Source organism: Flavobacterium sp., from assembly GCF_044349645.1.
In the GTDB taxonomy this organism is placed as follows: domain Bacteria; phylum Bacteroidota; class Bacteroidia; order Flavobacteriales; family Flavobacteriaceae; genus Flavobacterium.
Window position 1 is genome coordinate 1 of sequence record NZ_JBIKQP010000011.1, and the last position, 55,704, is coordinate 55,704.

Here is a 55,704-nt window from a genome sequence, read left to right on the forward strand (position 1 = left end):
AAATGAAAAAAACAAGTTCAATGATTGTCAATAAATTATATTTTGAATAGGATAATAATTAAATTAAAAATTATTATTTTATATAGATAAAATGTAGTTTATAAATAGAACTGAAAAAACAAATATTTTAGATTTTAATGTGCTGATAATCAAAATAATTAATCTTTTTCAAGTTGATAGTTAAAAAAATTAAAGCGCAATATTTTAGATAAATATTTAAAATAATTCTGTCATAACTGTTAATTAAAAGTAATTTTATATGTTTGTTAATGTATTAATCAATTAAACCTAATCATTTTTAAATTAAAACATTATGAAAAAATCAATTATAATTATTGCATTATCAAGCTTGCTATTTATCGCTTGTAAAAACGAAAGTGCCGAAAGAGAAAAAGTAGCTCAGGCAAATATCGATTCTTATTCTAAAACATGGGACTTAGTTATTAATGAAGGAAAAGTAGACGTTCTGGATTCTGCCTACGCCCCAGAAATTGTATTGCACACGGTGCCTGAAATTAAAGGAATTGCTGCTGCAAAAGCATATTATGCTAATTTTGTAACTGGATTTTCAAACAGAAAATTTACTGTGAAAGAGACTTTTGCAAGTGGAGACAAACTAACAAAATACTGGGAATTTAAAGGTACTCACTCCGGTGACTTTATGGGAATTCCTGCAACTGGAAAAACAATTTCTGTTGAAGGTTGCACCATTGCAAGAATGGTTAATGGAAAAATTGTTGAAGAAAGAGATTTCATGGACAACATGGAATTCATGAAACAATTAGGGTTAATGAAGTAATGAAAATAATATTTTCTTCAAAAGGGTTTTAGTTCGCGCTAAAACCCTTTTTTATTATCTTAAAATATGTATTTTTGTAAATAATATTACAATTCATAACTAAATAGTTACAATGATAACAATTGCATATCAATTCGGAATGAAAGAAGCGCTTGAACAATTAGGTGTAAAAGCCATTAATGAAGGGACTTCTACAGGAGTTAATAATTTTTCAAACGGGCCAACATTAGAAAGTTTTTCTCCAGTAGATGGACAATTAATTGGTTCTGTAAAATGTACTTCCGAGGCTGATTACGAAAAAGTAATGCAAGCGGCTACAGCAGCATTTCAATCATTTAGAGTAATGCCAGCACCGCAAAGAGGTGAAATTGTTAGACAATTTGGTGAAAAACTAAGACAAAATAAAGAAGCGCTAGGAAAATTGGTTTCCTACGAAATGGGAAAATCTCTTCAAGAAGGATACGGTGAAGTACAAGAAATGATAGACATCTGCGATTTTGCTGTTGGACTTTCAAGACAATTACATGGGTTAACAATGCACTCTGAAAGACCTGGTCACAGAATGTACGAACAATACCACCCAATGGGAGTCGTAGGAATTATTTCTGCATTTAATTTCCCCGTTGCCGTGTGGGCTTGGAACACTGCTTTAGCTTGGATTTGCGGCGATGTATGTGTATGGAAACCTTCAGAAAAAACTCCCCTTTGTGGAATTGCATGTCAAAATATTATTGCCGAAGTAATTAAAGAAAACAACCTTCCGGAAGGAATATCTTGCTTAATTAACGGCGATTATAAAATCGGTGAATTAATGACTAATGATCGAAGAATCCCTTTAATTTCAGCTACTGGATCGACTAGAATGGGTAAAATTGTTGCTCAAACTGTTGCTGGAAGATTAGGAAAATCTTTATTAGAATTAGGTGGAAACAATGCCATCATAGTTACCCCAGATGCCGATATAAAAATGACCGTAATTGGGGCTGTTTTTGGGGCTGTAGGAACTGCAGGTCAACGTTGTACCTCAACTCGAAGATTGATTATTCACGAAAGTATTTACGATAAAGTGAAAGACGCAATGGTGTCTGCTTACAACCAATTAAGAATTGGAAATCCATTGGATCAGAACAATCACGTGGGGCCGCTAATTGATACTATGGCGGTTGAAATGTACAATAATGCTTTAGCAAAAGTAGTTGCCGAAGGTGGAAAAATCCTAGTGGAAGGTGGCGTACTTTCTGGAGAAGGTTATGAAAGTGGTTGTTATGTAAAACCAGCAATTGCAGAGGCTGACAACTCATTTGAGATTGTACAACACGAAACTTTTGCACCCGTTTTATACCTATTAAAATATACTGGGGACGTTCACAATGCTATTGCAATTCAAAATGGAGTAGCACAAGGATTGTCTTCAGCAATTATGACCAATAACCTTCGTGAAGCGGAACTTTTCCTTTCTGTTGCTGGTTCCGATTGTGGAATAGCCAACGTAAATATCGGTACTTCAGGTGCTGAAATTGGTGGCGCTTTTGGTGGTGAAAAAGAAACTGGAGGTGGCCGAGAATCAGGATCTGATGCTTGGAAAGTATACATGAGAAGACAAACAAATACTATCAATTATACTACAAGTTTGCCTTTAGCACAAGGAATAAAATTTGATTTGTAATAAAAATAACAAATGAAAAAAGGAGCTATTTTCTTACTTTTTGTATTACTGTTTTCTTGTCAAGCAACTGATAATGACGATATTTTTTGCACAACTGAAGTAAAAGCAGGACTAAATGTTAGTGTGCATCTAGCGGAATCAAGTTCAAATATTCCAATTTCTGATGGGGTAAATGTAGTAGCACGTGATGGAAATTATTCAGAAACTTTGCAGTTTTTTGATCCTCAAAACCCAATATTTTATGGTGCCTATGAAAGGCCTGGAACCTACACTATTACTGTTACAAAAGCCGGCAGACAAACTTATGTTTCCCAACCAATAGTAGTAACAGAAGATATTTGTCATGTAATTCCACAAACCGTCATGGTTTTATTACTTTAATTTCTGCCTTTTTCAGCTGGATATAATAAAGGTAATGGATCGCTTTGCCAATATTCTTTGGTATCAACATCTAAAATACTTAAAGGTCCTAAAAATGCTGCTCCGGTATCAATATTCCAAACATTGGCGCAATTTACCGGTGTTGTTTTGTTAATTTTTGTAACTGGGGTATGGCCAATGTAAATTTCATTGTATAGTTTTAGCCTTTTTGGATACGATAAATCCTCTTTCCCTATTGATTTATCCAAAGAAACCGCCATTTCCCAAAGTGTTCTTTCCCAATAAAACATTTTAGGAAAATATTCATGGGCTACACCGTTCAAATTAGTAAATCCAGCATGAACAAATAATCGGTTGCTGGAATCCAAGTAATAATTGTGTAATTTCTTTAAAAAATCAATGTGTTTTTGTTTGGTAACATCGTTTACATTGGCGTAAGCCGAAACGGTAGCTTCTCCCCCATGCTCCATCCACATTGGATTATCACGCTTTGATTCCAACCAATTTAATAATAATTCATCGTGATTTCCTCGTATAAAAATACATTCTTGCTTTTGGCTTAAGCCAATTAAAAAATCGATTACCTGTGGCGATTCACTCCAGCCATCAACATAATCACCTAGAAAAATTAAAGTGTCGTTTTTAGTAACATTGGCCTTTTCTAATACCTGATTTAGGGCTCTTAAACCGCCGTGGATGTCTCCGATTACAAGGTTTCTCATTTTGTTTATTTATAATATAATCAGCTACGAAATTAATAGAAAATAGACTAATAAAATAAAATTAGTAGATATTAAATAATTATGATTTTTATAAGTAAAGCAAAAGATAAGTAAAGGTTACATTTGAATAAATTTTTGTGAAAACTATTTATTTTAAGAGCATAAATTAGAATATAGCCTTAGATTTGTTAGAAAATAATTCACATTTATTTAGTTTTTCATGAAACTATTTTTATTTGATTAACCTTTTAGAAGCACATTAGTAATGAAAACGAATACCTTTATTTATATAATTATAGGATTTATGATTTGTATTTCATGTAGAAATTTATCCCAATTGAAAAAAGGGACAATCACAATCGATAAACAAGGACATCGCGGCTGTCGAGGTTTAATGCCCGAAAATACTATTCCCTCCTTTTTAAAAGCGGTTGATTTAGGAGTAAATACTTTAGAAATGGATCTTGTTATTACTAAAGACAATCAAGTTTTGGTAAGTCACGAACCTTTTTTTAACCATGAAATAACCACTATGCCAAATGGTGATTTTTTATTAGAAACAAATGAAAAAGAGTTGAATATTTATAAAATGCCTTATTCAGAAGTTGTGAAATATGATGTTGGGTCAAAAGTGCATCCTAGATTTCCACAACAATTAAAAATAAAAGCAAATAAACCATTGCTTTCCGATGTGATTGATTCAGTTGAAATTTACACAAAAACCAATAAAAAGCCTGCCGTTTTTTATAATATAGAAACTAAAACAACACCTCAAACAGATGGTATTTTTCATCCTGAACCTAGAGAATTTGTTGATTTAATGATGAATGTTATTTTCGAAAAAAAAATCGAAAATAGAGTTATTATTCAGTCATTCGATAGAAGAACTTTACAATATTTGCATCTGAAACACCCTGAAATAAAAACAGCTTTGCTTGTAGAAGATTTTGATACAAAAGAATTCTCGAAACAAATTGAAGATTTGGGATTTGTTCCAACAATTTACAGTCCCGCTCAAAATTTAGTTACTTCTAAATTGGTTAAAGAATGCAAGTATAAAAAGGTAAAATTGATTCCATGGACAGTAAATGACCTCTCAAGTATTAATAAATTAATAAAAATGGGTGTAGACGGAATTATTTCCGATTATCCTAACTTATTTTTCGAAAAATAATTCCCTTATTGCACGTCATATTTCATCTTTCGCAATATGCGTAATGACTCTTTGAAAGACAAATAAATGGCGCTAAATGGTTTTAAAAGTAGCTTTGCATCTATTAATTTCTGCTTTGCATCCTCAAATCCATTAAGGTAACAAATCATAAAAGTAGAAGGTAAATTTTCTAAATCTTTGAACTCATTTGTAGATAAATTGATATTACTTTCTAATTTTTTTAACAAAGAAATGTTGGAATTGTATACGTGAAAAAGTACTTTTTTATCAAATTCAGGTGGCTCAAATAGCATTTCCCGCTCAATTTTATAATATCCATTATCAAAAAAATGTAAGGTTTGTTTTTCCAATGGATAATAACTTATATTCTCGTTCAATCCTAAAGGAACATATTCGGTAATAGTAAACGTTTTGTTGTCAAAGCTTATGGTTACTACATCTTGAGCCGAATAAAATAATTTAATTTGCTCGTTAATTAACGCAATATCAACTCTTGAAAGAAAGGTTTTATCTCCAATTTTTTTGTATTTCCCAGCCCAACAAATAACAAATAATTCCTTGAATACTTTGTACTTTGGGGAAATATCTCTATGGCTTAAATTCATAAATGCAATCACGCCATCTAAAGTATATTCTATACTATTTCTGGAATTATTTTCTATTTCATGAACCGTTTCTGAATTTTGGTAATTCCGTTCTACTTCGGTTTCAATAGGAATGGTATTACTTCCGCGTCGAATGTAAATGCTATTTATTAAAATAGTATGTATGCTTTTTTTGAAAAACGAAGTTCTCTTTTTAGGCTTAATGGTTACCAATCCTACCATTTTATCTTTTGGTAAATTGGGAAAAGGAACATTTTCGTATTGAATTTTTGGTGGGTTTTCCAAATAAGCATTTACCAAATTCTGAATGCGACTGTCGTCAAAAAAGTCATCACCTACAATTTCATTATCGTGGTCTTCCACACCAACAACAATATAAGAATTGTTTGTTGGATTTGAATTAGACAAAGCACAAATGTGCTTTAAAAATTTAGCTTTTCCTTCCCGTGTATGTAAATTCAACTGACGCTTTTTATCATAAAAGCTGGACTCATCGTGATGTGCCAATAAATTTTTGATAAGAAGTCGCTTGTTGATCATTGTAATGTCTTTTAGGCGATTGATTACAAATCACGCTTTACAATAGTCGACATCGCTTGAGCAGTTGGCATCACAACCAAATCGGCAATGTTCACATGGTACGGCCTTGACACTACAAAATGAATAATATCGGCTAAATCTTCGGCTTGTAAAGGTGAAAATCCCTTGTAAACATTCGTTGCTTTCTGCGTATCACCTTTGAAACGAACCGTGCTAAATTCGGTGTCAACCATCCCAGGGTGAATTGCGCCTACACGAATGCCATATTGATTTAAATCGATTCTCATCGCTTGATTTAACGAATCTACAGCGTGTTTTGTAGCACAATAAACATTTCCGTTTGGGTAAACTTCTTTTGCAGCGGTTGACCCAATATTGATAATATGCCCCGATTCACGAGCAACCATATTTGGAATTATCGCTCTGGAAACATATAAAAGACCTTTTAAATTGATGTCGATCATCGCATCCCAATCATCTAAATCGCCCGTTTGAATTGGATCTAAACCATGAGCGTTTCCAGCATTATTGATTAATATATCAATATTTGAAAAGGCTTCTGGTAGCGATGCAATGCTATCAAAAACTGCTTTTTTATCTCGGACATCAAACAATAAAGAATGCACTTCTGTTAATTCTGAAAGTTCTTTTTGAAGTTCAGAAATTCGATCTTCACGACGGCCGCAAAGAACAATTCTATAATTATTTTTAGCCAAAACTCTTGCGGTTGCTCTTCCTATTCCGCTTGTTGCGCCAGTAATTAATGCTGTTTTCAATTTAATTTTTTATTTATAATTAAGGGACTTTATTTCCCATACTTTCTGTCCAAATAGCAAACCAATCTTCTTTTTCTAATTGCAACTCAGTTGCTTTCATCAATTGTTGAATTCTAGCCACATTTACAGTTCCTGCGACCGGAATTATTTTTGCTGGATGTTGCAAAATCCAGACTAATAAAAGTGTGTCTGCACCAAAATGGTATTTTGATACTAATGAAGCTAGCAATTTTTTTAATCTTCTTGTTTGCTCATTATCCTCCCGAAACACATTGCCTAATGGGTTCCAAGACATCGGTTGAATGTTGTTTATTTGCATATAATCCAAACTTCCGTCTACCATAGGTTCAAAATTAGTTGCCGAAAACTGAATTTGGTTGTAACTGATTTTCGTTTTTTGACGAATTAATTCCGTTTGTGAAGTCGTGAAATTGGAAACTCCAAAATCTAATATTTTCCCATCCGATTTTAATTTAAAAACCCCTTCAGCAATTTCATCGGCCTGCATTAACGGGCTCGGACGATGCAATAATAGTACATCCAGATAATCCGTTTGCAAATTTTTTAAAGAATTTTCAACCGACCAAATGATGTAATCTTTTGAGTAATCGTAATGTTTTATAGTGTTATTTCTGTTTTCAGAAACATATTGAATGCCGCATTTTGAAATAAATTGCAGCGATTCTCTATTAATTTTGCTTAAAGCAAATGCCTTTCCGAAAGCCGCTTCAGTAGTATACGAACCATAAATATCGGCATGATCAAATGTGGTAATTTTGTTTTCAAGACAAATATTTATGGTACTTTCCATTTCAGAAGTACTAAGATTTTTATCCCAAACGCCCCAATTCATCGTTCCTGCAATAATTGGAGATAACTTATTTTTTTTCAAGGTTTTAATGTTTAAATGTTAAATTGAATTGCATGGTTTTTAGGTAATTTTGATAAAGTTCTTAAAATTATAAAAAGAAAATCACAATACAGCCTTAAAAGCATTTGTTTTATAGAAGTTTTAACCATTTTTTAACATCGTACTTCTAAAAAAAAATTCAATTTGCACTCTCAAATTTAAATGTTAAAATTTACAGTAATAAAATTAGTAAAATGGAAGAAAATACTTCGACTTTAGACATCAGAGCGATTAATGAAAAAATTGAAAAAGAAAGTGCTTTTATAGACCTTCTTACTATGGAAATGAACAAAGTAATTGTGGGTCAGAAGCACATGATTGAGCGATTGTTAATTGGACTTCTTGGGCAAGGGCACATTTTATTAGAAGGTGTTCCTGGATTGGCAAAAACTTTGGCAATTAATACTTTGTCACAAGCGGTTCAAGGATCTTTTAGCAGAATTCAATTTACTCCCGATTTATTACCTGCAGATGTTGTAGGAACAATGATTTATAACATTAAACAAAATGAATTTTCTATAAAAAAAGGGCCAATATTCGCCAATTTCGTTTTAGCAGATGAGATCAATCGTGCTCCAGCAAAAGTGCAATCGGCATTACTAGAAGCGATGCAAGAAAAGCAAGTAACTATTGGTGACACCACATTTAAATTGGAAAAACCTTTTTTAGTATTGGCTACCCAAAACCCAATCGAGCAAGAAGGAACGTACCAACTTCCAGAAGCGCAAGTAGACCGTTTTATGTTAAAAACAGTTATCGATTATCCTAAAATGGAAGACGAAAGATTGGTAATTCGTCAAAACCTAAAAGGAGCTTACGAAAAAGTAAATCCCGTTGTAACTGTAGATCAAATTTTGCGAGCGCAAGAATCAGTACGTGAAGTTTACATGGATGAAAAAATCGAAAAATATATCTTAGATATCATTTTTGCAACTCGTTTCCCAGAGCAATATAAATTAGCTGATTTAAAACCTTTAATCAGTTTTGGATCTTCCCCTCGTGGAAGTATCAATTTAGCAAATGCTGCTAAATGCTACGCTTTTATTAAACGTAGAGGTTATGTAATTCCTGAAGATGTTCGTGCTGTAGTTCATGATGTATTGCGCCACAGAATTGGTGTTACCTACGAAGCGGAAGCCGAAAACATTACCTCAGTTGATATTATCAACAAAATCGTAAATGAGATTGAAGTACCGTAAAAATTTGTTTAATGTTTAAAGTTTCATGTTAACGAAATGAACTAGAAACTTTAAACTTTTAAACTTTGAACAAATTAAAAATGGATACCAAAGAACTATTAAAAAAAGTACGTAAAATAGAAATTAAAACCCGAAGATTGAGCGATCACATCTTTTCGGGTGAATACCACACGTCTTTTAAGGGGCGCGGGATGACATTTTCTGAAGTTCGTCAATACCAATATGGAGATGATATTCGTGCTATAGATTGGAATGTAACCGCAAGATATAACGAAGCCCACGTTAAAGTTTTTGAAGAAGAACGCGAGTTAACCATGATGTTAATGGTGGATATTTCTGGTTCGGAGAGTTTTGGTTCTAAAAACCAATTCAAGAAAGATATTGTAACAGAAATTGCCGCTACAATGGCTTTTTCGGCAACTCAAAATAATGATAAAATAGGATTAATCTTATTTTCTGATCAAATAGAATTGTATATCCCACCCAAAAAAGGAAAATCACACGTATTGAGAATAATTCGTGAACTGATTGAATTTGAGCCAAAAAGCAACAAAACAGACGTTTCACAAGCGCTGAAATTTTTATCAGGAACTCAAAAAAAGAAAGCGATTGTGTTTTTAATCTCTGATTTTATGTCGGATGAATACGAGCATACTTTGAAAATTGCTTCTAAAAAACATGACATTACAGGAATTCGAGTTTTTGATATTCGCGAAGAAAAGCTACCAAATCTTGGGATGGTTCCAATGTTGGATGCCGAAACCGGCGAAACCCAATTGGTTAATACAGGTTCTAAAGCCATCCGAATGGAATACGAAAAAGAATACCAAAACAAAGTCGATTATTTTATCGAAGCATTTAGAAAATCTGGTTCAGGAGTTGTAAACACAAGGGTTGATGAAAGTTATGTAACCAAATTATTAAGTTATTTTAAGTCGCGATAATCATAATGAGAATTAAATATTATATACTTTTCCTTTTAATTTCAATGTCTCTATTTGCTCAAAAGCAAGTGGAAACAAAAATTGACGTTAAGAAAAATAAGATTGGTGCGCAATTCAACTTGACTTACAAAACCAATGTTGATACGGCAGCAAAAGTGGTATTTCCATCCCTGAAAAACTTTGGAAAAATGGAAGTAATTCGTTCTTATGTAATTGATACCATCAAACATGGCGCGAGATACGATCTAATAAAAAAATATGGGGTTACCCAATTTGACTCAGGAAAATATGTTATTCCGAGTTTAAAAGTACTTATCAATAATAAAGTTTTTGTTACCGATTCCATTTTAGTAGAAGTTTCTGATGTTAAAGTAGATACTCTAAAACAAAAATTATTTGATATCAAACCAATTGCTGAATCGGAATACCAATTAAGTAATTTTTGGAGATATTTATTAATTATTCTATTGATTTTAGGACTAGGGGCTTTAACTTATTGGCTAATACAAAAATACAAAAAGAAGCAAGTTGTAGCAATTGAAGAACTAAAAAGTCCAATCGAACGAGCGACCATTTTACTAAAAAACCTAGAAAAAAAGGAGCTTTGGCAAAAAGGTGCTGTAAAAGAATATTACAGTGAATTGACCGATATTGCTAGAAATTATATTGAAGAAGCTATCGAAATTCCAGCAATGGAAAGCACGACTTCAGAGTTGATTGTAGCTTTGAGAGCTGTTTCAATCAAAAAGAAAATGACTGTTTCAGCGGAAACTCTTGAAAATCTTGAGCGCGTTTTAAAACAAGCTGATTTAGTGAAATTTGCTAAATCAAGACCTTTAGATTTTGAAATTGCCGAAGACAAAAACAAAATTGAAAAGGCTATACTGACATTGGATAAATCCATACCTCTCGAAGTTGAACAGGAAGAAGACACATCGGAATGGGACGAAATGCGCCGTTTAGAAAAACTGAAAAAAGAGAAGAGAAAACGTTTAATAAACATAGTAGGATTCCTAGTTGGAACTCTACTAGTCTTATTCATTTTATTGGTTTCAACCAAAGGATTTGATTACGTTAAAGACCAAATTATTGGGAGTGAAACCAAAGATTTAGTTGAAGGTCAGTGGGTTTCGAGCGAATATGGCAATCCAAAAGTGTATATTGAAACTCCAAAAGTCCTTACGAGAAGAGACACATCCAACCTATTTCCAGCGGAAGTCAAGAAAATGTTAAAGGAAGCAAGTGTTTTTACCTACGGAAGTTTGCAAAGTAATTTCTACATCGCATTGGCAACTGCGACTCCAAAACAAGAATTAGATTACGACCTCCAAAAAGGTTTAGAAGAAGTAATAGATAAGTTTGGCGGACAAAATGTTTTACTAAAACAAGAGGAATTCCAAACCAAAATGGGAGTTATTGGATTGAAAGGTTTTGGAACCATGGCGTTTCTCGATCCGGTCAATAAAAGCAGCGTTAAGTTGTACTTTGAAATACTATTATTTAAAGAGAATGGCGGTTACCAACAAGTGATTTTATTCCATGAAGAAGGTGATAAATACGCGGAACAAATTTCAGAAAAAGTGATGAATTCAGTTGAATTTAAAAAAGGCGAAAACAATGAATAAGATGACTTTTCTAAATCCCGAATTTTTCTGGCTTTTTATCTTAATTCCAGTTGTAATTGCTTGGCAAATATGGAAAAGAAAAGAACAAACAGCCACCTTAAAAATTAGCTCTCTAAAAGGTTTTAAAAATACAAAATCTGTTTTGACAAAATTAAAACCGATGTTATTTGTTTTTCGATTATTGGCGTTAAGCTCACTAATTATTGCAATGGCACGCCCAAGAACTGTTGATGTAAGTAGCAAAACAAAAACGACTAAAGGAATTGATATTGTAATGTCGGTGGACGTTTCAGGAAGTATGTTGGCCAAAGATTTTAAACCAAACCGAATGGAAGCTTTGAAGGATGTTGCTGAAAACTTTGTGAAAGGACGACCAAACGACCGAATTGGATTGGTAGTTTACGCTTCTGAAGCCTATACAAAATGTCCCGTAACAAGTGATAAAGCAGTTGTTATGGATGCAATCAGAAGTATAAAATATGACAATGTACTTCAAGACGGAACTGGAATTGGAATGGGATTAACCACGGCAATTAACCGTTTGAAAGACAGCAAAGCAAAAAGTAAAATTGTGATTTTAATGACCGATGGTGTTAATAACGCAGGTTTTATTGAGCCTCAAACTGCGTCTGATATTGCACAACAATACGGAATTAAAGTATATACAATTGGAATTGGATCTAATGGAATGGCCGATTTCCCTTATGCAATTGCACCAAATGGGCAGTTTTTATTTAGAATGATGAAAGTTGAAATTGACGAAGCGTTACTTCGCTCAATCGCAAAAAATACAGGTGGAAAATATTTCCGCGCATACAGTAATCAAAAGTTAGAATCAATTTATAATGAGATTAACAAGTTAGAAACAACTGAAATTCAGGAGTTAAAATTCTATGATTACGATGAAAAATACAGGCCTTTTGCAATATTTGCTGGGTTATTATTACTATTAGAATTAGGATTACGAAACACTCTTTTTAGAAGTTTTATATAATTTGATATCATAAAGAAATTGGTATTTAAGAAAAATATATGTACGAATTAGACGAAAAAAAATATTTGCCTTTATTATTTATCATTCCGATTTTGGTGGTGGTATTTCTATTCAATTTATATTGGAAAAGAAAAAAACAACTAGAATTTGGAGATTTAGAAATGGTGAAAAAACTGAGCCCAGAAAGTTCTGGATTTAAAACCGGGCTAAAATTTGTTGTTTTAATACTTGCTTTTGCCTGTTTAGTTATTGGTTTGGTTAATCCAAAAATTGGCACAAAATCGGAGACTGTAAAACGCGAAGGAATTGATATTGTATTTGCTGTTGACGTTTCAAAAAGTATGCTTTGCGAAGATGTTGCTCCAAGTAGATTGGAAAAAAGTAAGCAAATTGTATCACAAATCATCAATCAATTGGTGGGAGATAGAATTGGAATTGTAGCCTACGCTGGTAGCGCTTTTCCGGTTTTACCAATTACAACTGATTATGGAGTTGCGAAAATGTTTTTGCAAAGTATGAACCCTTCCATGGTTTCTTCGCAAGGGACGTCATTGGATGAAGCCATAAAATTATCTTCAACTTATTTTGATGATGATAAGAAAACGAGCAAATTATTAATTCTAATTTCTGATGGTGAAGACCATTCTGAAGGTGCTATTGATGCTGCTGATGAGGCCAGTAAATTAGGGTTAAAGATCATCTCTATTGGTGTTGGAACTCCAAAAGGTGGTCCAATTCCATTAAAAGAAAATGGCAGAGTTTTGAGTTTTAAAAGAGATCAAAATAATGAAGTGGTTGTTACAAAATTGAATGAAGAAAGCTTAAAAGTGATTTCAAAAAACACCAAAGGCGGTTATATTAATGGAAATAACACCAAAGAAGTTTTAGAATATATTAAAAAGGCATTGGATAATATTGAAAAAAACGAGTTTGAAGCACAGCAATTCACCGATTATAATTCACAATTCCAATGGTTTTTAGGAATGGCATTTTTTCTTTTGTTTTTAGATGTTTTCTTTTTGGAGAAAAAAACGGAATGGTTGAAAAAGTTGAATTTATTTAATGAAAAAGCATAATGAAGAAATTAATATTATATAGTTTTATCTTGTTTTCTTTTGCAATTTTCGCTCAAGAAAAGGATTTTCATTTGCCTAAAGCAAATGATGAATTTGCAGATAAAAAATATGCTGAAGCTGAAGCTGAATATCGAATTTCACTTTCTAAAAATCCTAAAAAATCTATTTCAGCATATAATTTAGGAAATGCTATTTACAAACAAAACAATAACACAGAAGCCTTATTCTCTTATGAAAATGCTATAAAAAATTCTACAGTTAGACCAGAAAAGCACAAGGCATTTCATAATTCTGGGAATATTTACATGAAAGAAAAAAATTATTCTGCAGCTGTTGAAGCCTATAAAAACGCCCTGCGAAATAATCCAAATGATGAAGAAACTAGGTATAATTTTGCCTTAGCAAAAAAAATGCTGAAGAACAATCCTCCGAAAAAAGACGATAAAAAGGACAAGAAGGATAAGAAAAAAGACGATAAAAAAGATAAAAAGGACGACAAGAAGAAAGACGATAAGAAAAACGGAGATCAAAAAGATAAAAACGATCAAAAAAACAATCCCCAAGGACAGCCAAAACCAAAACCTGGAGGAATACAAAAAGAACGCGTTCAAAATTTATTAGACGCTGTAAATAATGAAGAAAAGAAAATTCAGGATAAAGTAAATGCCAAAAAAGTGAAGGGCAAACCAATTCAAACTGAGAAAGATTGGTAATTTATCTTAATAAATAAAACGATTAAACAAGTAATGAAAAGATATTTAATTCTATTATTCTTTAGTTTTCAAGCGATGATAGCTCAAGTACAATTTGAGGCTAAAGTCAGCAAACAAACTCTTGGATTAAACGAAAGACTTCGTATAGATTTCACTATGAATGACGACGGTGATAACTTTACCCCTCCCAATTTTGAAGGGTTTAAAATTGTTGCTGGTCCAAGCCAACAAGTAAGTCAATCCTGGATAAATGGTAAAAGTTCATTCAATAAAACGTATTCCTATTTCTTATTGCCTATGCAAAAAGGAACGCTAGTAATTCGTCAAGCTTCCATAGAAATTAGAGGTCAGATTTATAAAACATCGCCAATAAAAATTAATGTTACTGCGGCTGTAGAACAACCTAGAGATCCAAATGACACGCAAGTAACTGCCGACCAATCGTTGCATTTAGTAGCCGAAATTTCAAAAACAAATCCGTATTTAAATGAGCCAATTACCGTAGTTTATAAAATCTATTTTAGCTATAATATTGGTATTACCAATTGGAGAGAATTGGACAAACCAAAATACAACGATTTTTGGAGTCAGAATATTGATATCAAACAATTAGTAGCTGAAGAAGGCAGATACAATGGTGAAAAATACCGTTTTGTTACCCTTCGTAAAACAGTTTTATATCCTCAAAAATCAGGTAAATTAGTAATTGAGCCTTTGTCATTGGATGTAGATGTTCAATTGCCTTCGAATCGTCGAAATATATTTGGCCAAGTTCTTTTGGTTGAAGATCACAAAAGAGTTTCTGCTGGAGCAAAAACCATTAACGTAAAAGCACTTCCAGAAGCAGGAAAACCCGCAGATTTTTCAGGCGCAGTTGGTCGATTTAACTTTAAAGTTACCCCTTCAAAAACAAATATTAAATCGGGAGAAAGTCTGGATTTAGATGTAAGTGTTTCAGGTACAGGAAACTTGAAATTGTTTACTTTGCCTAAACCAATTGTTCCAACAGCATTGGAAATGTATGATCCGGTTCACAATGAACAAGTTTCGACTCCACTTTCAGGAATGACTGGTAGAATTTCTGATAAATACGCAATTATACCTCAATACAAAGGAAAATATCCAATAAAACCGATGACTTTCACTTATTTTGATTTGGGTTCTCAAAGCTATAAAACAATCACTTCTCCTGAAATCATGATCAATGTTTTGGAAGGTCCAAACGCAGGTGATAATTCGGTTGCGACAACATCTGACACAAAAAAGGCGGCAGTTTTAAGTTCAGCACAGTTTAAATTTATCAAACTCAAAACAGATTTGATTTCCATGAAAGAAAGTGATTTTTATGGATCGACATTGTTTTACTTATTAACGCTATTACCATTTTTATGTATTCCTATTATTGTTATTTTCAAAAAGAAAAAGGAAGCAATTGATGGCGATATTGCTGGAAACAAAATAAAATTATCAAACAAACTCGCAAAGAAATATTTATCAGAAGCTCAAAAAGAAATTGGAAATAAAGAACCGTTTTACATTGCATTAGAAAAGGCAATGCACAATTTCTTAAAGGCCAAAATCAACATTGAAACTTCTGAAATGAGTAAGGAAAAAATCAGTGAAATTTTATTGGAAAGAAAAGCCAAACCTGAGTCAATTTCGGCATTTATTAATCTTAGTGAAAACTGTGAATTTGCAAGGTATGCGCCATCAACAAGCACTGCAATTCAACAAGATTACGATAAGGCAGTGGCGATTATTTCAGAATTAGAAAAGCAGATAGTTTAAAATTTAACCACAAAAGGCACAAAGATTTTTAAAAAAAGTTAGACAGGAATTACACGAATTGGCACTAATTTTAAATAAAAAGAAGTTAGAATAGCAGTTTAAAAAACACAAAATGAAGAACTTACTTTATATCATATTACTTACATCACACGTTTTCTTTGCTCAAAAAGGCTTTGAAAATGGAAATGCACTATATCAAAAAGGAAAATACCAAGAAGCAATTAAAGCTTACGAAACTGAATTAGCAGCAAACAAACAATCGGCTGAATTGTTTTTTAATATTGGGAATTGTTATTACAAATTGAATAAAGTAGCCCCTTCGATATACAATTACGAAAAGGCATTATTACTAAATCCTGACGACACTGAAATTCAAAACAACCTAAAATTTGCTCAAAAACTTCAAATTGACGATATTAAAACAGTGGAAAAAGTTGGTTTCAATAAAGTAATTCAAGATTTCACCAATACATTTAATTACAATACTTGGGGCGGAATTACAGTAGGATTATCAATTCTGTTTTTACTGTGTTTTGTGGGTTATTATTTCTCACAAATCACGGTTTCTAAAAGATTGTTTTTTGTGGGAATGTTTTCAGTACTATTGCTATTATTGGTGAGTGTTGCGGCGGCTATTTTTGAAAAAAATCAATTCAATAACGACCAACCAGCTATTGTATTTTCAGAAGTGGCATCGGTGAAAAGCGAACCTAAAGTTGGCGCTGCAGATGCTTTTATGTTGCATGAAGGAACCAAGGTTTATATCGTGGAAACGCTTGATAATTGGAACAAAATCCAACTTACAGACGGAAACGAAGGCTGGATTGAAAACAACGCAATAAAGAGATTGAAATAAGTTTTATTTTATAGATTTCACTTTAATCTCCTTATACCATTCTTCAATTGAAGGATAAATTATTTCAGCTGTTTTCTGTATCGGATTGAAAAAATAGGAATTATCAATGGTCTCTTTTTTTGCAAAAGTATAATCAAAATTGATTTTTTGAAATAAGCTCAAAAGTACACTAAGCATTAATATCATTTTTAAAAGTCCAAAAACACTTCCCATTACTTTATTTACAATTCCCAAGCTAGCTAAATTAGCCATTTTGGTAAGGAATTTTGCCAAAAATGATATTCCAATTACCACCAAAATAAAAGTAATAATAAAAGCAACAATTTGAACGGTTTTAGGATTCCAAGAAACATGACTTGCAACCATTGATTTCATTAGATACGAGAATTTTATCGCAACATAAATTCCTAATAAAAGAGATATAAAAGAAGCCAACTCAATAAAAAACCCATTCCAAAAACCACGAAGAAATCCGTAAATTAATAATCCGCCGAGAAAAATATCTAAATAACTCATGTAAAAAGAATAAAGAACAAAGATAAAAGAATTATGTTGGTATATTTGTGGAATTTTAAGGTTAAAGATATTGGTTTAATAATTCATAATTTAAATTTTTAATTAATTTTAAATGTCAAGAGATATACAACTCAAAGAGCGCTGGGAAAATTTGGTGTCCCTACTTTCAGATCAATTTTCACAAGGTGAAGATTTAGATTTGGATGCCATAATTTATTTAATCGGGGTTCAAGAGCTGGGGAAAATTCATCAAACCTATAAAAAAGACGAGAAATTAAACCTGATGCACATCGCCATTTGCCGATTATTAGAGCCATACGGGTATTATGAATTTGATTATGTAGATGCTGACGGTTGGCCACATTATACCATTAAAGAAGAATTGCCACCGTTAAAAGCAGGGGAACAATCTGTATTAATGAAAGAAGCAATTGTGAATTATTTTCTCGAAAAAGAATTTATTGATTGATTTACAATTGTTAGAACACCGCAATCTCTGAATTCAAAGCGAAAACTTTAAACTTTAATCCTTATACTTGAAACAAATTTCTTAAATTTGCACTTCAACTATTGTACGGAAATGACAGATAAGATCAAAGAATATATTGCCGAAGCACAAGCTTTTCAAACCCAAGACGCAGCCGAACTAGAAGCTTTTCGAATCAAATTCTTAGGTAAAAAAGGACTTCTAAATGACTTTTTTGCCGAATTTAAATTGGTGCCAAACGATCAGAAAAAAGAGTTTGGTCAAGTAATCAATTTACTTAAAACTACCGCCGAAGAAAAGATAAAATCAATTCAAGAAGGGCTGGAAAGTAAAGTTGAAATTAAAGGTGTATATGGCGATTTAACTCGTCCTGCAGAACCTTTAGTTATTGGCTCCCGTCACCCTATTTCAATAGTGAAAAATCAAATTATCGACATCTTTTCTACCATCGGTTTCAACGTTTCTGAGGGGCCAGAAATTGAAGACGATTGGCATAATTTTACCGCATTGAACTTACCAGAATACCATCCGGCTCGTGACATGCAAGACACGTTTTTTATTCAAACCAATCCCGATATTTTACTACGAACACACACCTCATCCGTGCAAGTTCGTTACATGGAAAACAATAAACCGCCAATTAGAACGATTTCTCCAGGTCGAGTTTTTAGAAATGAAGCCGTTTCATCTCGTTCTCACTGTATTTTTCACCAAGTGGAAGGATTGTATATTGACAAAGACGTTTCGTTTGCCGATTTAAAACAAACGCTTTTGTATTTTACCAAAGAAATGTTCGGGAAATCTAAAATTCGTTTGCGACCGTCCTATTTCCCATTTACTGAACCAAGTGCCGAAATAGATATTTATTGGGGCTTGAAAACAGAAACCGATTATCGTATTACAAAAGGAACAGGTTGGTTAGAAATTGGAGGTTGCGGAATGGTAGATCCAAACGTACTGAAAAATTGCGGAATCGATACCAATGAATACAACGGTTTTGCCTTTGGAATGGGAGTAGAAAGAATCGCAATGTTGCTTTATCAAATTGGCGATATCAGAATGTTCTACGAAAATGATATACGTTTCCTAGAGCAATTTAAGGCGTCAATTTAATTTTTTTGTAGCTATTTCCAGCTATACGCTTCAATCCACGCTAAAAAGCGTGGGATTTCCACTGCTATCTGGGCTATGACATTTGATTTTATAACACAATTACAATAAATAATAAATCACGGAATGAAATAAGAGATTACTTCATTCCTCGCAATGACATGAAAAAAGACATTACAATTCCCGAAGTAGAAAATGTATTTGTTGCCGCCGTTCAAGAATGGAGTGACGATTTTATGGAAAAAGTGTGGTTTATTTATTTAGTAAACGACAGCGACTTTAACATTGAAAGTGTGATGGTAGTTTCAAAAGCCTTTGGAACTGTTAATGGAGAAATGAAAAAAACATCATTATTGCGCCACGCATTTGTGGAAATTCCTGCTGTTTCAGTAGTTAAAGTTGAAATGCTTGAAAAAAGTGTAACCACACTCAACAACGAATTTATGGTTACATTTTTCATCGGAAATACCCTTTACGATAAAAAATTTACCTTCAACGCAAATTCCATTTCAGAAAGCAATGTGGAAGAAGTGCCTATTTTATTTGTTGATGGCGTAATTGTGAGGTAAATTCAATTCTAGCTATTGTTCTTAATTTCAGCAAATTGGCTGATGATATTATTAATCTAATTTTTCTGTTAGCTTTTTAAAGACTTTTTTTGCATCTTTTCCTTCGTATAATATTTCGTACACGGAGTCAATAATTGGAGTTTTAGCCCTATACGATTGGTTCAATTTCCAAGCACTTTTTGTAGCATAATAACCTTCAGAAACCATGCTCATTTCCATCATTGCTGATTTTACGGTATAGCCCTTCCCGATCATATTCCCGAACATTCTATTTCTAGAAAACACCGAATATCCTGTTACCAATAAATCTCCTAAATAAGCAGAATCATTAATGTTTCGTTTCATTTTGTGAACTTTGCGAATGAATTTTTTCATTTCGCGTATCCCATTACTCATTAACACCGATTGAAAGTTATCTCCATAACCAAGTCCATGGGCCATTCCAGCAGCAATTGCATAAATATTTTTTAGCATCGCAGCATATTCAGTTCCAATAATATCATCACTGATTTTGGTTTTGATATAATTACTGCTTAAATATTTAGCTACAACTTTTGCTTTTTTAGAATCGCCACAAGCGATTGTTAAATAGGATAATCGCTCTAAAGCAACCTCTTCAGCGTGACAGGGTCCAGTTATAACTCCGATGTTTTCAAATGGAATATCGAAAGTTTTATTGAAATGTTCGCCTACAATCAAGCTTGATTCAGGAACAATTCCTTTAATAGCTGAAAATATTATTTTGTCTTCTAAGCTTTCGGTTAAATTCTTTAACTCATCATTTAAAAAGGCGGAAGGAATTGCAAAAATGATATAATCTGCATAAGCAACGGCTTCATTTATATCGCTTGTTAAACGTAATTTTTCAATGTGAAATTCTACTGAACTTAAATAGTTTGGGTTGTGAAAATGCGTTTTTATATGTTCAATTGCCTCTTCATTTCTCATGTACCAAGCTATTTCTGGCAAGTTCACACATAGCATTTTTGCTATTGCGGTTGCCCAGCTTCCTCCTCCTATTACTGCAAATTTTGGTTGATCCGTCATTTTTTATTTTTTTTAGCCCCGACAGTAGCGGCATCCTGTTTTGGCGGGGTTCGGCAAAACAGATATAGCGAATGGCGGGAATAGCTTCAAAAATTATGTTCCAAAAGTACTGAAATTTGATTAAATAATGTCAAAATATGATTTGCTGGAAATTCTAAATTTATTTCTTAAAAATTAATTTAACGTATAATTATGATATTCAATACAATAGCAAGAAGTATTTTGCGTTATAAATACATAAATCAAGTGTGCAGTTGATTCATAATATTTAAATTAGTTAAAATTATTGGTTGTTTTTTTAAATAAAAAGGCGTTCTAAATGAAAATTAAGAACGCCTTTTTTATTGGTATAAATATATATTAATAACTCATTTCCACAATTTTACGGACTTTTTCAATGGTGATATTTTGTTTTTCACCCAAACCAATCCATCCTCTTTCTTGAAAACGATTTGCAATGAAGTCGGCAGTTGAATTGTAGTCGTCTGTGCATTCTGACAATTTGGTTTTCATTCCCATTGTGTGAAAAAATTCAATTGTTTTATCGATTGCCTTTGCTGCAATTTCATCTTCTGAACCGGTTAAACCAAATATTCTTTTTCCGTATTGAGCTAATTTTTGTTTCTTGGTTTCAAACATCACTTTGTACAAATTTGGGGCAATAATTGCTAAAGTTCTCGCATGATCAATATCGTATAAAGCGGTCAATTCGTGGCCAATCATGTGAGTCGCCCAATCAGATGGAACTCCTTTTTGAATCAATCCGTTTAGAGCCATCGTGCAACACCACATGTAATTGGAGGCTAAGGCATAATCCGAAGGGTTTTGAACCACTTTAGGGCCAATTTCAATTAGGGTTTGTAAAATTCCTTCTGCAATTCGGTCTTGTAAATATCCGTCATGAGGATAGGTTAAATACTGTTCCATAACGTGCGTAAACGCATCGATAATTCCGTTTTGGATTTGTCTTTCAGGCAATGAGGTAATTACTGTTGGATCGCAAATTGAGAATTTTGGAAACAAGGCGCTGCCTCCAAAAGCCAACTTTTCTTGGGTTGCATTTATAGTTACAACAGATCCCGAATTCATTTCGCTTCCTGTAGCTGGTAAGGTTAAAACTGTTCCAAATGGAATTACTTTTGAGCCTTCTTTTATCAAGATTCTCTTTTTTAGGATTTCTATAGGATTGCCTTCGTAATGAGTGGCGCCTGCAATGAATTTTACGCCATCAATTACTGATCCACCTCCAACGGCTAGAATGAAATCGATGTTTTTTTCTTTTACAACTTCGATAGCTTTCATTAAAGTTTCAAAATGGGGATTCGGTTCGATTCCACCAAATTCAATAATTTCAAAACCGTTTAAAGCTGATTTAACTTGGTCGTAAACGCCATTATTAAAAATACTGCCTCCACCATAAGCCAATAATATTTTGGCGCTTTTAGGAACTAATGATTCTAATTTTTCGATTTGCCCTTTTCCAAAAACTAAATTGGTAGGGTTGTATAATTCAAAGTTTTGCATGGTCAAATTTTTTATACAAATTTAAACTAAGATGAGTGATACACTTGAAAATTTATGTTAAAGATTTATTTAATCGAATTAAAATTCAGGAATTAAAATTCCGTAAAAAAAAGTATCTTTAACACTCAAAAATTAACTATGCCTTTTTCAAATATTAAAATACTGCATATCGACAGCAATCATCCTATTTTGTGGGGACAATTGCAGGAATTAGGGTTTACTAATCACGAAGATTTCACCTCTTCAAAGGAAGAAATTGAAGAAAAAATTCAGGATTATCATGGAATTGTAATTCGTAGCAGATTTAAAATTGACCAAACTTTTATTGATAAGGCTCCCAATTTAAAATTCATAGCTAGAGTTGGTGCCGGTTTGGAAAGTATCGATTGTGACTATGCAGTTTCAAAAAATATTGCATTAATAGCTGCTCCTGAAGGAAATAAAAACGCTGTTGGTGAACATGCGCTGGGAATGTTATTGTCACTTTTAAACAACCTCAACCAGGCCGATTTAGAAATAAAAAACGGACGTTGGAATCGGGAACAAAATCGAGGTCATGAATTGGATGGAAAAACAATTGGTATAATTGGTTATGGAAATATGGGAAAATCTTTTGCGAAAAAACTTCGTGGTTTTGATGTAGATGTGCTTTTTTATGACATTCTTGAAAATGTGGGTGATGCCAATGCAAAAGCAGTTTCTTTAACTGAATTACAAGAAAAATCGGATGTAATAAGTTTGCACACACCTTGGAATTCCTCCACCGATAAAATGATCAATTCTTCGTTTATCAACTCTTGTGCAAAACCATTTTGGTTTATCAATACGGCAAGGGGAAATTCAGTGGTAACGAATGATTTAGTTGAAGGCTTACAGTCGGGGAAAGTTCTAGGAGCTGCATTAGATGTTTTAGAATATGAAAAATTATCATTCGAAAACTTATTTTTAGACTCAGAAAAACCTGCAACTTTTAACTATTTGCTTCAAGCAAAAAATGTTCTTTTAACACCACACATTGCGGGATGGACCTTTGAAAGTCATGAAAAATTAGCGCAAGTTATCGTTGACAAAATCAAATCGGTATTTAATCGAGAAAAAATAAAATAGAACTTTGGGAGCCAATTGACAAAGTATTCTTATAAATTAATATATTAGCAATCTAATTACTAAATTAAAATTAAAACTATGGAATCACACAAAGTAGACTTATTTATGATCAGCAATGCTAAGTATTTTGAAAGCTATCATTTATCAGCTGTTAGAGAAAAATTAAATTCATTAGAAGATGAAAAATGGCCCTTAGTTTTAGAAATGCAATTTAAAAATCCTGATACAATGATGATTGTTTCTTTAACTGCAGGACAGTTAGGAATAGACAGATTCATGCTTGGAGACACAGGAATGGGTGTTTTAAAACTGATAACTTGTGGTGGTTTTGGAATTTGGGCGATTGTAGATTGGTTTTCAATTATGAGTGCGGCACGTGAGAAAAATATGCAAATTTTCCAAAACGCTTTATATTAAAAATGACTAAAAACAAGTTATACCTAATTGTATTAATAGCTTGTTTTTCAGGATATCTTTATTTAATATTCACTAACAATTATTCTGAAAACGGACAAGTATCCGTTTGCATGATTAAAAATGCGACTGGTTTTGCTTGTCCTTCTTGCGGAACAACTCGGGCGGTTCAAGCACTTTACAAAGGTGATTTGATAGGTTCATTACAATTTAACCCTTTCGGAATAATTGTCAGTTTCGCGATGTTGGTTTTGCCTTTATGGGTTGTATTTGATTTAGTAACCAAAAGACAAACGTTTTATAAGGCTTACAATAAAATGGAGTCCATTTTAAAACAAAAAAAAGTAGCTATTCCTTTAATTATTCTAGTTGTTCTCAACTGGATTTGGAACATTTATAAAGAATTATGACACAAGAAACGACTTTTAGTTACAATCCCACAGAGCACGAAAGAGAAAAGGCTTCCAATAGTTATTTAATGTCTTTAGTTGCTGTAATTGCTGGGTTGCCATTGCCAATTATTAATTTGTTGGCCACTTTATTTTTCTATATTGGAAACCGAAAAAGCACCTATTTTGTAAGATGGCATTGCATTCAGGCCTTGCTTTCGCAAATAGTACTGCTTTTCGCAAATAGCTATAGCTTTTGGTGGACCGTTTCTATCCTATTTACCGATGAAAAAGCCACAAACAACTATTTTGCCTATTTATTTACGGTGATTGTTTTTAATGTTTTAGAAATTATTTCAACTATTTATTGTGCCGTTCAAACAAGAAAAGGAAAACACGTTCAAGTTTTCTTTTTTGGAAATGTTACTAATTTAATTTGTAGATCATAATGATAAAGAAAATCATACTTCCAGGACTTATTATTGTAATCGCTTTTTTTGGGTTATTTTATGGTTTATCTCAAATTGATTGGGTTACTGAATTTAATGTAAAACAAGTTCGAAGTTCATCAGAAAATAAAATTGGAGAGCTAATTTGGGATGAAATTTCATCAACAGAGCAAGTAAATACCAATGATTCTATTATTAAAACATTGGATAAATTACTAGAACCTATTTGTAAAAACAACAATATAGAAAGAGATTCCTTGAAGATTCACATCGTTGAAAAAGACGAAATCAATGCGTTTGCACTTCCAAATAATCACTTAGTAGTTTACACTGGATTAATCACTGAATGTAAAAATCAAGAAGCTTTGCAAGGCGTTTTAGGTCATGAAATTGCGCATATTACCAATAATCATGTCATGAAAAAATTGTCAAAAGAAATTGGTTTGTCTGTAATGCTTTCGGCAAGTACAGGAGGAAAAGGTAGCGCTGTGGTGAAAGAAATTTTGAAATCGCTTTCTTCCTCTGCTTATGACCGAACTTTGGAGAAAGAGGCCGATATGACAAGTGTTGATTATTTGCTTAACGCCAATATTAACCCAGAACCATTAGCTGATTTCATGTTTGAATTGGCGCAACAAAATGACACTTCCGATAGTTTGTATTGGATTTCATCACACCCAGAATCAGAAGAGCGTGCTAAATATATTCTAGATTATTTAAAAGGAAAAAAGTATAAAAAGCAAACTACCATTACTAAAACAGAGTGGGAAAATTATAAGAAGTTAATCAAAGAAAAATCGAATTAATTTTAATAAAAAAAGCGACAATTAAGTCGCTTTTTTTTGTAATTATAAATAACCTTTTTCGGATAATTTTCGTTCTAATTCCGCTTGAAACTCTTCCATAACAGGCTTAACTGTGCTGTCGGGAATATCAGAAATTCTGATGTACATCAACCCATCAACCGCATCGTTGAATAATGGATCGACATTAAAGGCAACCACGCGAGCGTTTTGCTTGATGTATTTTTTTATCAAAACAGGAAGTCTTAGAGTACCCGGTTCTAATTCATCAATAATTTTATCAAACTTATTTAAATCAGATTCCGCTTCATTAAAAACAAAGTCTTTATCAGCATCTTTAAGGACAACTTTAAATGCTTTCTTAGGATGAATGTACTGAGCAATATAGGGATCATAGAAATTAGATTTCATGAATTCAATCATCAAGGATTTTGAAAATTCTGAAAATTGATTACTAATACTAACACCTCCAAGTAAAAATTTATGCTCTGGGAATCGCAATGTGGTATGAATAATTCCTTTCCAAAGTAGGAAAAGCGGCATCGGTTTTTGTTGGTATTCTTTAATAATAAAGGCGCGTCCCATTTCAATAGATTTAGACATCATATCGTGTAATTCAGGTTCAAAACGGAAAAGCTCATTTAAATAAAAACCATCCATTCCATATTTTGGATAAATTTCTGATCCCAATCCCATTCTATACGCTCCAGCTACTTTTTTTGCATCGTCATCCCACAAAAACATGTGATGGTAATATTTATCAAATTTGTCAATATCTGTTGATTCATTGGTTCCTTCACCTATTTCTCGAAATGTGATTTCGCGTAAACGGCCTAATTCATGTAAAACATTTGGGATTTTATCCGCTTGCGCAAAGAACACCTCGTAGTTTTTGCTTTGAAGCAAACGGCAATCTGAAGCTCTCAAAGCGTTAACTTCTTGAATCATTTTTTCAACTGAAGCGCCAGTAACTATAGCTTTAGGACCTTTTTTAGGAAGTTTGATTTTTGGTGTAGGCAAAAAAGGCTTATCCTTTACAAAAGCTTTGGAAAGCATGTAGGTCTTTTTGCGTAAAAAATTAGAATATTCCTCGATGGTTTCATATTCATTTTGCTCGTTTACAGAAATAGGTTTCCCAATTCGAACTTTAATAACTCTTTCTTTTTGAGAAAACACTTCCGAAGGTAATTTAGCGGTTCGTAGCGTGTCACCAATTTTTGATAAAAAGTAAAACAATTGGCTATTTTTAGCATGGAAATAAATTGGAACAACTGGAACTTGAGCCTTTCTAATAACCTTTATCGCTCCTACTTCCCAAGGTTTGTCAACTACTAATTTTCCATCTTTGTAGGTTGAAACCTCCCCGGCAGGGAACATTCCTAATGGTTTTCCATCTTTTAAATGAATTAATGTTTCCTTAATACCAATAACACTCGACTTAGCGTCTTTGTGATTTTCAAATGGATTAACCGGCATTATGTATTTTTTCAAAGGGGCAATTCTATGCAAAAGAAAATTGGCTATAATTTTGAAATTTGGTTCTCTTTCGAGCATTAATTTCAAAAGTAAAACTCCGTCAATTCCTCCTAAAGGATGATTTGAAATGGTAATGTAGGCTCCGTCTTTTGGTAAACGCTTAAAATCTTCTTCTGGGATTTCAAATTTAATTTCTAAATCATCTAAAATGGAATTTAAAAAAGCAACATCTTCTAAATGCTTGTTTTTATCATAGAACTTATTTAGCGTAGATATTTTTAAAACTTTCATCAGTAACCACCCTGAAAAAGTTCCAAAAAAACCATACTTATCAGCTTTTATTGCTTTTGCGACTTCTTTAGCGGAAACTAAACCCATTGATTTTTATATTTAAAACGTAAAAACAAAGATAGAAAAAAAGTTATGTAACCAATGAAATTTTGAGTCCAATTTCTTCACATTTTCTGCAATAATCGTTAAGTTTTTTATTACTTTTGGTGATATAAATATTGAATTATAATAATGAGAATCATTTCCTATAATGTAAATGGAATTCGAGCTGCCATTTCTAAAGGCTTTATTGAATGGTTGCAACATTCTAATCCAGATGTTATTTGCCTTCAGGAGATCAAAGCAACTGAAGATCAAGTTCCCTATTTGGATATTGAAATGGTAGGATATCCCTATCAATATTATTTTCCAGCAACAAAAAAAGGATATAGCGGTGTAGCAATTTTATCAAAAGTTAAACCCAATAATATCGTTTTTGGAACTGGAATTGAACATATGGATTTTGAAGGTAGAAATTTACGTGTCGATTTTGATGATTTATCGGTGATGAGTTTGTATTTGCCTTCTGGTACAAATATTGAGCGATTGAGTCATAAATTCATGTTCATGGATGATTTTCAAAATTATATTAATGAACTAAAAAAGGAAATTCCAAACTTGGTGATTTGTGGTGATTATAACATTTGCCATAAGGCGATCGACATTCATGATCCAATTAGAAACGCCAATGTATCGGGATTTTTACCGCAAGAAAGAGAGTGGCTTGATCAGTTTATGAAAAATGGATTTATTGATAGTTTCCGTTTTTTCAATGACCAGCCCGATAATTATAGTTGGTGGAGTTACAGAGCAGGCGCTCGTGGAAATAACAAAGGCTGGAGAATTGACTATTGCCTAGTGAGCGAAACATTAAAAGATAAGTTAAAAAGGGCCTTTATTTTGCCAGATGCAAAACATTCTGACCATTGTCCCGTTGTAGTAGAAATAGAATAATTTAACCCTCGTAATACTAAATTAAAATGATAAAAAAAATTTCAATAGGATTAATGCTGATTGCATTATCAAGCTCTTGCGTTTCTAAAAAAGTTTTTAATGAGTTAGAAACTAAATTTGCCGATTTAAAGAAGGAAAACAGAAAAACTCAAGACTTATATGATAGCATTTCGAAAGCTAAAAGTCAGCTTGACAGCGATTATTCTTCACTAAAAAAGGACTATGAAAAAACAAAAGCCGAAAGAGATAAACTAGCAATTGACTTTGCTGCTGCAGATAAAAATCTGAAAACGTTACAGGCTTCTTACACGGCATTAGAAAAAAACAGCGATGACTCTTTGAAAGAAAACATGGCTAAAAATAGAGAGTTGTTAGCGCAATTAGAAGCTAAAGAAAAAGCGCTTGCAGCTGAGAAAGAAAGACTAAATAAACTAAGTGCTGACTTGAAAAAAGGTACCGATCGTGTGAATGAATTAGAGAGTATTATGGCGGCTAAAGAAGCAGCGATGAAGAAATTAAAAGACGCACTTTCAAAATCTTTAAAAGCATTTGAAGGAAAAGGATTAACTGTAAATCAAAGAGATGGGAAAGTTTATGTTTCTATGGAAAACAAATTACTTTTCGAATCTGGAAGTTGGGCTGTAGGTCCAGAAGGGAAAAAAGCAGTGGTCTTAGTAGCTTCTGTTTTAGCTCAAAATCCAGATATTTCAGTGTTAATTGAAGGACATACCGACAACGATAAATTTGCTGGAGCTGTTGGACAAATTGAAAACAACTGGGATCTTTCAACCAAAAGAGCTACTGCAATTGTAAATATCTTATCTGAAAATAAAGGCGTTAAAAAAGACAATCTAACTGCTGCTGGAAGAGGGGAATTTGCTCCATTAATGAGTAATGATACTCCAGAAGGAAAAGCTAAAAATAGAAGAATTGAAATTATTTTGACCCCAAAATTAGATGAAATATCTAAAATGTTGAACGAGTTGTAAATAAGTTCAAAGTGAAAAAGGTTTAAAGGTTCAGAGTTTCACTTTGAACCTTTTTTATAAAAACCAACCCTAAAATAGTCAATCGACAAAATGAAATACAGTAATTTACCAAATACAACTACTGAAATCAGTAAAATTGCCCTTGGAACCATGACTTTCGGGCAACAAAACACGGAAACTGAAGGCCATGCGCAAATGGATTATGCACTTGAAAATGGCGTTAATTTATTTGATACTGCAGAGATGTATTCGATACCCGCAAAAAAAGAAACCTACGGAAGTACCGAGAAAATTATTGGAACTTGGTTTAAAAAAACTGGTAATCGTGAAAAGGTAATTCTAGCAACAAAAATCGCAGGGCCCAATAGAAACCTGAATTACATGCGTGAAGAAATTGACTTTTCTCCAGCAAGTCTGACTTTTGCATTGGAACAAAGTTTGAAAAGACTACAAACAGATTACATCGATTTATACCAATTGCACTGGCCAGAAAGAAAATCGAATATGTTTGGAGTACTTGGATTTAAAGTTCAAGAGGATCCTTGGGAAGATAATTTCCAATCGGTTTTGGAGTGTTTACAAGGCTTTATCAAACAAGGAAAAATTAGAAATATTGGTGTTTCAAATGAAACTCCATGGGGATTAATGCGTTTTCTTGAAGAAAGTAAAAAACACAATTTGCCTAGAATGGCAACTATTCAAAATCCATATTCATTGGTCAATAGAAGTTTTGAGGTGGGAATTTCAGAAGTTTGCCATCGAGAAAATGTTGGCCTTCTCGCCTATTCCCCATTGGCTTTTGGAGTACTGTCTGGGAAGTTTCTAAACGGCGCAAACCCTCAAAATGCGAGAATAAATTTATTCCCGCAATTTGCTCGTTACAATAGCGAAAATACAAGAGAAGCAACTCGAAGATACAACGAAATTGCGAAAGATTTTGGGCTCACATTAACAGAGTTATCGTTGGCATTTGTAACACAACAACCATTTTTGTCAAGCACCATTATTGGAGCAACAACAATGGAACAATTAAAAGAAAACATCAATACAATTAAGGTCACTTTGAATGAAAATGTGTTAGCAGAAATAGAAAAAATTCACAATATTTTTCCAAACCCAGCGCCATAATCTATTTGAAAATGAAAACAATAACTCCCATTTTTTCGCTAATTATCATTTTGAATTTATTTTCTTGTAAAGCATCAAAAGAAACCATTTATACCTCACCACCTCAAAAAATAAAATCAATAACATTTGAAAATTGGACTGCTGGTAGAATGGAAAGTGGTAGCGGATCAGTTTTTATGATTGAGCTAGAAAAACCACTTCAAACTAACATCCAGCTAGAAAAAATTTATTACAAAGACCTAGAAACTGAATTAGTAAAAGTAAACGAAACTACATTTAGAGCTAATTTTCATTATAATGCCATTTATCAAAAACACGAAAACTCAGCCATTGGAGTAAAAAAATTTCTTTTAAAAGAGAATGAAGCCGTTATCGAATATCAAAAAAACAATAAAAAATATTGGCATAAATGCACCCAAATAAAAGAAATTACTCCAATACTATTTCCCTAGAAAATGTGCTAAAAATTACTTATTTTTGTTAATTACAAATCACAATCAGCAATTTTGAGTTTATATAAAAACCTTTTCAAACAAACTGCAATTTACGGACTGGCGACAGTATTGCCGCGTATGTTCAGTTTTTTATTAGTGCCATTATATACCGATTTGCTGCCTAAAGCAGCCTATGGAAAAGTAACCATCGTATTTGCATGGATGATTTTCTTTAATGTGATTTTGGCCTACGGAATGGAAACCGCCTTTTTCCGATTCTATAACAACGAACCCAATAAAAAAGCCGTAATTGAAACAACCACAGTTTCTATATTTTGGTCCACTTTATTATTCCTTTGTTCAGCGTTATTGTTGAAAAATCACCTCGCCGATTGGTCTGGAATCGACGTGCAATATATTATTTATACCATTTGGATTCTCGTTTTGGACGCTTTGGTAATTGTGCCCTTTTCTAAACTTCGAGCCTACCAAAGACCTGTTGTTTATGCCATTGTTAAAATAGGAAATGTAATAGTAAACTTATCATTGAACGTATTTTTCCTTATCTATTTACCAAAAATTGCTCAAGAAAATCCTGACAGTTTCCTAGGTTCTCTGTACACCGATAACTTTGAAGTAGGTTACATTTTTGTATCCAATATCATCGCTAGCTTCCTCACATTTATAGCATTATCGCCAAACTATTTTCACGTCAGTTGGGAATTTGATTTTGCGCTTTGGAAACGAATGATGCGCTACGGATTACCAATTATGGTAGCAGGAATAGCCTTCGCAATCAACGAACAATTTGACAAAATCCTACTTGGAAAACTACTTCCAGCCAATATTGCCGAAGCTGAAGTTGGTGTTTATTCCGCTTGCTACAAACTCGGTTTGTTCATGGTTTTATTTCGAACCGCCTATACATTAGGAATTGAGCCCTTCTTTTTCAGTCATGCTAAAAATGAAAATGCACCTCAAACCTATGCTATAATTACCAAATATTTCGTCATTTTCGGCTCATTCATTTTACTTTCAGTAATTGTTTTTGCCGACGTGTTAAAATATATTATGCTTCGCGATCCCTCCTATTGGGAAGCCATGAAAGTCGTTCCGCTAATTATTTTAGCCAACTTTTTCCTTGGAATTTATACCAATTTATCGGTGTGGTACAAGCTAATTGATAAAACTTATATCGGTGCCTATATTTCAATTTTTGGGGCAGCGGTTACGTTAATTTTGAATTTCGCATTAATCCCAATTATGGGTTATTATGGATCGGCAATAGCTACCATTGCTGCCTATGGAAGCATGATGGTAATTTCCTATTTTCTTGGAAATCGTTATTATCCTATTCCCTACGACTTCAAAAAAATTAGTGGTTACATGGGGTTGTCGATCCTTTTTTCCATTATTTCCTTCTATTATTTCCGTGAAAATTATTTCGTGGGAGTGCCTTTATTGCTAGTATTTATGTATTTTATATATCACAACGAAAAAGAAACTTTAAACAAAATTTTAAAACGAAAAAATAATTAGAAGCTATTTCCCGCTATCCGCTATATCCACACAAAAAAGTGTGGGATGCCGCTAATATCGGGGCTAAAATCGCTTGGATTATCAAATATAATTTTAGATTAAAATGAAAATAAATATCATTAATAAATCACAACACGAATTACCAAACTACGAAACTATCGCTTCCGCAGGAATGGATTTACGCGCCAATTTAACTGAATCTATAACGCTAAACCCTTTGGAAAGAACCATCGTAAAAACTGGACTTTTCATTGAATTACCAATTGGATATGAAGCGCAAGTTCGCCCAAGAAGCGGATTGGCAGCCAAAAAAGGAATTACCGTTCTCAATTCCCCAGGAACTGTAGATGCTGATTATCGTGGAGAAATTGGAGTGATTTTAGTAAATTTATCCAGCGAACCTTTCGTTATCGAAAATGGAGAAAGAGTCGCGCAATTAATCATCGCAAAACACGAACGTGCTGAATGGATTGAAGTTCAAGAATTGTCAGAAACGGCAAGAGGCGAAGGCGGTTTTGGAAGTACTGGAGTAAAATAATAAATAATAATTGGAACGAGATTTCTTAGTTCCTCTCAAAGACTAAATATGAAAATAATAGTGCCAATGGCGGGCCGTGGCTCCCGATTAAGACCACACACATTAACAGTTCCAAAACCTTTAATCCCAATTGCTGGTAAACCAATCGTTCATCGATTAGTGGAAGATATCGCGGGTGTAATCAATCAAGAAATTGAAGAAATCGCTTTCATTATCCATAAAGATTTTGGAAAACAAGTTGAAGTAGAGCTTATTGCAATCGCCGAAAAATTGGGTGCAAAAGGTACTATTTGCTATCAAAATGAAGCTTTAGGAACCGCTCACGCAATAATGTGTGCAAAGGAATCAATGCAAGGGCCAATTGTGGTTGCTTATGCCGATACCCTTTTTAGAGCCGATTTTTCACTTGATACCTCGGCCGATAGTGTTATTTGGGTAAAGCAAGTCGAAGATCCGAGTGCTTTTGGAGTTGTACAATTAAATGAAAATAACCAAATTGTTGACTTCGTAGAAAAACCCAAAGAGTTTGTTTCTGACTTGGCAATAATTGGAATATACTATTTTAAATCGGGGGAAACTTTACGTGCCGAATTACAATATTTATTAGATAATAATGTGGTGAAAGGAGGAGAATATCAATTGACAGATGCCCTTGAAAACATGAAGGTAAAAGGGTTAAAATTTGTTCCTGGGAAAGTAGACGAATGGATGGATTGTGGAAACAAAAATGTAACTGTAGAAACCAATTCAAGATTACTAAATTTCCTTCATGCTGACGGTGAAAATCTAGTTGATCCATCTGTTATTTGTGAAAACAGTACCATCATTCAGCCTTGTTTTATTGGTGAAAACGTAAAACTGATAAATGCGACTGTAGGGCCAAATGTTTCTTTAGGAAAAGGATGTACAGTTCAAAATGCAACTATAAAAAATAGCTTAGTTCAAAATCAATCTACCATTAAAAACGCCAATTTAGACAATGCAATGATTGGCAGTTTTGCTAGTTTTGATGGTAATTTTACTAGTATCAGTATTGGAGATTTCTCCGTTTTAGAATAAATGAAAAAACTATTTCAAATATTACTTTTCTCACTTTTGCTATGCAATAAGGCATCACTTTGGGCACAAAATCCCGCCGAAGATGTGGCATTGGAAAAAGATGATTTTCAAGATTCGTTTTATGAATCGTTAAAGCAAAAAGGAATTGAAAATTATGATAAAGCAATTATTGAATTAGAAAAATGTTTGAAAATTCAACCCAATAATGCTACTATTTATTTTGAGTTAGGCAAGAATTATTTTGAACAAAAAGAGTACAAAAAAGCCTTCGAATCATTTGAAAAAGCAACAATAATAGATCCTACTAATCGCTGGTTTTGGGCTGGAATGTATGATGTATATTTTGAAACTAAAGAATTTGAAAAAGCAATTCCTATCGTATTAAAACTAATTGAATTCAAAAAAGAGTACAAGGAAGACTTGGTTTCGCTTTACATGAATACCAATCAATATGATAATGCATTGGAATTAATAAATGAGCTGAACGATCAAGTTGGAAAATTAGAAATGCGAACACTTTATAAAGCTCAAATTCTAGAAGATCCAAAATACCATAGTTCTGAACGAATAAATTTATTAGAACAAATTAAGAAAAACCCAAAAGAAGAATCAAATTATGTGGCTTTAATCTTTTTATATAATAAACAAAACCAAGAAATATTAGCCCAAGAAATAGCAAAGAAATTAGAACTAGAAATTCCAAATTCAGATTGGGCTAAAGTGAGCTTGTTTAAATCATATCTAAAAAATAACGATGGAGAGAATGCTGTAAAAGCTATGAATTTTGTGCTTGGAAGTTTAAAAATCGATCAAAAGATAAAACACAGAATACTGAATGAATTTCTACTTTTTATCAAAGACAAACCACAATTTGATTCGGATTTAGAAAAGGCAATTTCCTATTTTGATTCAGATAAATCAGTTCAAGTTGCGAAAGAAATAGGTAAATTTTATCATAATAAAAAGAACTGGGAAAAGGCAATTCGATTTTATGAAATTCAATTGAAAAAAATGCAAGACGATTTAGAAACGGCATTACTTTTGTTTGAATGTTATACTGAAAAAGGGGATTTTGACGTTATTGAAAAGAAAGCAGATTCGTATATCCAAATTTATCCAACTCAACCACAATTTTATTATTATTTAGGGTTGGCTTTTAACCAAAAAGGGCTATTCAAAAAAGCAAAAGACATCCTTGAATCAGGTTTAGATTTTGTAATTGATAATCAAAAACTAGAAATCAATTTCAACATACAATTAGGAGAGGCGTTTAATGGTTTGGGAGATATTAAGAAAAAAGAATACTATTTTTCAAAAGCAGAAAATGCTTTAAAAAACAAAAATTAATGAAAAAATATATTGGTTTACTATTATTGGGTTTCCTTGTTTCCTGCTCAGCAAAAAAAGCTGTAATTGCAGAAACACCAGTTAATAACAAACTGTCAGTTGATAAAATAATTGAAAATCATTATAAAAATAAATTGAATTTTAACACCTTGTATATTAAATCTAGTGTGAGTTATAGAGATCCAGACCAATCTCAAAATGTAACAGCTGAAATCAAAATTAAGAAAGACGAAATTATTTTAGTAAGCATTCGAATATTAGGAATAACTATGGCGAAAGCTTTAATTACTCCTGAAAAAGTGCAATATTATGAAAAATTAAATAGTAGCTATTTTGATGGAAATTATTCGGCATTAAGCAAATTGTTAGGTACAGAATTGGACTTTCAAAAAGTTCAAAACTTGCTTTTAGGACAAGCATTTGATAATTTGAAAACAGGTAAATACAATTTCACTTTAGAAGAAAACAGCTACAAACTAGAATCAGTTTCAAATACAAATATTAGCAAAAAGTTCTATTTATCAAGTGATAATTACTTAATTAAAAAGGAAGAAATTTCCCAACCTGCCTTAGAACGAATGTTGCAAGTAATTTATCCAGCTCGTAAATCGGCTGAAGAATATAATTTGCCAGCAGGGATAGCAATTGAAGCCAATCAGAAATCAGAAAAAACAACAATAAATATCAATTATAATACTATTTCATTCAACGAAGAACTTTCTTTTCCATATTCTGTTCCAAATTCTTACGAAAGAATATTTATTAATTAAATTTGCAAAAAATAAGCTACAATATGTCAAAATTTATTTATAGTTTTTTAATTCTCTTCATCACTTGTTCTGTGTGGGCGCAACCGGAAGACCAACAAAAAAAATTGGAAGAACGAAAAGCTCAGATCCAAAAGGAAATTCGTGAAACTGAAGAACTTTTGCAAGCAACAAAGAAAAAAGAAAAATCAGTTACTAAACTAATCGTTATTCAATCTAACAAAATTAAACTTAAAGAGAAATTAATTAATACAACTGAAAAACAAACAAAGTTGTTGAGTAACGACATGTATTTGAATCAGTTACAGATAAACAGATTAAAAAGGGAATTGGAAATCTTAAAAAAGGATTATGCTGCAATGATTGTAAAATCCTATAAAAGTAGGTCGGAACAAAGTCGAGCAATGTTTTTATTATCGTCAGAAAATTTCCTTCAAGCCTACAAACGAGCGCAGTATATGAAACAATATGCCAGCTATCGAAAAACTCAAGGTGTTGAAATTAAAGATAAGACTGCGGAACTTACTAATTATAATGAAAAGATTGTAGTTCAAAAAACAGCCAAACAAAAATTAATTGAAGAAAACGAAAAAGAGCGTTTAGAACTTCAAAAAGAAAGACAAGAACAAGAAGCTTTAGCTAATTCTATCAAAAAAGATAAGAAAAAGTACATGGCTGAAATCAAGAAAAAACAACAAGAAACGAGAGCTATCGATCAAAAAATTGACCGTTTAATTCGTGAAGCAATTGCAGAAGCCAATAAAAAAGCAGCAGAGGCAAATAGAAAAGCGATTGAAGCAAGTAGAAAAGCAACACCAAATAACACTAAAATTCCAACAAAAGAGGCCGTTGTTGCTGAAACAAAAGCAATAGAGTCGTCTTCAAAAATAGTATTAACAGCAGAAGGAAAAATTATCGCTGATAACTTCAAAGCTAATAAAGGTCGTTTACCTTGGCCAGTTGAAAAAGGATCGGTATATTCTGCTTATGGAGAACATGCCCACCCAGAATTCAAATCGCTAACCATAAAAAATAGTGGAGTAGATATTGAAACTGAAAAAGGGGCTAACGCTAGAGCCGTATTTGGTGGAGTGGTAACCAGTATTATGGTATTTTCACCAGTAAATACTGCAGTTATGATTCAACATGGAGATTTCTTCACAGTATACCAAAATCTAAGTTCTGTTTCTGTTAGTAAAGGTGATAAAGTTTCTATAAAACAGACCATTGGTCGCATAAGAACTAGTGGAGATTCTGGAAAAACTATTTTAAAGTTCACTATTTCTCAAAATACGACCTATTTTAATCCAGGAAGTTGGTTGTATAATATGTAAAAAAAGGGAGTCAAAATTGACTCCCTTTTTTTAATCAAAGATTGCTTTTAATTCGGTTGCTTCATTTGGTTTCATTTTTCCAGCTAAAACCAAACTCAATTGTTTTCTTCTTAAAGCGGCATCAAATCTCGCTTTTTCTAATTCAGTTTCAGGTATTATCGGTGGTACTTCAACAGGTCGCCCGGAGTCATCAACCGCTACAAAGGTGTAAATTGCTTCATTAGCTTTGCTTCTAGTTCCCGTTTCCCTATCTTCAATCCAAACATCAATAAAGATTTCCATGGAACTTTTGAAACTTCTGGACACTTTCGCTTCAACGGTAACTACGCTTCCCAAAGGTATCGCTCTATTGAAAGCCACATGATTTACAGAAGCCGTAACTGCTACTCTGCGCGAATGTCTTCTCGCAGATATACTTGCGGCTCTATCCATTCTTGCCAATAATTCCCCACCAAAAAGATTGTTTAGAGGGTTGGTTTCGCTCGGTAATACTAAATCGGTTAATACCGTTAAAGATTCTGAAGGATGTTTTGGGTGCATATTTTTTTTTTACAAAGGTACTACTTAGGAGACAAAAAAAATCCCGAAATTATCGGGATTTAATATTTAAAATTGTTCAATCAAGATCCAAGCATTAGGATTTTCTGATTTTTGTATATCTGATTTAATTCTTTCAGCCTCCTCAAGTGTTGGGAAACTTCCGTAAAGTACAGGAAATAATCCATTTGAATTAGGAGCTAATCTTTTTGCTTTATACCCTTTTCTAGTCAGTCTTTTGTAAACTTTTTCGGCATTTTTATCAAGTCTAAATGCGCCCGCAACAATATGATAAGGCATGTTTTCCTCTTTTACAGATAACGTTACTGAAGGAAGTGGATTGCTAATTACGAATGTTGCTTCTTGAATTGTATTTTGCACTTGTTTTTGAACTTCTGTTTGAACAATTAATGTATCTGAGGCTACTTTATCTTGGTATAATTTAAGTCCCATTATACCTGAACAAGTAAGTGAAAATACAATTAATGCTGCATATTTAAAGTAAGTACGACCTATATTTCTATCTGGAACTAATTGGATTACATCCTCTTCTTTTACATTTTCAAAAACATGTTCAATAACTTCTCTCTTAATTGAAGGCGCTATTAAATTGGTTAAACCAAATGAACTTGCTAAATAATTAACTTGCTCGAAAGGAGTAAAAACGATGTTATTTTCTGAATTTAAATTGAATTCCCCAATGCTTTTAAAAGTTAATTTATTTACAGATTGTAATTCATTCTTCCATTTTGTAATTTCATTTTCGATAGAAACAACCGCTGATTCATATGAGATTTTCTCGTTTTGAGCTACATGATTCGCTAGCAATCCGTCGTTGTTTTTCAAAAACGAATTGAAAGAAATTAATTTCTTCGGTGGGTAAAAACCATTGCTAGACTCATGCCATTGTGCTGATTGAATATCAGTTAAAAAAGCACCAAAACCAGGAATCGTTACACATTGATATCGATATAATAGCTGAGAGATGTAATGTTCTAAATTCATAATAACAAAGTTATACAATCAAAATAGTTATCAAAATTTTATTTACAAAATTTATTAACAATTTACATAAAAATTCCTATATTACTGAAATAAATCTATGCCATGAATGAAACCGAATTATATTACCTATTAGCATTACAAAAAGTAGAAGGTGTGGGCGATATTGTTGCCAAAAAACTACTCACTCATTGCGAAAACGCAGCTGCAATTTTCAATTCTAAAGCTTCCCAACTTACATCAATTGTCGGAATTGGATCGGTATTAATTTCGAAATTGAAAGATAAATCTATATTTGCTAAAGCTGAAGTTGAATTAAAATATATAATAAATAATAAAATAAATGTTTCGTTTTTCCAAGACAAATCCTATCCTGAAAGACTAAAACATTGTATTGATGGCCCGTTACTTTTATTTTCAACAGGAACTATTGACTTTAATAACCGAAAGATTATAAGTATTGTGGGTACAAGAAAAGTCACTTCATATGGGATTGAATTTTGTAAATCTTTAATCTCAGAATTGGCCCCCTTAAATCCAATAATTGTTAGCGGTTTTGCTTATGGCGTTGACATTGTTGCTCACCAAGCAGCAATTGAAAACGACTTGCAAACAATAGGAATAGTTGCGCATGGGTTGGATCAAATTTATCCTAGTTCTCACAAAAAATACGTTTCAAAAATAGAACAAAATGGGGGATTTATGACCGAATATTGGAGCGGGACCAATCCTGAAAAAGAGAATTTTGTAAAAAGAAATCGGATTGTTGCTGGGATTTCTGAGGCAACAATTGTAATTGAATCTGCAATAAAAGGAGGTTCCTTAATTACCGCCAATTTAGCTAACGATTACAATCGGGATGTTTTTGCAGTTCCAGGAAGAACTTCGGATAAATTAAGTTTAGGATGTAATAATTTGATTAAAACTCAAAAAGCAAATTTGCTTACGAGCGCTGCCGATTTAGTTTATATTTTAAATTGGGATATCGAAAAAACAACTCGCTCTGTTCAAAAAAAATTATTTGTAACCTTAGAAAATGAAGAGCAAAAAATTTACGATTACCTTTTAAAATCAGGTAAAGAAATACTAGATATTATAGCTTTGGAATGTGATTTGCCCATTTACAAAATATCGGGAATTCTATTGAATATGGAATTAAAAGGCGTAGTTAGGCCATTACCGGGGAAACTTTTTGAAGCGATTTAGAAACTAAATCCTAGCTTTTGACGGACTCTTTTTAAAACTCCATTTGCAATTACTGCAGCCTTTTCAGCTCCGCGAAATAATTCTTTATCCACCTCTTCATGATTGCTCATGTAGTAGTTGTACTTTTCACGCTCCGTTTTGAATTTTTCAATAATTAATTCAAATAATTCTTGTTTGGCGTGGCCGTAACCATAATCGGCATTTGCATTAGCATAATTTTCTCTCATTTTCTGAATTTGAGAATCGGTTGCTAATAATTTATAAATAGCAAATATATTACAAGTTTCAGTGTTTTTTGGCGCTTCAATCGGAGTGCTATCGCTCTCAATTGACATAATTTGCTTGCGCAAAGATTTATCATCTAAGAAAATATTAATGATATTATTTGCCGATTTACTCATTTTTCCTCCATTTGTTCCTGGAACATATTTGGTTTCTTCTTGAACATTGGATTCTGGTAATACGAATGTTTCACCCATTTGGTGGTTAAAACGAGCCGCAACATCACGAGTAATTTCAATGTGCTGTAATTGGTCTTTTCCAACAGGTACAAATTGGGCATCATACAACAAAATATCAGCTGCCATCAACATTGGATAAGAAAATAATCCTGCATTTACATCTTCTAAACGGTCTGATTTATCTTTAAATGAATGGGCTAATGTCAATCTTTGATATGGGAAAAAACAGCTCAAATACCAAGCTAATTCTGCAGTTTGAGGAACATCGGATTGACGATAAAAAATCACTTTATTTACGTCTAAACCACATGCTAACCAAGCAGCAGCGGTACTATAAGTATTTGCTCTTAAAGTTTCGCCATCCTTAATTTGAGTTATAGAATGCAAATCGGCAATGAAAAGAAACGATTCGTTTTCTGGTTTATTAGACAGCTCAATTGCTGGAATAATAGCGCCCAACAAATTTCCTAAATGAGGAGTCCCTGTACTTTGAATACCTGTTAAAATCTTTGACATTATTTTATTGTTTACCGCAAAGTTAAACCTTTGTATCAAAAATAACAGAGAAATATGTATTTTTGACATTATGAAATTAATAAAAAATACATTCTGGTTCCTTTGGCGAATCTGGTTTCACATTATGTTAGCGTTGCCTTTAGTAATAATGGGGCCAATAATGTTCCTATTTCTGCTTAAAGAAAAGTGGTATCCGTATTTCTTTGTTTTGGCAAGAATATGGGCAAAAGTAGGACTTTTTGGGACTGGTTTTTATTATAAAATTGAACGCGAACAAAAATTTGAGGCAAATAAAAGCTATATGTTAATTGCCAATCATACCTCAATGACCGACATAATGTTGATGCTAGCGGTTTCAAACCAGCCTTTTGTATTTGTAGGAAAAATTGAATTGGCAAAAATTCCACTTTTTGGGTTTTTCTATAAACGCAGCTGTATTTTAGTGGATAGAAGTAATTCAAGAAGCCGAATGGAAGTTTTTGAACAAGCACAAAAAAGATTAAGACAAGGATTAAGTATCTGTATTTTCCCTGAAGGTGGAGTCCCATCTGATGAATCTATCGTTTTGGCCGATTTTAAAGATGGTGCATTTCGCTTGGCAATTGAACATCAAATTCCGATAGTTCCAATAACTTTCCCAGATAATAAAAAGAGAATGTCTTATACTTTTTTTAGTGGAAGCATGGGAATTATGAGAGCAAAAGTGCATCCATTTATAAATACTACTGGAATGACAATTGAAAATAAAAATGATATTCGAGAAATAAAAACTCAGTCTTGGAATAGAATTCAAAAGCAACTTTTAGAATATAACGGATAAAAAAATGCTCATTTTCATGAGCATTTTTTTTATTTAAGCATTAACTTCTTTAATGTGTTCTTTAATTTTATGTTCTAATTCGTCAGCCATTTCTGGGTTGTCTTTAATTAGAGCTTTTACGGCATCACGCCCTTGACCTAATTTAGTTTCACCATAACTGAACCAAGATCCCGATTTTTTTATTATTTCAAATTCTACAGCTAAATCAAGTATCTCTCCCGATTTTGAAACTCCTTCACCGTACATAATATCAAATTCGGCAACTTTAAATGGTGGCGCAACTTTATTTTTCACCACTTTAACTTTAGTTCTGTTTCCAATCACATTTTCACCGTCTTTAATTTGAGTAGAACGACGAATATCAAGTCTTACAGAGGCATAAAACTTCAATGCATTTCCTCCAGTTGTAGTTTCTGGACTTCCAAACATAACTCCAATTTTCTCTCTCAACTGATTGATAAAGAATACGGTACAATTTGTTTTACTGATTGTTCCGGTTAATTTTCTTAGTGCTTGTGACATTAAACGAGCATGTAATCCCATTTTAGAATCACCCATTTCACCTTCAATTTCACTTTTTGGTGTTAAAGCTGCTACAGAGTCAATTACAACAATATCAATTGCTCCTGAACGTATTAAATTCTCAGCAATTTCCAATGCTTGTTCTCCATTATCTGGTTGAGAAATAATTAAATTCTCAATATCAACGCCTAATTTTTCAGCGTAAGTTCTATCAAAAGCGTGTTCAGCATCTATAAAAGCGGCAATACCTCCTACTTTTTGAGCTTCGGCAATAGCATGTAATGTTAAAGTAGTTTTTCCTGAAGATTCTGGACCATATATTTCAATAACTCTACCTCTTGGATATCCATTTACTCCTAAAGCTAAATCCAATCCTAATGATCCTGATGAGATTGTTTCTACTTCTTCAACGGCTTTGTCCCCCATTTTCATTACGGTTCCCTTACCATAAGTCTTGTCTAATTTGTCTAATGTTAGTTGGAGGGCTTTTAATTTGGCTTCTTTTTCTGAACTCATCTTTTCTTTCATTTAGTTTCACTTATTTTTAGTAAAAATAGTGCTTTTTTTTGAAGTTACAAGTGGGAATTAATAAAGAATTTAGAATCATAAAAAAAACATCTATAAAATAATAATTTCGTACTTTTGACCGCAATAATAAAGCAATGGAAAAAATAATATCCTATCCAATTTCTATAATTAGCTTACTTCTGTTTTTGCTAACAATAGTCATTTTTCATCCTATTCAGTGGATTTGCTTTAACCTTTTTGGCTACCAAGCCCATAAAAAAAGTGTTGATTACCTCAATTTTATATTACTTAGAATCGCACATTTATTAGGAATTACCTTCAAAATTGAAAATCGTGAATTAATTCCAAATGGGGTTCCAATTATTTTCGTTGCCAATCACCAGAGCATGTACGATATTATCGGAATCATTTGGTTTTTGAGAAGATTTCATCCAAAATTTGTAAGCAAAAAAGAATTAGGAAAGGGAGTTCCAAGTATTTCCTACAATTTAAATCATGGTGGATCAGTTTTAATTGATAGAAATGATCCCAAACAAGCGATTATCGAAATCAAAAAATTATCTGAATATATTGAAAAAACGAATCGATCAGCTGTAATTTTCCCTGAAGGAACAAGAACAAGAACCGGAAAACCTAAAGAATTTGCCAAAAGCGGATTAAAAATTCTGTGTAAATACGCGCCTTCAGCATATGTTGTGCCAATTACTATCAATAATTCGTGGAAATTCTTTAAATTTGGCTTTTTGCCCTTCGGCCTCGGGATTAGAATTAAGTTTACTATTCACGAAGCAATTTCTGTTAAAGATTCAGATGTTGATGAATTAACTAATATAACAGAAGACGTTATAACTAAAAGTATCATTACTTAATAAATTTGATTTGTAGCTCAAAAAAATTAGGCTATAAATCTAAAATAAAAAATTATGTCAATAAAAAACATGCGTCTCGAAGTGATGCAATTTCTTGAAAAAAATGTAGACACTTTTGTAGACAATTACCTTATTCCTGTTGAAACTATTTGGCAACCTACCGATTTTTTACCTAATTCGCAAAGTGAAAACTTCTATGAAGAAGTTAGAGAATTAAGAGAAATAGCAAAAGATTTACCATACGATTTTTGGGTTACATTAGTTGGCGATACCATTACAGAAGAAGCTTTACCAACCTATGAATCTTGGTTAATGGACGTAGAAGGAGTTGATCAGGTAGAAGCAAATGGATGGTCTAAATGGGTCCGACAATGGACTGGCGAAGAAAACCGTCATGGAGATTTATTAAATAAATACCTTTATTTGTCGGGTCGGGTAAACATGCGTGAGGTAGAAATTACAACCCAACATTTAATTAATGATGGTTTTGATATTGGAACAGGAAGAGATCCTTATAAAAATTTTGTTTATACTAGTTTCCAAGAATTAGCGACTTATGTTTCTCATAATCGTGTGGCGCAATTAGCAAAATCTTATGGTGATAATAAATTATCTAAAATTTGCAAAATGATTGCCGGTGATGAAATGCGTCACCACCATGCTTATAGTGAATTTGTAAACCGTATTTTCCAGGTAGATCCAAGCGAAATGATGCTAGCTTTTCAATACATGATGAAACAAAAAATTGTTATGCCAGCACAATTTTTGAGAGAATCCGGAGAGAAAATAAGCTCTGCTTTTGAACATTTTTCAGATTCTGCACAAAGAATTGGAGTTTATACCGCAAACGATTATGTGGAAATCATGCAAAAATTAATCGATAAATGGGAAATTGATAAAATTTCAAATTTAACTGATGAAGCAGAAAAAGCTAGAGATTATTTGATGAAACTTCCTTCAAGAATGGCTAAAATTTCTGAAAGATTAATCATCCCTCAAGAGTCTCAAGTGTTTAAATGGGTTGAGCCAGCAAGAATTTAATAAAACAACTTAGTATACTAAATGTTGGATTTTGAAGTAACTCTTTAAGATTCAACATTTTTTTTAAATATAATTTTATGACAAATCAAAATCTAATAAACGAAACGATTGCATTTGTAAAAAAAGAACTTGAAAATGCAGAAGGTGGACACGATTGGTTTCATATAGAACGCGTTTATAAAAATGCTGCGCTTATCGCAAATGGAGAAAATTGTGATATTTTAATTGTACAATTGGGCGCTTTACTTCACGATATCGCTGACAGTAAATTTCATGACGGTGATGAAACAATTGGCCCAAAAAAAGCTAAATTATTTTTAGAAAGTAAGCATGTTCCTGAAAACACAATCGAACATGTAATTAATATTATTGAAAATATTTCCTTTAAAGGCGGTCATGAAACTAAGAAATTTAGTTCTTTAGAATTGGATATTGTTCAGGATGCCGATCGTCTAGACGCTATTGGAGCAATTGGTGTTGCTAGAACTTTCAATTATGGTGGATTTAAAAACAGAGCGATTTACAACCCAGAGATTAAACCAAATCTCAACATGAGTATAGAAGAATATAAAAATTCGGACGCACCAACAATTAATCATTTCTATGAAAAACTGCTGCTTTTAAAAGATAGAATGAACACTAAAACCGGCAAAGAAATTGCAGCCCAGCGTCACGAATTTATGGAGCAGTTTTTAACCCAGTTTTACGCGGAATGGAACGGTGAAAAATAATTTATTCTCCCTTAAAATCTGGCTTTCTTTTTTCTAAAAAGGCTGTTGTTCCTTCTTTAAAATCTGCGGTTGCGAAACATTTTCCAAATGCTTCAATCTCCGTTTTAAACCCATTTACACCTTCTTTAAAATTAGCGTTAATAGCTTTAATAGCATAGCCAATTGCAACTGGAGAATTTTTACTGATTTTTTGTCCCATCTCCTTACAAAAATCTAAAAGGGTTTCTTGTGGAAGAACATAATTAACTAACCCATAAGTCTTTGCCTCTTCTGCATTTAACATTCCAGCAGTGAGAATCATTTCCATAGCTTTCCCTTTTCCAACTAATTGTGGCAATCTTTGGGTGCCGCCATAACCTGGAATTACACCAAGGGTAACTTCTGGCAATCCCATTTTGGCATTTTCAGAAGCCACTCTAAAATGACAAGACATCGCTAATTCTAATCCTCCGCCTAGGGCAAATCCATTAACGGCAGCAATTACTGGGGTGGATAAATTTTCAATTAAATCGAATAATCCTGTTTGTCCTTGCAAAGCCAAATCAGCTCCTTCGCTTTCTGAAAAATGAGCAAACTCTGAAATATCAGCCCCTGCAACAAAAGCTTTTTCGCCACTTCCTGTTAGAATTATTACTCGGATTTCTTTGTTTTTTTCCAAAGTCGTGAAAGCGTGTTGCAATTCGATAATCGTTGCTTTATTCAAAGCGTTCAATTTTGTAGGACGATTGATTGTAACTGTTGCACTGTTTGTTTCTTGAGAAACTAAGATATTTTCGTAGTTCATTTTGCTGATTTTATGAATTAATTATCGGTAAAGAAACGGTGAAAGTCGCTCCTTTTCCATATTCTGTTTCAAATGTAATTGATCCTTTATAATTTTCAATAATATTCTTAATAATTCCTAATCCCAATCCCATTCCGCTATTTTTGGTGGTGAATTTAGGTTCAAATATTCGATCTATATTTTCAGTTTCAATGCCAATTCCATTGTCTTTTACTAAAATAAGAACGTTGTTTTCTTCTTTCTTTACCGATACTAAAATGGTTTTTTCTGTTTGATATTCTGGTATTGATTGGATCGCATTTTTAACTAAATTCGTAATTACACGAATCAATTGCGCGCGATCCATTTTAGAAATTATCTCTTTTTCTTCACTTTCAAAAACGATATAATCTTCATTGAAAATATCCAATGTCAATTCAACTACATTCACCACATTTAAAGTTTCGTTTTGTTGCGCTGGCATAGATGCAAAATTAGAAAACGCCGATGCAACCGAACTCATGGTGTCAATTTGCTGGATCAAAGTTTTAGAATAATCGTTTAGTTTTTGCTTTAAATCTGGATCGTTGGGATCAAATTTTCTTTGAAAACTTTGTACCGTTAATCGCATTGGCGTAAGCGGATTTTTAATTTCGTGAGCAACCTGTTTCGCCATTTCGCGCCAAGCTTCTTCTCTTTCACTTTGGGCTAATTTTAAGGCACTTTCCTCTAATTCGTTTACCATTCCGTTATAAGCACGAATCAACAAATTGATTTCTTTGCTATTTGCTTCCAATACAATTTTCTCGTTTTTCTGATCTAAACTGGTGTCTCGTAACTTGTCAGAAATTGTTTTTAATGATTTCGTGATATAGGTTGAAAGGAAATAAGCAACTCCAAATGCAATTACCAACATAAATGCATAAACCTGGCCTAGTTTTATTAAGAAATTTTGAAGTTCTGCTTCATAAAAACTATCGTCTTCCACATATGGAATGTTTAAAATTCCTAATGGTTTGAACTTTTCATCTTTTATAATACTATAGGAAGACCGGTTTTTAACTCCGTCGATATTCTTAATGTCAACGTATCTTTTTTCTATGGAAGATTGAACCAATTTCAATATGTATTTTGGAATCGGAGGCGCAACGGGATCAACAGAAAAAGAAGCTTTTGATGATTTTAATAATTTTCCGTCCAACCCAAAAATATTAATTTCTAAACCGTGAATTTGAGACAATTCATGAATTTTATCTTTAAAAATCAAGTCTAAATTATTGGCCGAAAGTGGATAGGTTGTATTGGCAAGGACATAATTTATATGTTCATTAATTGCCGTTTCTTTTCGCTCCAATCGCTCCTGATGATATACTTTGGATTCGTTTTTAAACTGAATAATCGAAATAGAAGCCATTAAAATAGAAGCTATCAAAACCAATACTATCATCGATAGGAAAATCCTAGTTCGAAGTGAAAGCATTGACATTTTGAATTTGGCTGCCATAATTTACGACTTGTTTTTCTCTCGAATTCGTTTGTACATTTTAAATCCTAACATAATTATAATTGAAAAAAGGAAGATTCCTACAACACCATAAATCCAGTTAAAGGCATTTTTTAAAACTACTAAAAATACTACTGCAAAAAGAATTATTGTCGCCCCTTCATTCCACAAACGCATAAAATTAGAGGTGTATTTAACTTCATTATTTTGCAATTGCAAATAAATTTGATGACATTTAAAATGATAAAAAAACAATAAAACTACAAATACTAATTTCACCTGCATCCATGACATTCCCATTAAATCAGGGTTTAAATGCAATAATGAAAGTGCAAATAAAGTTGCTGAAATCGCACTTGGCCAGGTAATAATGTACCACAAACGATAGGTCATTATTTTATATTGGTTTTGTAAAATTTCCTTTTCAGGGGACGGCTTATCGTTGGCTTCAATTTGGTAAACAAAAAGACGCACAATATAAAAAAGCCCTGCAAACCATGTGATTACAAAGATGAGGTGTAGCGATTTTAGGTAGTTGTAGTATTCCATTTGTTGTTTTTTTGAAGTTTAAAGTTTTAGTTCGTTATATAACTTTAAACCTTAAACTTTTAACATTTTTACTTTGCCCAATTTTCAATCCAATTCGCAACTGTTTGGCACCATTCGTCACCATCATTCATACATGGAATAGCCATGAAATTCTCTCCTCCGTTTTCTTTGAATTCATGGCTGGCTTCCATTGCAATTTCTTCTAAGGTTTCTAAACAATCAGAGACAAATGCTGGTGTAACTACTGCCAAATTCTTAATTCCTTTTTTAGGCATTTTATTGACTTCCACATCGGTGTATGGCGTTAACCATTTATCCCCTGCCAATCTTGATTGGAACGTTTGGCTGTATTTCCCTTCTGGAATTCCTAAATATTTTACCACTTGTTTTGTGGTTTCGTAACATTGGTGGCGGTAACAAAATTCATGTGCTGGCGAAGGGGTGTTACAACAAGATCCGTCAATTTTACAATGTGATTTTGTGATGTCCGTTTTACGAATATGACGCTCCGGGATTCCGTGATACGAAAACAATAAATGATCGTATTCAAACCCCTCTAAATGTTTTTTGATAGAATGTGACAAACTTGAAATGTAATCTGGTTTGTTATAAAATGCAGGTACAATGGTGAATTTCATTTCAGGAAAGTACTTTTTTCGGTGCTCTTCGGCCAATTCTAAAATGGTAGTTGTAGAGGCCATCGCGTGTTGCGGATATAACGGAAACAACATCACTTCGTCAACACCTTTATCTTTCAATTCTTGTAATCCTTTTAAGATGGACATTTTACCATAACGCATTGCCAATCCCACTGGAATTGATGATAATTGCTGAACTTTTTTCTGCATTCTTTCAGAAATTACTACCAATGGCGAACCTTCTTCCCACCATATTTTTGCATAAGCAGCAGCTGATTTCTTAGGTCTTGTTTGTAGAATAATTCCACGAACCAATAATGCACGAAGCAAAAAAGGAACATCAATTACATATTTATCCATTAAAAATTCATCCAAATACGGCTTAACATCTTTTGGAGTTGGGCTTTCTGGAGAACCTAAATTGACTAATAATACACCTTTCATATTTTTTATATTTATTTATAAAAGTAAATTAAACTTACTTTTTATTATTATGATTTACTAATTATTTTGAATTATGTATTGGGATTGATTGCCATCAAATATTTTTTTGGCGTGGTCGCAAATTTCTTTTTGAAAGCTGCTATAAAATGGCTTCCCGTACTGTAACCAATTTTCAAACCAACTTCATTTACATTATAAGAACCACTGTCCAATAATTTACGAGCACACTCCATTTTGTAATCAAAAAGAAAGCCATAAACAGTATCTCCATAAATTTGTTTGAATCCCATTTTTAATTTTTTCAAATTCAACCCTACTTGATCCGCTAGTTCTTGTAATCCTGGAGGTTCAGCCATATTTGCAATTACAATTTCCTTTGCTTTTTTAATTTTCATGACATTTTCTTCGTCAATTAAAAACGGACATTGCTCAGCATTTGGATCTTCAGAGCGATTGAAATACAAACTCAATAATTCATATCCTTTTCCTTTATAATAAAGGTTTTTTATATTTGGATGCAAATTATAATGAAACAATTGACTTAAAACAATTGCCATTGAAGGGCTGATATCACTTTCGTTATAATATTTTTTATCTTGGTTTTCACCACTCAAAAATGGAATATAACTGGCTTCCGTAGAAAATAAGGCGTGAAATTTTTTGATCGAAATGATTACAGAAATCACCCAAGTTTGAGGTTCTAAAAATAAATTTAATGGCAATTCTTTTTGAGGATTATAAAGCAACAGCGCTTTTTCTTCCTTTAAATCCAAGGTGTAATTTCCTTGATTGAAAATAAATTTTGCTTTTCCTTTTATTCCAAAATGAAATTGAATAAGCCCTTGATTTATTTGTTTTTCAACATGAAAAGGTTCATTTTCATCATTTTGAAAGCGAATTAAGATAAAATCATCTTCAATTTTTATTACTTCTTGAGAACCCATAGCGATATTTTTTTTATTAAAAAAACACTAGTTTGATGTCTTTTTTATTTAGAATGCATCTAAATAATCTACGTTAAACTATCCTAATTTAGTGCAAAAATAGAAATATAAATACAAAAATAACGATTTAAAGCTAAAAAATCTCATAGCGACACAAATAGTCCTTTAAGCGTTGTTTTTATATAAACTATAGATATAATTTTGCTGAACATTATTGAAAGTCAATTTATGAAAAACAATCAATCGAAACAGCTCTATTTTTATTCTGTAGGATTAAGCTATAAAAAAGCGGATGCCGAAATCAGAGGGAAATTTAGTTTGGATTCCGTAGCCAAAACTCGTTTGCTAAAACAAGCAAAGAAAGAAGGTATTGAAAGTTTGATTGTGACTTCAACCTGCAACAGAACTGAAGTTTATGGTTTTGCGGAACACCCATTCCAACTGATAAAACTAATTTGCGAACACAGCCACGGAAAAGTTGAAGAGTTTCAAGAGTTTGGTTTTATCTACAAAGGACAAGAAGCGATTAATCATATTTTCCAAGTGGGAACTGGTTTAGACAGTCAAATTCTTGGAGATTTTGAGATAATCAGTCAATTGAAATTGAGTTTTGCAGCATCAAGAAAATTAGGATTAATAAACACCTATTTAGATCGATTGATAAATGCCGTAATTCAAGCGAGCAAGAAAATCAAAACCGATACTGAAATTAGCTCTGGCGCCACTTCTGTTTCATTTGCATCGGTTCAATATATCATCAAAAATGTTGAAGATATTGGAAACAAAAATATTTTACTTTTTGGTACAGGAAAAATCGGGAGAAACACTTGTGAAAATTTGGTAAAACATACCAAAAACGAACAAATTACCCTTATCAATAGAACAAAAGATAAGGCAGAAAAACTGGCTGGAAAATTGAATTTGATCGTTAAAGATTATGCCGAATTGCATTTGGAACTTCAAAAAGCGGATGTGGTTGTGGTGGCAACTGGCGCTCAAAATCCTACAATCGACAAAGCTATTTTGAATCTTAAAAAGCCAATATTAATCCTAGATTTATCGATTCCGAAAAACGTTCACAAAAATGTAACCGATTTAGAAGGAGTAACTTTAATTCATATGGATCATTTATCTCAAATGACCGACGATACATTAGAACGTAGAAAGCAACACATCCCAGCTGCCGAAGCGATTATTGAAGATTTCAAAATGGAATTTAATATATGGATGAATGGTAGAAAACATGCGCCAACTATTCACGCATTAAAAGCAAAATTAAACGACATTGTTGAAAATGAATTGACTTACCAACGCAAGAAACTGCCTAATTTTGATGAAGAACAAGCCGAATTAATTAGTGCTAGAATTATTCAAAAAATCACCAATCATTTTGCAAGTCACCTAAAAGACGAAAACACTTCTGTTGATGAAAGTATTGAATTTATTGAAAAGGTTTTCCAAATCGGGAATCAATTACCAGTTAAAAAAACTTCAGAAATAGAAGAAAAATATAAAATTACACTATCCTAAAATCTTGAAGTAAAGATTTCAAAACTACTTAATAATGGCTCAAAAAGTGATACGTATCGGAACTCGTGATAGTGAATTAGCACTTTGGCAAGCACACACAGTGGAAAAAAAATTAAACGATTTAGGCTATAAAACCGAAATTGTTGCGGTAAAATCTACGGGTGACATTATTTTAAACAAACCATTATATGAATTAGGAATTACGGGGATTTTCACGAAAACCCTTGATATTGCTATGATTAACGGTCAAGTTGACATTGCTGTTCATTCCATGAAAGACGTTCCTACTGCATTACCCGAAGGAATTATTCAAGCGGCAGTTTTAGAAAGAGCCAACGAAAAAGACCTTTTGATTTATAAAACCAATTTAGATTTTCTATCCCAAGAAGCCACAATTGCCTCCGGAAGTTTGCGTCGTCAAGCGCAATGGATGCATAAATATCCGAATCACAAAGTAATTGATTTACGTGGAAATGTGAATTTGAGAATGCAAAAACTGAATGATAATGATTGGAACGGAGCTATATTTGCGGCAGCGGGACTGGAGAGAATTGGACTTAAACCAGAAAAATACGAAGTCTTGGACTGGATGATTCCTGCACCAGCTCAAGGCGCAATGGTAATTTTAGCAATGGCAAATGACGAATTTTGCTGGCAAGCAGTTTCCGAATTAAACGATTTAGAAACCGATATTTGCACTTATATAGAAAGACAGTTTTTACGAACACTGGAAGGCGGATGTACCGCGCCAATTGGTGCAATTGCAAAATTCACTGAAGACACCATCGAGTTTAAAGGCGCGCTTTTCTCGATTGATGGAACTCAAAAAATAGAAGTTGAACGAGTAGTTCCAATTGAACAATGGAAGAAAATCGGATTTGAACTGGCTAAGGAAATTTTAAATAATGATGGTGAAGAACTGATGATTAACATTAAAGAATCTCTGAAAAAAGATGAGTAGCTTGGTTCCTATATTATCTACAAAAGTGCTTTCTCCATCTCAAAGAGAAACTTTAGAAAACGCCTATTTTTCAGTTATTGAAGAAGATTTTATCGCTACAAAAAATCAAAATTTTGAGCTTACTGAAATCAATTCCAACTTAATTTTCACGAGTCAAAATGCGGCTCAAAGTGTTTTGCTTCATCCTAAATGTCAAGAATTAAAATCGAAAAATGTTTTTTGCGTTGGAATAAAAACAAAGGCATTATTAGAAGAAAACGGATTTAATGTTATCGTTTACGTTGATTACGCGGCTGATTTAGCTGAAATTATCGCGTTGATTTATAGTAATGAAAGCTATACTTTTTTCAGTGGAAATTTACGGAAAGAAACATTGCCAAAGGCACTGAAAGAAGCGAAAATTAAGTTCAATGAAATACAGGTATACGAAACATCGTTAACTCCAAAAAAAATTAAAGAAGCGGTAGAAGCTATTTTATTTTTTAGTCCTTCGGGAGTGGAAAGTTATTTAATGGAAAACAAATTAAAAAAGGAAATCTGTTTTTGCATTGGTGAAACCACTGCTGCAGCTTTGCCAAATACGGTAAAAAATATAATCGTTGCAAATCAACCTTCAATTGAAGAAGTGATTGAGGATGCAATTGCAGAATTTAGATAAATAAAAATTAGCTTAGAGCATTTAGCTTTTAGCATAAAGCAAAATAAATGATAAAGAACGACCTATTTTTAAAAGCATTACGTGGAGAAACAGTGGAGCGTCCACCAGTTTGGATGATGCGTCAAGCGGGAAGATATTTGCCAGAATTCATCGCATTACGCGATAAATATGATTTTTTTACCCGTTGTCAAACGCCAGAATTAGCAGCTGAAATCACCGTTCAACCCATTCGCAGAATTGCACCAGATGCAGCTATATTATTCTCGGATATTTTGGTTGTGCCTCAAGCAATGGGAATTGAAGTCTTGATGAAAGAAAACATTGGACCGTTTTTACCAAACCCAATTCGTACTATTCAAGATGTCGAAAAAGTGATCGTTCCAAATATCCATGAAACCTTGGGTTACGTAATGGACGCAATTAAATTGACCCAAGAAATGTTGAACGATGAAGTTCCATTAATTGGTTTCGCAGGTTCACCGTGGACGATTTTCTGTTATGCTGTGGAAGGAAAAGGCTCAAAAAGTTTTGATACTGCCAAAGGATTTTGTTTTTCTAATCCAGTTGCGGCACACGTATTATTACAAAAAATTACCGATACCACTATTTTATATTTGAAAGAAAAAGTGAAAGCAGGTGTTGATGCCGTTCAGATTTTCGATTCTTGGGGCGGAATGCTTTCGCCTCTGGATTATCAAGAATTTTCATGGAAATACATCAACCAAATCGTAGAAGCTTTGGCAGATGAAACACATGTTATTGTTTTCGGAAAAGGATGTTGGTTTGCTTTGGGAGAAATGGGAAAAAGCAGGGCTTCAGCTTTAGGAGTAGATTGGACTTGTTCTGCAAGAAACGCAAGATATTTATCAGGTGGAAACATCACTTTGCAAGGAAATTTTGACCCAAGTCGTTTGCTTTCGCCAATTCCAGTTATCAAGAAAATGGTTCACCAAATGATAGACGAATTCGGAAAAGACAAATACGTAGTTAATTTAGGTCACGGAATTCTACCAAATATTCCTGTAGATCACGCGAAGGCGTTTGTGGATGCGGTGAAGGAGTATGGTAAATAAGCCGTCTGCAGATAGCTATCCTGCAAGGTTTGCAAAACCTTGTAGGTATAAGAGTCGACACAAGTAATAAAAAACTTATAAGGCTTGAAAACCTTATAGGATTATAATATAAGCCATAAAAGATCTCAACAAGGTTTAAATACCTTGTCGCAATAAAAAAGTAAAAGCCAAAATATGAAATTAGAAGTTTTAGAAAAAGAAGGTTATTATCATATATACAACAGGGGAATTAATGGGTGTATGATCTTTGGAAATGATGAAAATAAAAATTTCTTTCTCAAACAATTTTCAAAATATTTATCAGACAAAATTTCAATATTTGCTTTTTGTTTGATGAACAATCACTATCATTTGGTTATTCGTTTAAATGATGATGGAAAAATAGTGACTCAAGCATTTTCTAATTTTTTTAATTCTTATGCAAAAGCATTAAATAAGGAAAATGGCAGAACCGGAAGTCTTTTTGAAAAACACTTCAAAAGAATTAAATTGAATGATGAAGAATATTTGAAACAAATAATATTGTATGTTCACTTGAATCCAAAACATCATTTAGATTTAAAATTCGAGGAGTATAAATATTCATCCTATCTTGCTTTTATTTCCAATAAAGAAACAAAAATAGATAGAAAAGAAGTTTTGAAATTATTTGGTGGAAGAGAAAATTTTATTTTTTCTCACAAACAGAAAAGTGATTTTTTAACAGAAAAATACACCTTCGAATAAAGCAATTATTATCCTACAAGGTATTAAAACCGTTTAAGTATGAGAAAATATCATAGAGTATTAAAATAATAGACCTACAAGGTTTAAAAAAACCTTGCAGGATAGAAAAAAAAATAATGAAAAATAAATTCTATCACTACATACAAACCCTACAAGACCAAATCTGTGCAGGATTGGAAGCTGCTGATGGAGCAACTAAATTCCTTGAGGATATTTGGGAACGACCTGAAGGCGGTGGCGGAAGAACACGCGTTATAGAAAACGGAGCGGTTTTCGAAAAAGGCGGTGTGAATATTTCTGCAGTACACGGAAAATTACCTGAAGCCATGCAGAAAATGTTTGGAGTGGGTGAAGCTGATTTTTTTGCTTGTGGATTGAGTTTGGTTTTGCATCCAAAAAATCCAATGGTACCAACGGTTCACGCAAATTGGCGCTATTTCGAAATGTACGATGATAATGGAAATGTAATCAATTCGTGGTTTGGTGGCGGTCAAGATTTAACGCCTTATTATCTGTTTGAAGAAGATGCAAAACATTTTCATCAGACTTGCAAAACGGCTTGCGACAAACACAATCCAGATTTTTATCCAAAATATAAAAAAC

General features: G+C 32.9%; 58 protein-coding genes. 41 read left to right on the forward strand and 17 right to left on the reverse strand.

Annotated features, from left to right (window positions below; all coding sequences use genetic code 11):
- The first annotated feature begins 313 nt into the window (after window positions 1–313).
- The 3 genes from AC9UFV_RS03610 to AC9UFV_RS03620 all read left to right on the forward strand — a co-directional run bounded on the left by AC9UFV_RS03610 (window position 314) and on the right by AC9UFV_RS03620 (window position 2,846).
- A complete protein-coding gene (locus AC9UFV_RS03610; protein WP_509572862.1) occupies window positions 314–799 on the forward strand; it encodes an ester cyclase in 486 nt (161 codons plus the stop codon).
- Between the two features lie 112 nt (window positions 800–911).
- The gene (gene amaB / locus AC9UFV_RS03615; protein ID WP_509572865.1) at window positions 912–2,465 is read left to right on the forward strand and encodes an L-piperidine-6-carboxylate dehydrogenase; all 1,554 of its coding nucleotides are present in this window, start codon (window positions 912–914) and stop codon (window positions 2,463–2,465) included.
- 12 nt (window positions 2,466–2,477) lie between these two features.
- Window positions 2,478–2,846, forward strand: coding sequence for a hypothetical protein (locus tag AC9UFV_RS03620; protein ID WP_509572867.1), 369 nt, complete (start codon window positions 2,478–2,480; stop codon window positions 2,844–2,846).
- On the opposite strand, the gene AC9UFV_RS03625 is transcribed toward AC9UFV_RS03620, so the two are convergent.
- Entirely contained in the window at window positions 2,843–3,568 is a 726-nt protein-coding gene (locus AC9UFV_RS03625; protein ID WP_509572869.1) for a metallophosphoesterase family protein, read from the reverse strand. The two genes, AC9UFV_RS03620 and AC9UFV_RS03625, sit on opposite strands and share 4 nt — an antisense overlap.
- A gap of 265 nt (window positions 3,569–3,833) precedes the next feature.
- Between AC9UFV_RS03625 and AC9UFV_RS03630 the strand changes: the two genes are divergently transcribed.
- Window positions 3,834–4,742, forward strand: coding sequence for a glycerophosphodiester phosphodiesterase family protein (locus tag AC9UFV_RS03630; protein WP_509572871.1), 909 nt, complete (start codon window positions 3,834–3,836; stop codon window positions 4,740–4,742).
- Between the two features lie 5 nt (window positions 4,743–4,747).
- On the opposite strand, the gene AC9UFV_RS03635 is transcribed toward AC9UFV_RS03630, so the two are convergent.
- Genes AC9UFV_RS03635 through AC9UFV_RS03645 form a run of 3 tightly spaced genes read right to left on the reverse strand, consistent with a single transcriptional unit; the run spans window position 4,748 to window position 7,555 of the window.
- Complete coding sequence (locus AC9UFV_RS03635; RefSeq protein ID WP_509572872.1) at window positions 4,748–5,887, reverse strand: ATP-binding protein; 1,140 nt, start codon at window positions 5,885–5,887, stop codon at window positions 4,748–4,750.
- A 23-nt stretch (window positions 5,888–5,910) separates the two neighbouring features.
- On the reverse strand, window positions 5,911–6,663 hold the full coding sequence (locus tag AC9UFV_RS03640) for an SDR family NAD(P)-dependent oxidoreductase (RefSeq protein WP_509572874.1): 753 nt from the start codon (window positions 6,661–6,663) through the stop codon (window positions 5,911–5,913).
- A gap of 19 nt (window positions 6,664–6,682) precedes the next feature.
- Window positions 6,683–7,555: an aldo/keto reductase gene (locus AC9UFV_RS03645; protein WP_509572876.1), complete on the reverse strand. Its 873-nt coding sequence runs from the start codon at window positions 7,553–7,555 to the stop codon at window positions 6,683–6,685.
- A 212-nt stretch (window positions 7,556–7,767) separates the two neighbouring features.
- Between AC9UFV_RS03645 and AC9UFV_RS03650 the strand changes: the two genes are divergently transcribed.
- The 8 genes from AC9UFV_RS03650 to AC9UFV_RS03685 all read left to right on the forward strand — a co-directional run bounded on the left by AC9UFV_RS03650 (window position 7,768) and on the right by AC9UFV_RS03685 (window position 16,768).
- Entirely contained in the window at window positions 7,768–8,772 is a 1,005-nt protein-coding gene (locus tag AC9UFV_RS03650; RefSeq protein ID WP_509572879.1) for an AAA family ATPase, read from the forward strand.
- An 80-nt stretch (window positions 8,773–8,852) separates the two neighbouring features.
- Window positions 8,853–9,716: a DUF58 domain-containing protein gene (locus AC9UFV_RS03655; RefSeq protein WP_509572882.1), complete on the forward strand. Its 864-nt coding sequence runs from the start codon at window positions 8,853–8,855 to the stop codon at window positions 9,714–9,716.
- Window positions 9,717–9,721: 5 nt separating this feature from the next.
- Window positions 9,722–11,341, forward strand: coding sequence for a hypothetical protein (locus AC9UFV_RS03660; RefSeq protein ID WP_509572884.1), 1,620 nt, complete (start codon window positions 9,722–9,724; stop codon window positions 11,339–11,341).
- Window positions 11,334–12,335 carry a vWA domain-containing protein gene (locus tag AC9UFV_RS03665; RefSeq protein WP_509572886.1) on the forward strand — a complete coding sequence of 334 codons (1,002 nt, stop codon included), beginning with the start codon at window positions 11,334–11,336 and terminating at the stop codon, window positions 12,333–12,335. The genes AC9UFV_RS03660 and AC9UFV_RS03665 overlap by 8 nt, the downstream gene beginning before the upstream one ends.
- A 38-nt stretch (window positions 12,336–12,373) precedes the next feature.
- Window positions 12,374–13,411 (forward strand): vWA domain-containing protein, encoded by a 1,038-nt coding sequence (locus AC9UFV_RS03670; RefSeq protein ID WP_509572888.1) that lies wholly within the window; start codon window positions 12,374–12,376, stop codon window positions 13,409–13,411.
- Complete coding sequence (locus AC9UFV_RS03675) at window positions 13,411–14,124, forward strand: tetratricopeptide repeat protein (RefSeq protein ID WP_509572890.1); 714 nt, start codon at window positions 13,411–13,413, stop codon at window positions 14,122–14,124. The genes AC9UFV_RS03670 and AC9UFV_RS03675 overlap by 1 nt, the downstream gene beginning before the upstream one ends.
- Window positions 14,125–14,157: 33 nt before the next feature.
- Window positions 14,158–15,912 carry a BatD family protein gene (locus AC9UFV_RS03680; protein WP_509572892.1) on the forward strand — a complete coding sequence of 585 codons (1,755 nt, stop codon included), beginning with the start codon at window positions 14,158–14,160 and terminating at the stop codon, window positions 15,910–15,912.
- Window positions 15,913–16,024: 112 nt separating this feature from the next.
- Window positions 16,025–16,768, forward strand: a complete 744-nt coding sequence (locus AC9UFV_RS03685) for a tetratricopeptide repeat protein (RefSeq protein WP_509572895.1) — start codon at window positions 16,025–16,027, stop codon at window positions 16,766–16,768.
- A 3-nt stretch (window positions 16,769–16,771) separates the two neighbouring features.
- Here AC9UFV_RS03685 and AC9UFV_RS03690 read toward each other — a convergent pair whose 3' ends face one another.
- Window positions 16,772–17,284, reverse strand: coding sequence for a CvpA family protein (locus AC9UFV_RS03690; protein WP_509572897.1), 513 nt, complete (start codon window positions 17,282–17,284; stop codon window positions 16,772–16,774).
- A gap of 112 nt (window positions 17,285–17,396) precedes the next feature.
- On the opposite strand from AC9UFV_RS03690, the gene AC9UFV_RS03695 reads away from it, so the two are divergent.
- From AC9UFV_RS03695 to AC9UFV_RS03705, 3 genes are all read left to right on the forward strand, one after another.
- On the forward strand, window positions 17,397–17,753 hold the full coding sequence (locus AC9UFV_RS03695) for a hypothetical protein (protein WP_509572899.1): 357 nt from the start codon (window positions 17,397–17,399) through the stop codon (window positions 17,751–17,753).
- Between the two features lie 111 nt (window positions 17,754–17,864).
- On the forward strand, window positions 17,865–18,884 hold the full coding sequence (gene pheS / locus AC9UFV_RS03700; protein WP_509572902.1) for a phenylalanine--tRNA ligase subunit alpha: 1,020 nt from the start codon (window positions 17,865–17,867) through the stop codon (window positions 18,882–18,884).
- A 158-nt stretch (window positions 18,885–19,042) separates the two neighbouring features.
- Window positions 19,043–19,450, forward strand: coding sequence for a hypothetical protein (locus AC9UFV_RS03705; protein WP_509572904.1), 408 nt, complete (start codon window positions 19,043–19,045; stop codon window positions 19,448–19,450).
- A 51-nt stretch (window positions 19,451–19,501) separates the two neighbouring features.
- On the opposite strand, the gene AC9UFV_RS03710 is transcribed toward AC9UFV_RS03705, so the two are convergent.
- Both AC9UFV_RS03710 and AC9UFV_RS03715 read right to left on the reverse strand, forming a co-directional pair.
- Window positions 19,502–20,497 (reverse strand): NAD(P)H-dependent glycerol-3-phosphate dehydrogenase, encoded by a 996-nt coding sequence (locus AC9UFV_RS03710; protein WP_509572906.1) that lies wholly within the window; start codon window positions 20,495–20,497, stop codon window positions 19,502–19,504.
- A gap of 360 nt (window positions 20,498–20,857) precedes the next feature.
- Window positions 20,858–22,021, reverse strand: coding sequence for an iron-containing alcohol dehydrogenase (locus tag AC9UFV_RS03715; protein WP_509572908.1), 1,164 nt, complete (start codon window positions 22,019–22,021; stop codon window positions 20,858–20,860).
- Window positions 22,022–22,159: 138 nt separating this feature from the next.
- On the opposite strand from AC9UFV_RS03715, the gene AC9UFV_RS03720 reads away from it, so the two are divergent.
- The 5 genes from AC9UFV_RS03720 (at window position 22,160) to AC9UFV_RS03740 (ending at window position 25,186) form a co-directional block, all read left to right on the forward strand.
- Window positions 22,160–23,128 (forward strand): 2-hydroxyacid dehydrogenase, encoded by a 969-nt coding sequence (locus AC9UFV_RS03720; protein WP_509572910.1) that lies wholly within the window; start codon window positions 22,160–22,162, stop codon window positions 23,126–23,128.
- Between the two features lie 78 nt (window positions 23,129–23,206).
- The gene (locus tag AC9UFV_RS03725) at window positions 23,207–23,545 is read left to right on the forward strand and encodes a TM2 domain-containing protein (protein WP_509572912.1); all 339 of its coding nucleotides are present in this window, start codon (window positions 23,207–23,209) and stop codon (window positions 23,543–23,545) included.
- A gap of 2 nt (window positions 23,546–23,547) precedes the next feature.
- Entirely contained in the window at window positions 23,548–23,952 is a 405-nt protein-coding gene (locus tag AC9UFV_RS03730) for a DUF2752 domain-containing protein (protein WP_509572914.1), read from the forward strand.
- On the forward strand, window positions 23,949–24,380 hold the full coding sequence (locus AC9UFV_RS03735) for a magnetosome magnetite crystal formation protein family (RefSeq protein WP_509572916.1): 432 nt from the start codon (window positions 23,949–23,951) through the stop codon (window positions 24,378–24,380). Before AC9UFV_RS03730 ends, AC9UFV_RS03735 begins: the two co-directional genes overlap by 4 nt.
- Window positions 24,380–25,186 (forward strand): M48 family metallopeptidase, encoded by an 807-nt coding sequence (locus AC9UFV_RS03740; RefSeq protein ID WP_509572918.1) that lies wholly within the window; start codon window positions 24,380–24,382, stop codon window positions 25,184–25,186. Before AC9UFV_RS03735 ends, AC9UFV_RS03740 begins: the two co-directional genes overlap by 1 nt.
- Window positions 25,187–25,228: 42 nt before the next feature.
- On the opposite strand, the gene AC9UFV_RS03745 is transcribed toward AC9UFV_RS03740, so the two are convergent.
- Window positions 25,229–27,037: a lysophospholipid acyltransferase family protein gene (locus AC9UFV_RS03745; protein WP_509572921.1), complete on the reverse strand. Its 1,809-nt coding sequence runs from the start codon at window positions 27,035–27,037 to the stop codon at window positions 25,229–25,231.
- Between the two features lie 144 nt (window positions 27,038–27,181).
- On the opposite strand from AC9UFV_RS03745, the gene AC9UFV_RS03750 reads away from it, so the two are divergent.
- The 10 genes from AC9UFV_RS03750 to AC9UFV_RS03795 all read left to right on the forward strand — a co-directional run bounded on the left by AC9UFV_RS03750 (window position 27,182) and on the right by AC9UFV_RS03795 (window position 37,078).
- The gene (locus tag AC9UFV_RS03750) at window positions 27,182–27,943 is read left to right on the forward strand and encodes an exodeoxyribonuclease III (protein WP_509572924.1); all 762 of its coding nucleotides are present in this window, start codon (window positions 27,182–27,184) and stop codon (window positions 27,941–27,943) included.
- Between the two features lie 26 nt (window positions 27,944–27,969).
- Window positions 27,970–28,932 carry an OmpA family protein gene (locus tag AC9UFV_RS03755; protein ID WP_509572926.1) on the forward strand — a complete coding sequence of 321 codons (963 nt, stop codon included), beginning with the start codon at window positions 27,970–27,972 and terminating at the stop codon, window positions 28,930–28,932.
- A gap of 90 nt (window positions 28,933–29,022) precedes the next feature.
- A complete protein-coding gene (locus AC9UFV_RS03760; RefSeq protein ID WP_509572928.1) occupies window positions 29,023–30,060 on the forward strand; it encodes an NADP(H)-dependent aldo-keto reductase in 1,038 nt (345 codons plus the stop codon).
- Window positions 30,061–30,071: 11 nt separating this feature from the next.
- The gene (locus AC9UFV_RS03765) at window positions 30,072–30,512 is read left to right on the forward strand and encodes a hypothetical protein (protein WP_509572930.1); all 441 of its coding nucleotides are present in this window, start codon (window positions 30,072–30,074) and stop codon (window positions 30,510–30,512) included.
- A gap of 54 nt (window positions 30,513–30,566) precedes the next feature.
- On the forward strand, window positions 30,567–32,033 hold the full coding sequence (locus AC9UFV_RS03770; RefSeq protein ID WP_509572933.1) for a lipopolysaccharide biosynthesis protein: 1,467 nt from the start codon (window positions 30,567–30,569) through the stop codon (window positions 32,031–32,033).
- 103 nt (window positions 32,034–32,136) lie between these two features.
- Window positions 32,137–32,571 (forward strand): dUTP diphosphatase, encoded by a 435-nt coding sequence (gene dut / locus AC9UFV_RS03775; RefSeq protein ID WP_509572935.1) that lies wholly within the window; start codon window positions 32,137–32,139, stop codon window positions 32,569–32,571.
- A 48-nt stretch (window positions 32,572–32,619) separates the two neighbouring features.
- Entirely contained in the window at window positions 32,620–33,630 is a 1,011-nt protein-coding gene (locus AC9UFV_RS03780) for a sugar nucleotidyltransferase (RefSeq protein ID WP_509572937.1), read from the forward strand.
- Window positions 33,631–34,977 carry a tetratricopeptide repeat protein gene (locus AC9UFV_RS03785; protein ID WP_509572939.1) on the forward strand — a complete coding sequence of 449 codons (1,347 nt, stop codon included), beginning with the start codon at window positions 33,631–33,633 and terminating at the stop codon, window positions 34,975–34,977.
- Window positions 34,977–35,747 (forward strand): lipoprotein insertase outer membrane protein LolB1, encoded by a 771-nt coding sequence (gene lolB1 / locus AC9UFV_RS03790; RefSeq protein WP_509572941.1) that lies wholly within the window; start codon window positions 34,977–34,979, stop codon window positions 35,745–35,747. Before AC9UFV_RS03785 ends, lolB1 begins: the two co-directional genes overlap by 1 nt.
- A 23-nt stretch (window positions 35,748–35,770) precedes the next feature.
- A complete protein-coding gene (locus tag AC9UFV_RS03795) occupies window positions 35,771–37,078 on the forward strand; it encodes a murein hydrolase activator EnvC family protein (RefSeq protein ID WP_509572943.1) in 1,308 nt (435 codons plus the stop codon).
- 30 nt (window positions 37,079–37,108) lie between these two features.
- On the opposite strand, the gene AC9UFV_RS03800 is transcribed toward AC9UFV_RS03795, so the two are convergent.
- Both AC9UFV_RS03800 and AC9UFV_RS03805 read right to left on the reverse strand, forming a co-directional pair.
- A complete protein-coding gene (locus AC9UFV_RS03800; RefSeq protein ID WP_509521020.1) occupies window positions 37,109–37,618 on the reverse strand; it encodes an acyl-CoA thioesterase in 510 nt (169 codons plus the stop codon).
- A 66-nt stretch (window positions 37,619–37,684) separates the two neighbouring features.
- On the reverse strand, window positions 37,685–38,620 hold the full coding sequence (locus AC9UFV_RS03805; protein WP_509572945.1) for an HU domain-containing protein: 936 nt from the start codon (window positions 38,618–38,620) through the stop codon (window positions 37,685–37,687).
- 102 nt (window positions 38,621–38,722) lie between these two features.
- On the opposite strand from AC9UFV_RS03805, the gene dprA reads away from it, so the two are divergent.
- Window positions 38,723–39,823 carry a DNA-processing protein DprA gene (gene dprA, locus AC9UFV_RS03810; RefSeq protein ID WP_509572947.1) on the forward strand — a complete coding sequence of 367 codons (1,101 nt, stop codon included), beginning with the start codon at window positions 38,723–38,725 and terminating at the stop codon, window positions 39,821–39,823.
- On the opposite strand, the gene trpS is transcribed toward dprA, so the two are convergent.
- Entirely contained in the window at window positions 39,820–40,800 is a 981-nt protein-coding gene (gene trpS, locus AC9UFV_RS03815) for a tryptophan--tRNA ligase (RefSeq protein WP_509572948.1), read from the reverse strand. The two genes, dprA and trpS, sit on opposite strands and share 4 nt — an antisense overlap.
- 70 nt (window positions 40,801–40,870) lie before the next feature.
- Between trpS and AC9UFV_RS03820 the strand changes: the two genes are divergently transcribed.
- Window positions 40,871–41,620: a lysophospholipid acyltransferase family protein gene (locus tag AC9UFV_RS03820; protein ID WP_509572950.1), complete on the forward strand. Its 750-nt coding sequence runs from the start codon at window positions 40,871–40,873 to the stop codon at window positions 41,618–41,620.
- Between the two features lie 33 nt (window positions 41,621–41,653).
- Here the strand turns inward: AC9UFV_RS03820 and recA are convergent, their stop codons facing one another.
- Window positions 41,654–42,658, reverse strand: coding sequence for a recombinase RecA (recA, locus tag AC9UFV_RS03825; protein WP_509572981.1), 1,005 nt, complete (start codon window positions 42,656–42,658; stop codon window positions 41,654–41,656).
- Between the two features lie 146 nt (window positions 42,659–42,804).
- Between recA and AC9UFV_RS03830 the strand changes: the two genes are divergently transcribed.
- From AC9UFV_RS03830 to AC9UFV_RS03840, 3 genes are all read left to right on the forward strand, one after another.
- On the forward strand, window positions 42,805–43,539 hold the full coding sequence (locus tag AC9UFV_RS03830; RefSeq protein WP_509572952.1) for a lysophospholipid acyltransferase family protein: 735 nt from the start codon (window positions 42,805–42,807) through the stop codon (window positions 43,537–43,539).
- A 54-nt stretch (window positions 43,540–43,593) separates the two neighbouring features.
- A complete protein-coding gene (locus AC9UFV_RS03835; RefSeq protein ID WP_509521030.1) occupies window positions 43,594–44,580 on the forward strand; it encodes an acyl-ACP desaturase in 987 nt (328 codons plus the stop codon).
- A 77-nt stretch (window positions 44,581–44,657) separates the two neighbouring features.
- Window positions 44,658–45,311 (forward strand): HD domain-containing protein, encoded by a 654-nt coding sequence (locus AC9UFV_RS03840; RefSeq protein ID WP_509572954.1) that lies wholly within the window; start codon window positions 44,658–44,660, stop codon window positions 45,309–45,311.
- Between the two features lies 1 nt (window position 45,312).
- On the opposite strand, the gene AC9UFV_RS03845 is transcribed toward AC9UFV_RS03840, so the two are convergent.
- From AC9UFV_RS03845 to AC9UFV_RS03865, 5 genes are all read right to left on the reverse strand, one after another.
- Window positions 45,313–46,095 carry an enoyl-CoA hydratase/isomerase family protein gene (locus AC9UFV_RS03845; RefSeq protein WP_509572956.1) on the reverse strand — a complete coding sequence of 261 codons (783 nt, stop codon included), beginning with the start codon at window positions 46,093–46,095 and terminating at the stop codon, window positions 45,313–45,315.
- 10 nt (window positions 46,096–46,105) lie between these two features.
- Window positions 46,106–47,578, reverse strand: coding sequence for an ATP-binding protein (locus tag AC9UFV_RS03850; RefSeq protein WP_509572958.1), 1,473 nt, complete (start codon window positions 47,576–47,578; stop codon window positions 46,106–46,108).
- Between the two features lie 3 nt (window positions 47,579–47,581).
- Window positions 47,582–48,127: a CopD family protein gene (locus AC9UFV_RS03855; RefSeq protein ID WP_509572960.1), complete on the reverse strand. Its 546-nt coding sequence runs from the start codon at window positions 48,125–48,127 to the stop codon at window positions 47,582–47,584.
- Window positions 48,128–48,195: 68 nt separating this feature from the next.
- Window positions 48,196–49,209 carry a ferrochelatase gene (gene hemH / locus AC9UFV_RS03860; RefSeq protein WP_509572962.1) on the reverse strand — a complete coding sequence of 338 codons (1,014 nt, stop codon included), beginning with the start codon at window positions 49,207–49,209 and terminating at the stop codon, window positions 48,196–48,198.
- Window positions 49,210–49,280: 71 nt separating this feature from the next.
- The gene (locus tag AC9UFV_RS03865; protein ID WP_509572964.1) at window positions 49,281–50,153 is read right to left on the reverse strand and encodes an AraC family transcriptional regulator; all 873 of its coding nucleotides are present in this window, start codon (window positions 50,151–50,153) and stop codon (window positions 49,281–49,283) included.
- 228 nt (window positions 50,154–50,381) lie between these two features.
- Between AC9UFV_RS03865 and hemA the strand changes: the two genes are divergently transcribed.
- The 6 genes from hemA to AC9UFV_RS03895 all read left to right on the forward strand — a co-directional run.
- Window positions 50,382–51,683, forward strand: a complete 1,302-nt coding sequence (gene hemA, locus AC9UFV_RS03870) for a glutamyl-tRNA reductase (RefSeq protein WP_509572967.1) — start codon at window positions 50,382–50,384, stop codon at window positions 51,681–51,683.
- A 34-nt stretch (window positions 51,684–51,717) separates the two neighbouring features.
- A complete protein-coding gene (gene hemC / locus AC9UFV_RS03875; protein WP_509572969.1) occupies window positions 51,718–52,644 on the forward strand; it encodes a hydroxymethylbilane synthase in 927 nt (308 codons plus the stop codon).
- A complete protein-coding gene (locus AC9UFV_RS03880; RefSeq protein WP_509572971.1) occupies window positions 52,637–53,302 on the forward strand; it encodes a uroporphyrinogen-III synthase in 666 nt (221 codons plus the stop codon). Before hemC ends, AC9UFV_RS03880 begins: the two co-directional genes overlap by 8 nt.
- Window positions 53,303–53,349: 47 nt before the next feature.
- The gene (gene hemE / locus AC9UFV_RS03885; RefSeq protein WP_509572974.1) at window positions 53,350–54,375 is read left to right on the forward strand and encodes a uroporphyrinogen decarboxylase; all 1,026 of its coding nucleotides are present in this window, start codon (window positions 53,350–53,352) and stop codon (window positions 54,373–54,375) included.
- Window positions 54,376–54,549: 174 nt separating this feature from the next.
- Window positions 54,550–55,101, forward strand: coding sequence for a transposase (locus AC9UFV_RS03890; protein ID WP_509572977.1), 552 nt, complete (start codon window positions 54,550–54,552; stop codon window positions 55,099–55,101).
- Window positions 55,102–55,217: 116 nt separating this feature from the next.
- Window positions 55,218–55,704, forward strand: a 487-nt coding sequence (locus AC9UFV_RS03895) for a coproporphyrinogen III oxidase (RefSeq protein WP_509572979.1), incomplete at its 3' end; no start/stop codon positions are given.

Coding starts and splice junctions, on each gene's coding strand:
- AC9UFV_RS03725 (WP_509572912.1), top strand. CDS start 23,207: ATGGAATCACACAAAGTAGACTTATTTATGATCAGCAATGCTAAGTAT.
- AC9UFV_RS03750 (WP_509572924.1), top strand. CDS start 27,182: ATGAGAATCATTTCCTATAATGTAAATGGAATTCGAGCTGCCATTTCT.
- AC9UFV_RS03695 (WP_509572899.1), top strand. CDS start 17,397: ATGTCAAGAGATATACAACTCAAAGAGCGCTGGGAAAATTTGGTGTCC.
- AC9UFV_RS03620 (WP_509572867.1), top strand. CDS start 2,478: ATGAAAAAAGGAGCTATTTTCTTACTTTTTGTATTACTGTTTTCTTGT.
- AC9UFV_RS03760 (WP_509572928.1), top strand. CDS start 29,023: ATGAAATACAGTAATTTACCAAATACAACTACTGAAATCAGTAAAATT.
- AC9UFV_RS03805 (WP_509572945.1), bottom strand. CDS start 38,620: ATGAATTTAGAACATTACATCTCTCAGCTATTATATCGATATCAATGT.
- AC9UFV_RS03745 (WP_509572921.1), bottom strand. CDS start 27,037: ATGGGTTTAGTTTCCGCTAAAGAAGTCGCAAAAGCAATAAAAGCTGAT.
- AC9UFV_RS03630 (WP_509572871.1), top strand. CDS start 3,834: ATGAAAACGAATACCTTTATTTATATAATTATAGGATTTATGATTTGT.
- AC9UFV_RS03610 (WP_509572862.1), top strand. CDS start 314: ATGAAAAAATCAATTATAATTATTGCATTATCAAGCTTGCTATTTATC.
- AC9UFV_RS03685 (WP_509572895.1), top strand. CDS start 16,025: ATGAAGAACTTACTTTATATCATATTACTTACATCACACGTTTTCTTT.
- AC9UFV_RS03820 (WP_509572950.1), top strand. CDS start 40,871: ATGAAATTAATAAAAAATACATTCTGGTTCCTTTGGCGAATCTGGTTT.
- AC9UFV_RS03655 (WP_509572882.1), top strand. CDS start 8,853: ATGGATACCAAAGAACTATTAAAAAAAGTACGTAAAATAGAAATTAAA.
- AC9UFV_RS03840 (WP_509572954.1), top strand. CDS start 44,658: ATGACAAATCAAAATCTAATAAACGAAACGATTGCATTTGTAAAAAAA.
- AC9UFV_RS03740 (WP_509572918.1), top strand. CDS start 24,380: ATGATAAAGAAAATCATACTTCCAGGACTTATTATTGTAATCGCTTTT.
- hemC (WP_509572969.1), top strand. CDS start 51,718: ATGGCTCAAAAAGTGATACGTATCGGAACTCGTGATAGTGAATTAGCA.
- amaB (WP_509572865.1), top strand. CDS start 912: ATGATAACAATTGCATATCAATTCGGAATGAAAGAAGCGCTTGAACAA.
- AC9UFV_RS03855 (WP_509572960.1), bottom strand. CDS start 48,127: ATGGAATACTACAACTACCTAAAATCGCTACACCTCATCTTTGTAATC.
- AC9UFV_RS03780 (WP_509572937.1), top strand. CDS start 32,620: ATGAAAATAATAGTGCCAATGGCGGGCCGTGGCTCCCGATTAAGACCA.
- AC9UFV_RS03785 (WP_509572939.1), top strand. CDS start 33,631: ATGAAAAAACTATTTCAAATATTACTTTTCTCACTTTTGCTATGCAAT.
- AC9UFV_RS03845 (WP_509572956.1), bottom strand. CDS start 46,095: ATGAACTACGAAAATATCTTAGTTTCTCAAGAAACAAACAGTGCAACA.
- AC9UFV_RS03890 (WP_509572977.1), top strand. CDS start 54,550: ATGAAATTAGAAGTTTTAGAAAAAGAAGGTTATTATCATATATACAAC.
- dut (WP_509572935.1), top strand. CDS start 32,137: ATGAAAATAAATATCATTAATAAATCACAACACGAATTACCAAACTAC.
- AC9UFV_RS03715 (WP_509572908.1), bottom strand. CDS start 22,021: ATGCAAAACTTTGAATTATACAACCCTACCAATTTAGTTTTTGGAAAA.
- AC9UFV_RS03625 (WP_509572869.1), bottom strand. CDS start 3,568: ATGAGAAACCTTGTAATCGGAGACATCCACGGCGGTTTAAGAGCCCTA.
- pheS (WP_509572902.1), top strand. CDS start 17,865: ATGACAGATAAGATCAAAGAATATATTGCCGAAGCACAAGCTTTTCAA.
- dprA (WP_509572947.1), top strand. CDS start 38,723: ATGAATGAAACCGAATTATATTACCTATTAGCATTACAAAAAGTAGAA.
- AC9UFV_RS03850 (WP_509572958.1), bottom strand. CDS start 47,578: ATGGCAGCCAAATTCAAAATGTCAATGCTTTCACTTCGAACTAGGATT.
- AC9UFV_RS03670 (WP_509572888.1), top strand. CDS start 12,374: ATGTACGAATTAGACGAAAAAAAATATTTGCCTTTATTATTTATCATT.
- AC9UFV_RS03675 (WP_509572890.1), top strand. CDS start 13,411: ATGAAGAAATTAATATTATATAGTTTTATCTTGTTTTCTTTTGCAATT.
- AC9UFV_RS03660 (WP_509572884.1), top strand. CDS start 9,722: ATGAGAATTAAATATTATATACTTTTCCTTTTAATTTCAATGTCTCTA.
- AC9UFV_RS03835 (WP_509521030.1), top strand. CDS start 43,594: ATGTCAATAAAAAACATGCGTCTCGAAGTGATGCAATTTCTTGAAAAA.
- AC9UFV_RS03765 (WP_509572930.1), top strand. CDS start 30,072: ATGAAAACAATAACTCCCATTTTTTCGCTAATTATCATTTTGAATTTA.
- AC9UFV_RS03735 (WP_509572916.1), top strand. CDS start 23,949: ATGACACAAGAAACGACTTTTAGTTACAATCCCACAGAGCACGAAAGA.
- recA (WP_509572981.1), bottom strand. CDS start 42,658: ATGAGTTCAGAAAAAGAAGCCAAATTAAAAGCCCTCCAACTAACATTA.
- AC9UFV_RS03830 (WP_509572952.1), top strand. CDS start 42,805: ATGGAAAAAATAATATCCTATCCAATTTCTATAATTAGCTTACTTCTG.
- AC9UFV_RS03680 (WP_509572892.1), top strand. CDS start 14,158: ATGAAAAGATATTTAATTCTATTATTCTTTAGTTTTCAAGCGATGATA.
- AC9UFV_RS03710 (WP_509572906.1), bottom strand. CDS start 20,497: ATGACGGATCAACCAAAATTTGCAGTAATAGGAGGAGGAAGCTGGGCA.
- AC9UFV_RS03795 (WP_509572943.1), top strand. CDS start 35,771: ATGTCAAAATTTATTTATAGTTTTTTAATTCTCTTCATCACTTGTTCT.
- AC9UFV_RS03720 (WP_509572910.1), top strand. CDS start 22,160: ATGCCTTTTTCAAATATTAAAATACTGCATATCGACAGCAATCATCCT.
- trpS (WP_509572948.1), bottom strand. CDS start 40,800: ATGTCAAAGATTTTAACAGGTATTCAAAGTACAGGGACTCCTCATTTA.
- AC9UFV_RS03690 (WP_509572897.1), bottom strand. CDS start 17,284: ATGAGTTATTTAGATATTTTTCTCGGCGGATTATTAATTTACGGATTT.
- AC9UFV_RS03755 (WP_509572926.1), top strand. CDS start 27,970: ATGATAAAAAAAATTTCAATAGGATTAATGCTGATTGCATTATCAAGC.
- AC9UFV_RS03865 (WP_509572964.1), bottom strand. CDS start 50,153: ATGGGTTCTCAAGAAGTAATAAAAATTGAAGATGATTTTATCTTAATT.
- AC9UFV_RS03635 (WP_509572872.1), bottom strand. CDS start 5,887: ATGATCAACAAGCGACTTCTTATCAAAAATTTATTGGCACATCACGAT.
- AC9UFV_RS03650 (WP_509572879.1), top strand. CDS start 7,768: ATGGAAGAAAATACTTCGACTTTAGACATCAGAGCGATTAATGAAAAA.
- hemE (WP_509572974.1), top strand. CDS start 53,350: ATGATAAAGAACGACCTATTTTTAAAAGCATTACGTGGAGAAACAGTG.
- AC9UFV_RS03705 (WP_509572904.1), top strand. CDS start 19,043: ATGAAAAAAGACATTACAATTCCCGAAGTAGAAAATGTATTTGTTGCC.
- hemH (WP_509572962.1), bottom strand. CDS start 49,209: ATGAAAGGTGTATTATTAGTCAATTTAGGTTCTCCAGAAAGCCCAACT.
- AC9UFV_RS03665 (WP_509572886.1), top strand. CDS start 11,334: ATGAATAAGATGACTTTTCTAAATCCCGAATTTTTCTGGCTTTTTATC.
- AC9UFV_RS03730 (WP_509572914.1), top strand. CDS start 23,548: ATGACTAAAAACAAGTTATACCTAATTGTATTAATAGCTTGTTTTTCA.
- AC9UFV_RS03880 (WP_509572971.1), top strand. CDS start 52,637: ATGAGTAGCTTGGTTCCTATATTATCTACAAAAGTGCTTTCTCCATCT.
- lolB1 (WP_509572941.1), top strand. CDS start 34,977: ATGAAAAAATATATTGGTTTACTATTATTGGGTTTCCTTGTTTCCTGC.
- hemA (WP_509572967.1), top strand. CDS start 50,382: ATGAAAAACAATCAATCGAAACAGCTCTATTTTTATTCTGTAGGATTA.
- AC9UFV_RS03800 (WP_509521020.1), bottom strand. CDS start 37,618: ATGCACCCAAAACATCCTTCAGAATCTTTAACGGTATTAACCGATTTA.